Below are 57,671 nucleotides of genomic sequence, written 5' to 3'. Positions count from 1 at the left end.
GCCCGACTTCTGGTTCACCACTGACCGTAACCAGGCCCGCAAGTCGCTGGCCGCGATCGACGCGAAGGCGCGGCAGGCGGAGTCGGCGGCGGAGGGCGACTGAGCGCCGGCCCGTACGCCGGGAGCCGGGGCCTGGTCCTGGTCCTCCGGACAGCGCGGGGCCCCGGAACCGGCGCAGAGGTTCCGGGGCCCGGTCGGGTCGGCGGGTCGCTGTCGTGGCGTGCCCGCCCGCCGTGGCGCTCAGACGCGACGCAGTACAGCCACCACCTTGCCGAGAATGGTCGCGTCGTCACCCGGGATCGGCTCGTACGCCGAGTTGTGCGGGAGGAGCCAGACGTGGCCGTCCTCGCGCTTGAAGCGCTTGACGGTGGCCTCGCCGTCGAGCATCGCGGCCACGATGTCGCCGTTCTCGGCGACCGGCTGGCGGCGGACCGTGACCCAGTCGCCGTCGCAGATGGCGGCCTCGATCATCGAGTCGCCGACGACCTTCAGTACGAAGAGTTCGCCGTCACCGACCAGTTGCCGGGGCAGGGGGAAGACGTCCTCGACGGACTCCTCGGCGAGGATCGGGCCACCGGCGGCGATACGCCCGACCAGCGGCACGTACGATGCGGCCGGCTTGCCGGCGGTGTCCGTGGGCTGCACGGAGGCGGCCTGGTCGGAGCCGCGCACCTCGTAGGCGCGCGGACGGTGCGGGTCGCGGCGCAGGAAGCCCTTGCGCTCCAGCGCCATGAGCTGGTGTGCGACGGAGGAGGTGCTGGAGAGGCCGACGGCCTGGCCGATCTCCCGCATCGACGGCGGGTACCCGCGCCGCTGCACGGAGTCGCGGATGACCTCGATCACCCGGCGCTGGCGATCGGTGAGTCCCGAGCTGTCAGCCCGGATGCCAGGAGGTCGCCCTGGCAGGGAGCGCTTGTGCCCCTCGGGATTCGTGGCGTCGCTCATCGCGTGCACCGGCTCAGGTCGGCCCTGGGGGCGGTCCTGGGCAGTGATGGTGGCACTGTCGGCGGTGGTGGTCACGTCGGCCCCTCTCGATGGTCTCCCTGCTGCACAACGGTAGTAGCTTTCGAAAGGTTGCGCCAAACACACGTTCGAGTGAAAAATCGCGAATCGCCCGCCTGGGTCGTGTGTCTGGGTGTATGGCTATCGCGATGCCTGGCGGACAAAAGGGCCCATTGCTGTACTCTTCACCGCCGTGGTGACAACCTCGGGGAGGTCGCCCCAGTCTGCCATCCGGCACCCCGTTCGACGGCGTGGGTCCCCTCATCTGTGCGGTAGTCCCACGCCCTCTCCTCGCGGTGCCCACGGTATCTCCGCACGCGCCCGGGCGATACGGCCGTGCGTGTCCGCCGCGCGGCCCGGCCGTACGGCACCTGTACGTACCGGAGCGACACGCGTGCGGGGCGTGTGTGTGAGTCAATCCCCACATCTAGTGGTTGGATTGCATCTGCAGCCCACAAGTTGTGGTCCCCCGGGTCTTCGAGCCCGCCACGATCGCCTATGCTGGGGACTGCTTCGAGGGGCCTGAAGAGCCCCGCGAGGCTATTGAGTCTGCTGTGAGGAGGGTTCGGAGTTCATGCACTGCCCCTTCTGCAGGCACCCCGACAGCCGCGTCGTCGACAGCCGTACGACCGACGACGGGACGTCGATCCGCAGGCGCCGCCAGTGTCCTGACTGCTCCCGTCGTTTCACGACCGTGGAGACGTGCTCGCTCATGGTGGTGAAGCGGTCCGGGGTCACCGAACCGTTCAGCCGCACCAAGATCATCAACGGTGTACGCAAGGCCTGCCAGGGCCGGCCCGTCACCGAGGACGCGCTCGCCCAGCTCGGCCAGCGGGTCGAGGAAGCGGTGCGAGCCACCGGAAGTGCCGAGCTGACCACCCACGACGTGGGGCTGGCCATACTCGGCCCGTTGCAGGAACTCGACCTCGTCGCCTATCTGCGATTCGCCTCCGTCTACCGGGCGTTCGACTCGCTCGAGGACTTCGAGGCCGCGATCGTGGAGCTCAGGGAGGCGACGGGGCGCCCCGGCGGAGGCCGCGACGCCGGCGACGACGCCGGTGCGGGGAGCCAGGAGAACGACCGCGGGTCCACGGGGACGGCACAGGTCCCCGAGCCCGCAGGCGCCGCCGACTGACCGGCGGGCCGGACCCGGACTTCGGCGCCGGGGTCCGGCCGGGCGGCGGCGAGTGAGAAGACCTGTTGCGGGCGGACCGAGAGATGCCCGCAACACCAGACAGAACATCGTGCCACGGGAACAATCGGGGCACTTCAGGGCGTTTTCGCCCGTACAGGGAGGCGGCATGACAGAGACGGCGAGCGGTCCGGCACGGAGTTCCCGCGCCAAGGGCACCAAGGCGGGCAAGGGACTCCGCGTTGAGCGCGTCCACACCACTCCCGGCGTCCACCCTTACGACGAGGTGGCCTGGGAGCGTCGTGACGTCGTCATGACCAACTGGCGCGACGGCTCGGTCAACTTCGAGCAGCGTGGCGTCGAGTTCCCCGAGTTCTGGTCGGTGAACGCGGTCAACATCGTCACCAGCAAGTACTTCCGGGGTGCCGTGGGCACCCCGCAGCGCGAGGTGAGCCTGAAGCAGCTCATCGACCGCATCGTGAAGACGTACCGGAAGGCCGGCGAGGACCACAAGTACTTCGCCTCGCCCGCCGACGCCGAGATCTTCGAGCACGAGCTGGCGTACGCCCTCCTGCACCAGATCTTCAGCTTCAACAGCCCCGTGTGGTTCAACGTGGGCACGCCCCAGCCGCAGCAGGTCTCCGCCTGCTTCATCCTGTCCGTCGACGACTCCATGGAGTCGATCCTCGACTGGTACAAGGAAGAGGGCATGATCTTCAAGGGCGGCTCGGGCGCAGGCCTGAACCTCTCCCGGATCCGCTCCTCCAAGGAGCTGCTCTCCTCCGGCGGCAACGCATCCGGCCCGGTCTCCTTCATGCGCGGTGCCGACGCCTCCGCCGGCACCATCAAGTCGGGCGGCGCCACCCGCCGCGCCGCCAAGATGGTCATCCTCGACGTCGACCACCCCGACATCGAGGACTTCATCCAGACCAAGGTGAAGGAAGAGGAGAAGATCCGCGCCCTGCGCGACGCGGGCTTCGACATGGACCTGGGCGGCGACGACATCACGTCCGTCCAGTACCAGAACGCCAACAACTCGGTCCGCGTGAACGACACGTTCATGAAGGCGGTCCAGGACGGTGGCAAGTTCGGCCTGACGTCCCGCATGACCGGTGAGGTCATCGAGGAGGTCGACGCCAAGTCGCTCTTCCGCAAGATGGCCGAGGCCGCGTGGGCCTGCGCCGACCCGGGCATCCAGTACGACGACACGATCAACCACTGGCACACCTGCCCGGAGTCCGGCCGCATCAACGGCTCGAACCCCTGCAGCGAGTACATGCACCTGGACAACACGTCCTGCAACCTCGCCTCGCTGAACCTGATGAAGTTCCTGAAGGACGACGGCAAGGGCAACCAGTCCTTCGACGCCGAGCGCTTCGCCAAGGTCGTCGAGCTCGTCATCACCGCGATGGACATCTCCATCTGCTTCGCGGACTTCCCGACCCAGAAGATCGGCGAGAACACCCGCGCCTTCCGCCAGCTCGGCATCGGCTACGCCAACCTCGGCGCCCTGCTGATGGCGACCGGCCACGCGTACGACTCCGACGGCGGCCGCGCCCTGGCCGGCGCCATCACCTCCCTGATGACCGGCACGTCGTACCGGCGCTCCGCCGAGCTCGCCGCGATCGTCGGCCCGTACGACGGCTACGCCCGCAACGCGCAGCCGCACCTGCGGGTCATGAAGCAGCACTCGGACGAGAACGCCAAGGCCGTCCGCATGGACGACCTGGACACGCCGATCTGGGCGGCCGCCACCGAGGCCTGGCAGGACGTGCTGCGCCTCGGCGAGAAGAACGGCTTCCGCAACTCCCAGGCGTCCGTCATCGCCCCGACCGGCACCATCGGTCTGGCGATGTCCTGCGACACCACCGGCCTCGAGCCCGACCTCGCCCTGGTCAAGTTCAAGAAGCTGGTCGGCGGCGGCTCGATGCAGATCGTCAACGGCACCGTCCCGCAGGCCCTGCGCCGCCTGGGCTACCAGGAGGAGCAGATCGAGGCGATCGTCGCCCACATCGCCGAGCACGGCAACGTGATCGACGCCCCCGGCCTCAAGCACGAGCACTACGAGGTCTTCGACTGCGCCATGGGCGAGCGTTCCATCTCCGCGATGGGCCACGTCCGCATGATGGCCGCGATCCAGCCGTGGATCTCCGGTGCCCTGTCCAAGACGGTCAACCTGCCGGAGTCGGCGACCGTCGAGGACGTCGAGGAGGTCTACTTCGAGGCCTGGAAGATGGGCGTCAAGGCGCTCGCCATCTACCGCGACAACTGCAAGGTCGGCCAGCCCCTCTCCGCCAAGACCAAGGAGAAGGAGAAGTCCGTAACGGACGCCGTCACGGAGAAGACCGAGGCGGCCATCCGCGAGACGGTCGAGAAGGTCGTCGAGTACCGTCCGGTCCGCAAGCGCCTCCCGAAGGGACGTCCCGGCATCACCACCTCCTTCACGGTCGGCGGCGCCGAGGGCTACATGACGGCCAACTCCTACCCGGACGACGGTCTCGGTGAGGTCTTCCTGAAGATGTCCAAGCAGGGTTCGACCCTCGCGGGCATGATGGACGCCTTCTCCATCGCGGTCTCCGTCGGCCTCCAGTACGGCGTGCCGCTGGAGACGTACGTTTCGAAGTTCACCAACATGCGCTTCGAGCCGGCCGGCATGACGGACGACCCGGACGTGCGGATGGCGCAGTCGATCGTCGACTACATCTTCCGCCGCCTGGCGCTGGACTTCCTGCCCTTCGAGACGCGCTCCGCCCTCGGTATCCACTCCGCCGAGGAGCGCCAGCGTCACCTGGAGACGGGTTCGTACGAGCCGTCCGACGACGAGCTCGACGTCGAGGGCCTGGCCCAGTCGGCGCCGCGCGCCCAGGAACTGAAGGCCGTCGCCACGCCGAAGGCAGAGGTCGAGGCGGCCGAGCCCGCTCCGCAGCAGGCGCACACCAGCGCCGAGCTGGTGGAGATGCAGTTGGGCATCCAGGCCGACGCCCCGCTGTGCTTCTCCTGCGGCACGAAGATGCAGCGCGCCGGTTCCTGCTACATCTGCGAGGGCTGCGGTTCGACCAGCGGTTGTAGCTGACGCGTAGGTCCCCATGAGTAAGGGGCGTCCGCCAATGGCGGACGCCCCTTACTTATGCCGTTTCATACGCGCGTCACTCGTACCGTCTTCTGGCGCGCGCGTCGCCGCGTCAGGGCCGGCGTGCCGCGCCCATGGCGGCGGCGAAGGTGGCGGGATCCCCCTCGAAGCCGTGGACGCCGGCCCGGAACTCCCAGGCCCCCGTCTCGTCCCGGACGAACTCCGCGACCGTAGCCGCCGTCGCGCCCAGGACACCGCTGAAGTCGTCCGTGGCCAGTTCGGTGTAGCCCTCGCGGATGCGCAGGCCCGGGTTGGCGACGTCACCGAAGGTCCGGTCCTCGGTGCGCTGCTGGATCGCGACGCCCACCACGACACGCGCGTACCGGGCGTCGAGCCGCTCCAGCTCCAGCATCATGACCTCGTCGAAGCCGAAGCCCTTGCCGTCCTGGCTGTCCCGGTTGAGATAGATGGTCCCGTCGGGGGAGCGGCTGTCGTAGTGCACCACATAGGAGGGATCGCCGTACGGATCGTCCGCCACATAGGTACCGGCGACGACGTCCAGGTCGGCGGGTGGCTGCCCCGCCGGACTCGGGTCCCACCGCAGCGCGACCTCGACCTTGCGAATGCCCTTGCTGAGGCCGTTCACAGACTTCCCCTTCCCAGGTCCCCGCCCTGCCCGGCCACCTGAACTGCCGGACGGTGACGGCCGGTTGTCCATCCTGCCACGCACAGCGAGGCCGGTGGGGGCAAGTGGTCCTCCGGAGAGTGACCGGTGCCACGTTCCCTGGCCTTACCATGGCGCGGTGCTGGTCAAGTGGATTCGCTGCACCGTGGTGGACCGCCGCGGTTTCGAGCGGGGGCAGCGGAAGTGGGCGGGGCTTCCGGGGGAGCCGGGTTTTCGGGGACAGGGGGGTGGCTGGAGCCGGGGGCGGCCGGACGTGGCGCACGTCTTCGCCTTCTGGGAGAGCCGTGCCTTCTACGACTCCTTCATGGCCCGCTCCCACGACCGGCTCGCCTCAACCCAGGCGGGCACCTTCAAAGACGCGCAGGTCAGGCTCTTCGACTACCGGTTCGACGTGAAGACCGGGTTCGAACCGCGCTTCACGGACGCCGACCTGCTGAGGGTGGCGCTCTGCCGCGTCCACGAGGAGCGGGCCGAGCACTACGTCCTCATGCAGGAGAAGGTCTGGAACCCCGCGATGGCCGGCTCGCCCGGCATGGTCCGCGGGCTGTTCGCCGAGGCGCCGGGGAGCGAGTATCTGGTGCTGTCCATGTGGCGGTCGGCCGCCGAGCACGGCAAGTACCGCACCGAGCGGGTGGAACGGCTGGCCCTGCGCGCCCAGACGGAGGCCGACATCGCGGCCCTGACGGGGGACATCGTGCAACTGGAGCCCTCGTGGACCGTTTGAGAACCGGACTGACCATCCCGGCACCTACGGGTGCCGACCGGGATGTGGAAACTGTGTGACGTACGCCGTACGGGGGCCGTTCGAATGCTTGGTTCCACCCGTCTCGATCTAGGGTTCTGGCATGGCACGACCACGGCGCATCGTTCTTGTCCGGCACGGCGAATCGACGGGCAACGTCGATGACTCGGTGTACGAGCGCGAACCCGACCACGCGCTGGCCCTCACCGAGCAGGGCCGGGCCCAGGCGGAGGAGACGGGCAAGGGGCTGCGCGAGGTGTTCGGCCGCGAGCGGGTCAGCGTGTACGTCTCCCCGTACCGCCGCACCCACGAGACGCTGCGCGCCTTCCGCCTCGACCCCGCACTCATACGGATACGGGAGGAACCCCGGCTGCGTGAGCAGGACTGGGGCAACTGGCAGGACCGGGACGACGTGCGCCTGCAGAAGGCCTACCGGGACGCCTACGGCCACTTCTTCTACCGCTTCGTCCAGGGCGAGTCCGGTGCCGACGTGTACGACCGGGTCGGCGGCTTCCTGGAGAGCCTGTTCCGCAGTTTCGAGGACCCCGACCATCCGCCGAACGTGCTTCTGGTGACCCACGGTCTGGCCATGCGGCTGTTCTGCATGCGGTGGTTCCACTGGACGGTCGCGGAATTCGAGTCGCTGTCGAACCCCGGGAACGGCGAGATGCGGATGCTCGTTCTCGGTGAGGACGGCAAGTACAGCCTTGACCGCCCCTTCGAACGCTGGCGAGATCCGGAGCCGTACGGGATCACCGGATAGAGTGGCAGGGCGATGACCGCTCATTCATCTCCTGACGTACGCCTGGACCGGGCGCTGTCCAGCCTGCGCGGCCTGTCGGTGGGGGACGCGCTGGGCTCTCAGTTCTTCGTGCCCGCGAACTATCCGCTGCTGAGGCCCCGCGAGCTGCCCCCCGGCACTTGGCAGTGGACGGACGACACGGAAATGGCCTGTTCCGTGGTCTCCGTCCTGGCCACCCACCACCGGATCGACCAGGACGCGCTGGCGCTCTCCTTCGCCCGGCACCACGACTTCGACCGTGGCTACGGCCCCGCGGTCAACCGGTTGCTGCGACTGGTCCGGGAGGGCGGCGACTGGCGTGAGCTCGCCGCCGCGCTCTTCAACGGCCAAGGGTCCTGGGGCAACGGTGCCGCGATGCGCATCGCGCCGCTGGGTGCCTGGTACGCGGACGACCCCGAGCAGGCGACCCACCAGGCCGAGATCTCGGCCTATCCGACGCATCAGCACCGTGAGGCGGTGGTCGGCGCCATGGCGGTCGCCGCGGCCGCCGCACTGGCCGCGGATCCCAGCGGCCCACCCACCGCGCACGCGCTCCTCGACGGGGTGATCGCCCTGGTACCGAAGAGCGCGGTCGGCGCCGGTCTGCGCCGTGCCCGGGACATGCTCGACTACGGCGACGCGGCCACGGTCGCGGCGGTACTGGGCTGTGGCAGGCGTACGACCGCCCACGACACGGTTCCCTTCGCCCTCTGGTCCGCGGCGCGCTCCCTCGGAGACTATGAACGCGCCTTCTGGACGACCGCCCAGGTCGGCGGCGACGTGGACACGACCTGCGCCATCGTCGGCGGGGTGGTCGCCGGGGCGAAGGCGGGAGCGCCGCCGGCCGAGTGGTCGGGGCGGGTCGAGACGCTGCCCGAGTGGATGGTGACGTCTCCCTAGCGGATCCGCGCCGATGAGGGCCGGCAGACGAGCGCCGGAGCCGCCAGCAAACTCTCCGTGTGTGACGGGAACGCTATGTGACCGCTCGCCCGTTGTCGTGTCATCCGCTGTGCGAGGCATGAGCCGCGCGCAGCCCGGAGTGTCACGAGGGGGGTGAGTCATGAGGACGTCGTGGGTGCCGGTCTTCGCGCTGCTGTTCCTCGTGCTGCTCGCCAGGTCGAGCACCCCGCCGACCACCGGCCGCCGGGACGGGCACCGGCGGGCGCGTGTGACGCCCGCCGGTGGCCACCGCCCGGACCGCGGTACCGCGCCGTCAGCCGATTCCCGGCCCGGCCGAGCCGGACAGTGCCTCCAGGTCGCTCTTGCGTACCCGGATCACCAGCCACGCCGTGGCCAGGGCGAGTACGGCCATGGCGGCAGCCGGGATGAAGGCCGCCGAGATGCCCTGCGCCAGCACGTCGTGTCCCCATGGCGCAGGCAGTTGGTGCGTCTGGGCGAACTCCGCCTTCTGCTCCGCCGAACCGTTGGTGAGGAAGTCCGGCACCTGCTTCTCCGCCTCGTCCTTGCTGGCCGTGCCGAAGACCGTCGTCAGGATGGCGAGGCCGATCGATCCGCCCACCTGCTGCATCGCGTTGAGCAGGCCGGACGCCGCGCCCGCCTCGTGCTGGGCGACCCCGGAGACCGCGGTCAGCGTCAGCGTCACGAAATTCAGCCCCATGCCGAAGCCGAAGATCAGCATCGGGCCGAGGACTCCGCCGACGTAGGAGCTCTCGGAGCTGATGAGGGCCTGCCAGCCGAGCCCGACCGCGGCGAGTGCCGAGCCCACCACCATGAACGGCTTCGGGCCGAACACGGGCAGGAACCGCTGCGACAGCCCCGCGCCGAGCGCGATCACCACCGTGACCGGCAGGAAGGCCAGACCGGCCTGGATGGGGGTGTAGCCCAGTACGTTCTGAACGAACAGCACGATGTAGAAGAACATGCCGAACATCGCCGCGGCCAGGCTCAGCATGATCACGTACGTACCGGCGCGGTTGCGGTCGGCGAACATCCTCAGAGGGGTGATCGGCTCCTTGGCCCGCGACTCGATGAACACGAAGAGCACCAGCAGGACCACCGCGGCCGCGAAGGAACCGATGGTCACGTCGTCCCGCCAGCCCTCGTCCGCGGCGCGGATGAAGCCGTAGACGAGAGACGCCATGCCCGCTGTCGAGGTCACCGCCCCGGCTATGTCGAAGCGTCCGGAGTGCCGTTCGGACTCGCTGATGTACATCGGGGTGAGTACGGCGATCAGGACGCCGATCGGTACGTTGACGAAGAGCACCCAGCGCCAGTCGAGCCACTCGGTGAGCATGCCGCCCGCCAGCAGCCCTATGGCACCGCCGCCCGCGGACACGGCCGCGAAGACGCCGAAGGCCCGGTTGCGTTCCGGTCCTTCGGGGAAGGTGGTGGTGATGAGGGCCAGCGACGTGGGCGACGCGATCGCGCCTCCCACACCTTGCAGGACACGCGCCGCAAGCAGTTGCCAGGGTTCCTGGGCGAAGCCGCCGAGCAGCGAGGCGAAGGTGAACAGCAGGATGCCGGTCATGAAGACCCGGCGACGGCCGAGGATGTCACCGGCCCGGCCGCCGAGCAGGAGCAGACCGCCGAAGGTGAGCGTGTAGGCGCTGACGACCCAGGTGAGGTCGGTGGTGCTGAAGCTGAGCGCTTCTTGGATGTGCGGGAGAGCGATGTTCACAATCGTCGCGTCGAGTACCACCATGAGTTGGCAGGCCGCGATGACCGTGAGCGCGATGCCGGGACGCCCCTCCCGGCGGGCCGCTCCCGGCTTCTGGTCTTTGAGCAGAGACGAGGTTGTCACTATGAGTCCCCCACGACTGACTTAGTGAACGATGGCGTTCACTGTTGCCTCAACGTTAGTGACTCCCCGACAGTGAACGCAAGCGTTCACTTACCGTGCCGTCGCGTGGCCCGTCCCCCGCTGTGGCCGCGCGGCGTGCCTCCTTTCCCCGAAAACTCGCCTTCCCCGCTTCCTGGAGACCCTCGACATGGTTGCTTCGCACTGGGCGGCCGCCTCCGCCCGGACGCCCTCCCGCCGGCGTGGCGCGGTCCTCGAACGCGCGATCCTCGACGCCGCGCTGGACCAGCTCGGCACCGTCGGCTGGAACGGTCTGACGATGGAGGGAGTGGCCGCCGCAGCGCAGACCGGCAAGGCGGCGGTCTACCGCCGCTGGCCGTCCAAGGAGGACCTCGTCGTGGACGCGCTCCGGTCCGGGCTCCCGCGCTTCGACACGGTGCCCGACACGGGGAGCGTGCGCCAAGACCTCCTGACGCTGTGCCTCAGGGCGCGCGACGCGATGTTCTCCCGCCCCGGGCTGGCCTTGCGGTCGGTGATTCACGAATGCGACAGCGTGCAGGCGGAGCGCTTCCACACGGTCATCGTCAAGGGGGTGATCGAGCCGACCCTCACCATGCTCCGCGAGGTCATCAACCGCGGAATAGAGCGGGGGGAGGTCCGGCGTGACGCGGCGAACGGATACGTCTTCGACGCCATGCCGGCGATGATGATGTACCGCTCGAAGGTTTGTGGAAGTGAATGGACGGACCGGGAGATCGAGGAAATGATCGACCAGTTGATGGTCCCGCTGCTGCGGCCCGGCAGGAGCTGACCTTCCGGTCGCGCGGGTCCCGGCCCCGTTTGGGGAACCGGGGTGTCGCCAGAGGTTCGCGGCGGCGTAGGCTAAGTACGCCATGCCGTACGAACCACCAACTCACACCGTCGAGCGCTCTCTCCGCGCCACGACCGGAGCGAAGATCATTGCCGGTGTCGACGAGGTGGGGCGCGGTGCGTGGGCCGGTCCGGTCACCGTCTGTGCCGCGATCACCGGACTGCGTCGGCCCCCGGCCGGCCTCACCGACTCCAAGCTGCTCACCATCAAGCGACGCACCGAACTCGCCGCGGAGCTGCGGACCTGGGTGACGTCCTACACCCTGGGGCACGCCTCTCCGGAGGAGATCGACGCACTGGGGATGACCGCGGCGCTGCGACTCGCGGCGGTGCGTGCCTTGGAGACCCTGCCGATCCGCCCCGACGCCGTCATCCTCGACGGCAAGCACGACTATCTCGGGGCGCCTTGGAAGGTCCGTACGGTGATCAAGGGTGATCAGTCCTGTGTGGCCGTCTCGGCCGCATCGGTGCTCGCCAAGGTCCAGCGCGACAAAATGATGGCCGAACTGGGTATCGACCATGCAGACTTCGGTTTTGCGGACAACGCCGGGTATCCGTCGCCCGTGCACAAGGCCGCACTGGAGGAGCGGGGGCCCACCCCGCACCACCGGTTGTCGTGGGCGTATCTTGATGCGCTGCCCCAGTGGCGGCACCTCAAGAAGGTCCGCAGTTGGGTGGACGGAAGCGTTCCGGAGATCGAGGGTCAGCTCGGATTCGATTTCTGACGGTTCCGCTCGCAGGCATGCGCCACCCGCCGACGCGAGCCGCACCAACGTTTGATAAATATCAGCTCATGCCTCTCATTCCCGAGGAGCCTCAGATTCACGAGAAGGCCCAGGGTCCCCGCGCCACACCGGCCAGCGGCCGTACCGCGCCGACCCCCCGCCCCGTACCCGGCCCCCGTCCCGCGGCTCCGCCGCGTCCCGGTCGCCCCGGCCCCGCGCGGCCGGCGCCGCCGACGCAACGTGCGTCGCGCGACACGGCCGCGGCCAAACCCGGCCCGTCGGGACCGGCCGCTCCGGCAGCCGCCCCGGCCGCCCCGCAGATCCAGTTGATCCCGGCCACTCCCGACGGCGCGCTCGACGCCGCCGAGGAAGCCGTGGACCTGCTGCTGGACTCGGGTCGCACCCCAGGTGACGTGCTGGTGATCACCACCGGCGAACCGCACCCGTGGGCCGCCCACGAACTGTCCTTCGGCGACGCGGCCTACTGGGCGCAGCACGAGGCGGGTGACGACGTCTTCTACGCGGACGCCACCGTCGCGGACCGTGCCGCGTCGCGGGCCGTGGTCGTGGTCGCGCTCAACGGTGGCCCCGAAGCCGCCGCTGCCACCGCCCTGTCCGTGGCCCACTCCCGGGCCGGCGCCCTGCTGATCGTCTGCGGTGACCCGCAGCGGATCAACTCGGTGCTGGGCGCGGGCGTCTGAGCCCGTTCCGCCGCGCGCGGCGGACGCCGACGGGACACCGGGGGCCGTCGAAACCGGCCCCCCATCGGTGGCGGCTCCGCCGTGCCCGCGTGATGGCGGCTTCGGCGCACCCGGACGGCTGACGTCCGCCGAGCGGCGTACGGCGTTGCCGGACGCTCTCGCGGACCCGGACGTCGACCGGACGTCGCGGCGCGGCCATGGAGCGCGCCGCGCCCGTGGTGCTCAGCGAGCCGCCGCGCGGCGCAGCACGTCCGACGCGACGCCACCGGTGCGCGGTGGCGGCGTCTCCGACGCGGCGAACGGCTCCGGCTCGGACGCCGCGTTGGGCCGACGTCCGCCGCGGCCCTCGCCGAGGACCTGCCAGCCGTCACGGGTCAGCGTGATGTACGCGCCGCAGCGCAGTCCGTGCAACGTGCACGCGTCCCGCAGCCCCCACATCCACGCGCCGTCCTCCTCCGTCCAACGCGCCTCCCCCTCACGGCAGTAGAGGAGCACGGCGGTGCGCACCGGAGTACGGCGCCGCAGATCGTGCGGGATCACGCGGCGAAGTTGGGCGAGCAGCGCATTGCGGAACATCCACCCGTCGGCCGGGGTCCGTCGGCTGGTGAACGAGGCGCTCGCACGCAGCCGTTCGTCCGGATCGAGCACGGCCACGATCGCGGTCGCCGGCTTGGGGTGGTGCCGCGAGTGCAGTCCGCCGACGACCTCTCGCGGATTGCGCAGCAGCGGGATTCCGGCGGCGGCCCACTCCGCCGGTTCGAGCATGCGAGTGGCGGAAGCGGCGGACGACGACAACGATGCCGCCGAGGACGGAGCGAATCCGAAGGTCACGTTCCTCCCTTCGGCTACGCGCCCACACTGCGGGCGGGGTCGGATTCGGGGGAGCGCGCACCGCAGTGAAGCCCTGCCGGATCACGGACGAGCCGTGCGGGGAGCGGACTTCAATTCTTCCTGTCGAACTTGGTTGCGGCAACGAGCAATTGGGACCGACGACCGATATCGGATGATGCGCGTCCTATATCCCTACCCAGAGCGTGGCCGGGTGACGCACGGGACGCGCCACCCGCAGCCACGTGGAGCCGGGTGCGGCGAGGTGCGCCGCGGGCGGGCGATCAGCCCTGCACGGCCAGGACCAGTGGCAACACCCCTCGGGCACCCGCGCGGCGGAGCAACCGGGACGCCACCGCGAGGGTCCAGCCGGTCTCGGTGCAGTCGTCGACGAGGAGAACCGGGCCCTCGAGACCGGTGAGCGTGGCGGCGAGAGCGGGCGGCACCGCCAGCGCGCCGTCGAGGGCCTTGAGTCGCTGCGCGCTGTTGCTGCGCGACGCCCTGGGGGCCTCGCCCGTGTACTCGACCGAACCGAGCAGCGGCAGCCGACCGACCTCGGCGATGCGCGCTCCCAGAGAGCGGACCAGTTGAGGTCGGGTGCGCGAGGCGACGGTCACCACACCGACGGGACGTGGCCGGCCGCCCGCCGCGCCCGAGGCCCAGCCGCCGGGACCCTTCGCCCAGTCGGCCAGTACCCCCACGACGGCCTTCGCGACATCCTCCGGCACCGGGCCGTCCGGAGCCTGGGCCGAGAGCATCGGTCGCAGCCGGTTGCCCCAGCCGATGTCGGACAGACGGCCCAACGCCCGGCCCGGCTCGGCCTGTTCCCCGGCCGGGATGCGCCCCTTCAGTTCGACGCCGATGGCCGGCAGCCCGGTCGGCCACATGCGGCGCGGCTCGACCTCGACGCCGGCTCGGCCGAGGTCGACCCGCGCGGCGTCCAGGGCGTCGGTGGAGGTGTCCGCTGTGAAGCGCGGGCCCACGCAGTTGTCGCAGTGGCCGCAGGGCTTGGCCCCCTCGTCGTCGAGCTGGCGCTGCAGGAACTCCATCCGGCAGTCCGTCGCCGTGGCGTAGTCGCGCATCGCCTGCTGTTCGGTTTTCCGCTGCCGCGCGACCCAGTCGTACCGCTCCGCGTCGTAGGCCCACGGCTGCCCGGTCGCGATCCAGCCGCCCTTGACCCGCTTGACCGCGCCGTCCACGTCCAGGACCTTGAGCATGGTCTCCAGGCGGGAGCGGCGCAGCTCCACCAGGGGCTCCAGAGCGGGCAGCGACAGGGGGCGCTCCGCGCCCGCGAGGATGTCGAGCGTGCGGCGCACCAGATCCTCCGACGGGAAGGCCAGTGAGGCGAAGTACTCCCAGATCGCCTCGTCCTCCTTCCCCGGCAGCAGGAGCACCTCGGCATGCTCGACACCGCGCCCGGCACGGCCCACCTGCTGGTAGTACGCGATGGGGGAGGAGGGTGACCCCAGGTGCACCACGAAGCCCAGATCGGGCTTGTCGAATCCCATGCCCAGCGCCGAAGTGGCGACCAGCGCCTTGACCCGGTTGGCGAGCAGGTCTTCCTCGGCCTGCTGCCGGTCCGCGTTCTCGGTCTTGCCGGTGTAGGAGGCGACTGTGTGGCCGCGCTGCCGCAGGAAGGCGGTGACCTCCTCGGCGGCGGCCACGGTGAGCGTGTAGATGATCCCTGAGCCCGGAAGCTGCTGGAGGTGGTCGGCGAGCCAGGCCATCCGGTGCGCGGCGTCGGACAGCCGCAGCACACTCAGGCTGAGGCTTTCCCGGTCCAGCGGGCCGCGCAGCACCAGGGCGTCCGACGTGCCGCCGGTGCCGAGCTGCTCCGCCACGTCGGCGGTCACGCGCGCGTTGGCGGTGGCCGTGGTCGCCAGGACGGGCACACCGGGAGGGAGGTCGGTGAGCATCGTCCGCAGCCGCCGGTAGTCCGGGCGGAAGTCGTGGCCCCAGTCGGAGATGCAGTGGGCCTCGTCCACCACCAGGAGCCCGGTCGCGGCGGACAGCTTGGGCAGCACCTGATCGCGGAAGTCCGGGTTGTTGAGCCGCTCGGGACTCACCAGCAGCACGTCGACCTCGCCCGCGGCGATCTCGTCCTGTACCGCCTCCCACTCCTCGGTGTTGGAGGAGTTGATGGTGCGGGCGCGGATGCCGGCCCGTGCCGCGGCCTCGACCTGGTTGCGCATCAGCGCGAGCAGCGGGGAGACGATCACCGTGGGCCCGGCGCCCCGGTCACGCAGCAGGGCGGTCGCCACGAAATAGACCGCGGACTTGCCCCATCCCGTGCGCTGGACGACCAGGGCCCGGCGCCGGTCGGCGACCAGTGCCTCGATCGCACGCCACTGGTCCTCCCGCAGTCGGGCGGCGCCGGAGGCGTCCCCGACGAGACGGGCGAGGACCGCGTCGGCCGCTGTCCGGAGATCCGGGTTGCTCGTGTGCTCCATGCGTTCCATACAACAGGACGGGACTGACAGCCGGGCGGCGGGGCGAGGGGGCGCGGGCTTCGGCGCCACACCGGATGACGTGTCCCTGATGGGAGTTATCCACAGGCCAAAGCGGAACTTCTCGATCCGCGAGATCGTCGGGCCATGACGAACCACAGCGAAACGACCGGCCCCTCCGAGAACGGTGACATCCCGAGCCCCGTCGAGCCCGGCCGGGCGGCCGACACCTCGTACGAGGGGCCCGGCGACGAGCACCAGGTCACCCTGCGCACCCCCGCCGAACTGGCCGACGCCCTGCCGTACCTGCTCGGGTACCGCCCCGAGGACAGCATCGTCCTGGCCGCCCTGCGCGACAGGGACGGGCGGGGCCGCTTCGGCGGCCGGGCCAGGCTGGGCATTCCAGCCAACGCGGACGACTGGGCCGGCGCCGCCGGACAACTGGTCCACGGCCTGGTGACCGGCAGCGAACGCCGGGGCGTGAGGCCCGAGCAGATGGTCGCCTACCTCTGCCAGGAACCGGCGCGGGGCGAGACCGGCCGAGAGGTGATGGAGCGACTGCGGCCGCTGGCCCAGAAGCTGCGCGTCGAGTGCGGCGCCCTCGACGTACCGGTCGTCGAGGCGCTGTGCATCTCGGCGGGCCACTTCTGGTCGTACTGCTGCGACGAAGAATCCTGCTGCCCGGCCGAGGGCGTCCCCATGGGACTGCCGGGCACGTCCGTGCTGGCCGCGGCGGCCACCTACGCAGGAATCCAGGTGCGCGGTTCGCTGAGCGAACTGAGGGCCAGGTTGCTGCCCCGGGAGAACGCCGAGGCGCGCGAGCAGGAGACAGCCCTGGACGCGGCCGCCGTGACGGTGGTCTCCCGGATCCTCGATGACGCCGGCCGCGCGGACGTGGCAGACGAGACGCTGCATCTGGCGCGGCGGGTCATGCGACGCCTCGATGAGGCCCCGCCCGTGTCCGGCATGCCCGCCGAGGATCTGCGCGACGACCAACTGCTCGGGCACGATGAGGCGGCGGCGCTGATCCTCGGCCTTCAGGACCGTACGACCCGTGACCGCGCGGCGGAGTGGATGGAGGGCGACGAGGCGCGGCCCGCGCTGCGTCTCTGGCGGGCCCTGGCCCGTCGCTGCGTCCGTTCCTACGGCGAACACGCGGCCGCGCCCCTCACTCTCGCGGGATGGGTCGCCTGGTCGACCGGCGACGAACTGGAGGCCCGGGAGGCTCTGGCCATGGCACTCGGCGCAGACCCGGACTACCTCTTCGCCCGGCTTTTGCACCAGGCGTGCAACGAGGGCCTCGATCCCGAGTCGGTCCGCCGCTGTCTGCGAGCGGAGCGCGGGAGCCGTGGGAGTGGGGGAGCCGGTGCCGCGGACGGTGGCGACCAGATCGACGGACCCGTCGGGCACGAGCCGGCCGAGCCCTCGCCCGCCCCGCAGGCGCCGTCCGGTCGCCGGCGGCGCACGCGCTCCCTCACCCCGGTCGACGCCGGAGTCCGTCGCCGTGCGAGGGCGCAGAGCCGCGAGCCGGGCGGGAGGATCGCGCGTCCCCGCACGCCGTCGGGCGCTGACCGCCCGGGCGTCGCACGGCCGGTCCGCACGCGGTCGCGCGCCTCGGGGGCAGAGGCCACGGGCCGGAAGGAGACCTCCGCGGAGGGGGCAGGTGCGGGAGAGCACGGGAATGAAGGGGGCGGAGAGCGAGCGTGAGAGACGGTTGCCGGGGCCGGCAGGCCGACGTGGCCACCGGGAGGGGAGGCGAGCAGGCGTCTGCCAGTGGGAGGGAGGCGAGTAGACGTCTGCCAGTGGGAGGGGACGAGTAGATGTCGCTCAGTGGGCTGCCCACGGCATGAAATCGCCTGTCGTTCGGCCGTCATGACCGGTCAGGGGTACCGGCCGACAAGGCTGGGGGAGTCGATGCCCGGCCCGCACCCTCGTTCGCCGTACGAGCCCGCCGCGAGCGTGACCCGGAAGACACCCACTCCGTTCACCTGAGTGGCGGAACGCCCGGACCGGACGGGACCGCACCGCGGCGGTCCGGTCGGACCCCGTACGGCGCCAGTCCGCCCCGAGGCGCACCGAGCAATGAGGGAGCCCTTCCATGCAACAGTCGACCCCGCCCTCCGCCGCCGCGGACACCGCTGCCGTCGGACGGCGGCACACGGTTCCGGCCCTCGCCGGATCCGTGGCGCATGCCGGAAAACGCGGCTCGGGACAGGGCCGGACCCTCGGCCCGCCGACGGTCCGTCCCCGGCCCGCGTCGTCCCTCTCGTCATCGTGGCCGGACGCCAAGCCGTTGGCCCCCCGCAGCGCGCCGCCCGCGATGCCCCACAGATCCGGGGACCTGCCGCCCGCGCACGGGACCATGATCGGCGTGGCGCTCCCCGGCCTCGTGATCTCCACGGAACAGGGACAGCTGACCGGCCTGGGGCTGGAGGGGTTCTACCGCGCGGGCCGACGCCTGCTCTCCCGGTGCCGGCTTCGCGTGGCCGGGCGTGAACCGCTGCCCGCGCAGGCCCGGATGACAGGCGCCCACCGTGCCCACTTCGTGGGAACACTGCGCACGTCGACCGCGCCGGGACCGGACCCGGACGTCATGGTCGAGCGGACCCGGGACGCCGACGGTACGGAGCGGATCACGCTGCGCAGTTGGGCTGCCCGCCCACTGCGGTTGCCCGTCGAGGTGGCCCTCGGTACGGACCTGTCCGACCTGGCTTCGATCGCCGTCGGCGGCGCGGGCCCCGACTTGTCGGCCAGCGTCCACGACTCAGGCCTGCGGTGGTCCGGCGCCGCGGGCAGCGCGTCGGTCACGGCCGTCCCGCCGCCCGCCGACGCACTGGCGTCCGCCGGACTGCTGCGGTGGGAGTTCCTCCTGCCTCCGGGTGGCAGCACGATCCTCGAGCTGCGCGTACGGCCGGACGGGGCGGGGCCGCTCAGGGCGGTGGGCCGCACGGTGGCAGGCCCAGTGGCCTCCGCGCACGCCACCGGTGACGACCCGGCAGTACCGGCCCTCCTGCGGACCGGCATCGAGGACCTCAGAGCCCTGCTGCTGCGCGATCCCGCACATCCCGCCGACATCCATCTCGCGGCCGGCGTCCCCTGGCGCTGCGGTCTGGCCCCCGCCGAGGCCCTCGCCGCCGCTCGGATGGCACTGCCTCTCGGTACCCGGATCGCCGCGGGTACGCTGCGCGCCCTCGCCCGTACCCAACGTCGTGGCCCCGGTCCGCGGTCCGGCATGATCCCCGGGCCCAGACGTGACGCCGGCCCGCACCTGCCGCCGGGCTGCACCGGCACGGAGGCGACCCTGCTCTTCCCCGTACTCCTCGCGGAGGCCCGCCGCTGGGGGCTCGACGAAAGCGAGGTCAAGGATCTGATGCCGGCGGCCGAGCGGTGTCTGACCTGGCTACGCACCACCGCCGGGGACGGTACGTACGTACCCGATCCGCACCCGGACGGCCCCGTCCGGTGCGAGACCCAGGCTCACGCCCACCGTGCCGCTCTGCTGGGCGCCGAGTTGCTCGACGCCTTCGGCAGACCGGGCGGTGAGGGTCTGCGGCAGTGGGCCCGGCGGCTGCGGACGGCGTTCCGGCGGGACTTCTGGATCGACGACCCGGCAGGCGGACGGCCCGCGGCGGCCCGGGTCCCGGACGGAAGCCTCGTGCCGCACCTGAGCGCGGCCGCGGCTCACCTCCTCGACACCGGGCTGCTCGGTGGGGGTACTCCGGCCCCGGGCTTGCTCGACTCGGCACAGACCGGCCGGCTCGCCCGGCTGCTGGGCAATCCGGCCATGGACTCGGGCTGGGGTCTGCGCGGACTGGCCGAGAAGGAAGCGGGATACAACCCCTTCGGGCATCGCGCCGGGGCGGTACGCGTCCATGAGACGGCGATCGCGGTGGCGGGTCTGGCCGCTGCGGGTCACGAGAAGGAGGCGGGCTCGCTGCTGCGCGGCGTAGTGGCCGCGGCAGGCACCTTCGGCCACCGTCTGCCGGAGATGTACGCGGGTGAGCGGCGCACCGACGCGATCGCTCCCCTCCCGCACCCGGCGGCCTGCCGCCCCGCCGCCACCGCGGCGGCCGCCGGAGTGCTGCTGCTGACCACGCTCGCGGGCATCCGCCCCGACGCCCCGGCCAGAACCGTCACCCTGCGTCCCGTACGCGCCGCGCCTCTGGGGGAACTCGGGCTGACGGGGCTGCGGGTCGCCGGAGCGCCGTTCTCGGTGCGGGTCAGCCGACTCGGCCTGGCCATGGTCGAAGAGGCCGCCGACGGGCTGCAACTAGGAGCCTGACCCGGCATGACACGGCCCCGCACGGCGTCCGGGGAAGGGCGGGGAGACGCGTGTCCCATCCGGTTGGATCAACCGGCGAAGCGGTCGGCGAAGGGAGTGCTTATCGTCAGGGAGACGACTATGATCACCGCATGCCCTACGACCCGTCAGCTTTTCCGCCCTTCGCCGTCACTGTGGACCTGGTCGTGCTGACCGTGCGCCGCCATTCCCTGTGCGCGCTGGCGGTGCGCAGGGGTGAGCCGCCGTTCCAAGGCCGCTGGGCCCTGCCCGGCGGTTTCGTACGGGCCGACGAGGACCTGGCTCAGGCGGCGGCGCGGGAACTGGCCGAGGAAACGGGGCTGTGCGTCCACGACCCCGTCGCACCCACCCAGGACAACGGTGCCCACCTCGAGCAGCTCGCGACGTACGGCGACCCCGAGCGCGATCCACGGATGCGCGTGGTCAGCGTCGCCCACCTCGCGCTCGCTCCCGACCTGCCCGCACCACGGGCGGGCGGTGACGCCAGCAACGCGCGCTGGGCGCCGGTGGAGGAGTTGCTGGAGCAGGGCGGTTACGGCCACGAAGGCGAGCCGGTGGCGCCGCTCGCCTTCGACCACGCCCAGATCCTGGCGGACGGGGTGGAGAGGGCCCGCTCCAAGATCGAGTACTCGTCGTTGGCCACCGCGTTCTGTCCGCCCGAGTTCACCGTCGGTGAGCTTCGGCGCGTTTACGAGGCGGTGTGGAGCGTGGCGCTCGACCCGCGCAATTTTCACCGCAAGGTGACCGGCACGCCGGGCTTCCTCGTCCCCACCGGGGGCACGACCACCCGCCAGGGCGGCCGTCCCGCTCAGCTCTTCCGGGCCGGCGGCGCGACACTCCTCAACCCTCCGATGCTGCGTCCCGAGGTGTAACGGCGAGCGCGGGCGGGATCCCGGGGAGAACGCCGAACAAGAGATCGACGGCGACCGTCCCCGCGCGCCCGTTAGGTCTTGCCATGCCCGAAAAAAAGGATATGGCACGCTATCTTGCTACGGGTGATCCAGGCCTTCGGACTGACCAGCGACCCCCGCAAGGAGCTTCCGCCCGCCGTCGACGACGTCTCGTTCGACGCGCGTGCGGGCCACGTCACCGCACTGCTCGGAGCATCGGGCGCCGGCAAGACGACGGCGCTCAGACTCATGCTGGAACTCCAGCCCGGCCGCGGCCTCACCTACTTCAGAGGCCGTCCCCTGCATCGCATCGCCCATCCCTCACGCGAGGTCGGCGTCCTGCTGGGGGATGTGCCGGGGCACCCGGCCCGCACGGTTCGCGGCCATCTGCGCATGCTGTGCGCCGCGGCCGGGGTTCCCGTCGGGCGGGCCGACGAAGTCCTGGAGTCGGCCGAGCTCGTGAGCCTGCGCGACGAACGACTCGGCACGCTTTCCCGTGGCATGGACCGGCGCCTCGGACTGGCCTGCGCTCTGCTCGCCGACCCGCACACCCTGGTGCTCGACGACCCCGCCCGCGCGCTGGCCGCCGGCGAGGCCCGCCGCCTCCACGGCACGTTGCGTGCCCACGCCGCCCAGGGCGGCACCGTCCTGTTCAGCACGGCGGATCCCAAGGAGGCCGCGCGTACCGCCGATCACGTAGTCACACTCGAACGGGGCAGAGTCGTCGCCGATCAGGGGGTGGTGGACTTCTCCCGCACCCGTCTGCGCCCCCGTGTCGCCGTTCGCAGCCCCCACGCCGCCCGCCTTGCCGCCCTGCTGGCCAAAGAGGCACGCGCGGCCCGCCGTTCCGTCGAGGTCGTACGCGAAGGCGGCAACCGCCTCGCGGTATACGGCAGTACGTGTGCCGACATCGGTGAAGCCGCGTTCCGTCACGGGATTCTCGTGCATCAACTGGCCGACGAGATCGGTGACATGGGCCCCGGGGCGGGCGCGGTGCCCGCGGCCCGGCAGTGGGGGGCCGAAGACGGTCGTGCGCCGGACGCGGGGAACCGGACCGGCCTTCACCCGTCACCCGCCGACCCGCCGCACCGGGCCGCGACCGCCAGTCGGCGCCCGGGGGCCGACGCCTTCCGGCCGCCTGCCAACGACCTTCGGCCCATCGGCAGTGCCGGGCAGGCCTCCGCCGCCATGGACACCGGCGCCGACGCCGCATCCAGCGTGCTCGGAGAGGCTTCCGCCACCGACGAAGCGTCCATGCTCGGCCATGCCCCTGCTACGGGTGCCGAGTCCATGCTCGGCGAAGCCCCCGCACCCGGCGATGCGCCCGCACCCGATCACGTTCACGCACTCCGCGACGCACAGGCACCTGCCGACGCACAGGTGCCCGGCGACGCTTCCGCACCGCCCGGCGAGGCCGCCGCGCCCCGCGACGCGCAGGCGCCCCGCGACGCGCAGGCACCCCGCGACGCGCAGGCCTCCGGTGTCCCTCCCGTGCCCAGCAACAACACCGCCACGCCCGCCAACCCCACCGGGCTCAGGTCCCCGCATCCCCCACGCGCCCTCGCCACCCCCCGGCGCGCACCGCGCCCGTACGCCTCCCTCATCCCCACCGCAGTGGACTCCAGGAAGGCGGCCTCCTCGCTCCCGCCCCCCGTCTCCGTGCGCTCCGCCCCCAGCCCTCTCCGTCCACTCCGCTACGAACTCCGCCGTGCGCTCGGCATCAGCACCGGGTTCGTCACCGGCGCCGTCGTGCTCGTCGTGTCCGCCGTCACCGCCGTGGTCCTGGCACGCGTCGGACACACTCCGCAGCCGCGTCTCCTGGCGGCGTGGCCGCGAGAGCTGCCGCTGCCGCCCGCGGCGCTCGGTGCCGGGCTGCTCGGTGCGCTCGCCTTCGGCGACGAGTTCCGTCACCCCGCCCTGGCGGCGGACCGCGGCACCGTGCCCCGTCGGATGGGGCTGCTCACCGCCAAACTCGTCGTCTCCGCGGCCACCGCGCTGGTGCTGGCCGTCCTGACGGTGGGCTGCGACGCCGAGGTGCTCCACCTTTTCCACGGACAGGAGCTCGCGAGGGTTCCCGCCGACTGGCCCGCACTCGCCGCCGGTTGGCTCGGACTCGTCGTCGGATGCGCCTGGTCCGGCGTGCTCGCCGCAGGTGTCTTCCGGTCCACCACGGCCGGGCTCGCCGCGGTGGTCGCCGTTCCCGTCCTCGTCGTACCGCTCGTACAAAGGGTCTGGGAGGGCCCTTCCGTGCGGACCGCCGCGGGCCTTCCGATGCGAGTGCGGGAGGTCCTCCTGACGCAGTGGCCCTTCGGCGGTGAGCGGTATCTGGCCGAGATGCTGCGCATGATCGGTCAACCCGTCGGCAGCGCACTGACGTTGTCGCTGACCGCTCTGCTCTGCGCATACCTGCTCATGACCCTGCGCAGCAGGGTCCGATGACGCCCGCCTCACCCTTCCGGTCCGACCGTGTGCGCAACTCCCCGGGGAAAGCCCATTTCTTTCCGATAAGGCGTCAATTGCGACGGGGTGAGCGATCACCCTTTCGTGTGCTTTTCACCAAAGACCTCAAGGGAGTTGAGGGCGGCGCCGACAAATGATGCGTGACTACCCTTGCGCACACCATGATGACCGCCGCCCGCTCCGCCGACTCCGGCCTCGCGAACCCGGGCGAACTCGACCGCTACCCCTACGCCGAGGCGCCCGCCGTCGACCGCGTCGGGGTGCCCGCCTGGGAAGGGATGGAGCCCGAGCTGGGGCGTGTGGGCCGGCGCACCGCGGGCAGCCGTGGCCGCGGACTGCACGGGCAACTCGTCCAGCAGCTCGGCCAGATGATCGTTTCGGGCGACCTGGGCGCAGACCGTCCGCTGGTGCCCGAGGAGATCGGCCAGCGTTTCGAGGTGTCCCGCACCGTCGTCCGCGAGTCCCTCCGCGTCCTGGAGGCCAAGGGGCTGGTCAGTGCCCGCCCGAACGTCGGCACGCGTGTGCGTCCCGTCAGTGACTGGAACCTTCTCGACCCGGACATCATCGAATGGCGTGCCTTCGGGCCGCAGCGCGACGACCAGCGCCGCGAGCTCAGCGAACTGCGCTGGACGATCGAGCCCCTCGCCGCGCGCCTGGCCGCCGGGCACGGGCGCGAGGACATCCAGCAGCGTCTGTCCGACATGGTCGGGATCATGGGGCACGCCATGGGGCAGGGTGACGCGCTCACCTTCTCGCGTGCCGACGCCGAGTTCCACTCGCTGCTCATCCAGATCGCGGGCAACCGCATGCTGGATCACCTGTCCGGGATCGTCTCCGCCGCCCTCCACGTCTCCGGCGGTCCGGTCACGGGCTGTGACCGGCCGAACGACGTCTCGCTGGCGCAGCACGGCAGGATCGTCGACGCCCTCGCCGCGGGGGACGGCGCGGCAGCCGAGGCGGCCATGCGCCAACTTCTGACCGTCCACCCCGAGGTGGAGCGCGTGGTGCCCGCCCCGCGCGAGCACTGACCGCGTTCCGCCGCAACGGCGCGGGCCGGGCACGCCAGACCCCTCCTATGGCAGTGGCCGGCCGGTTCGCCGCCACCGCGGACCCCGCGGAATCCCTCGTGATTCCGCGGGGTCCGACGGTGTGATGAGAGGCTGAGCCCCTGGCATGGCCAGGTTGGCACTCGTTGATGACCTTTTTTATCCGCGTATGGCCGATTTTGTACGCTTACGGGGTGTGACTCGGGCCACGCGGATTGGGCGTAACGCTCGTGGGAACAACGCGATGACCTAAGAGGTGACAGCCGCGGAGGGAATACGGACGCCGTTCATGGCGCTGTGCATCTCCCCGGCGCGCCCGCGCCGTCGGCCCACTCCCAGGCCGGCGGTCGGCTCCTGTCCGTCATGGACGGTGCCGGAAGCCGTTTTCCAACGTTCCGAGAGGTTGTTCGTGTCGGCCAGCACATCCCGTACGCTCCCGCCGGAGATCGCCGAGTCCGTCTCTGTCATGGCGCTCATTGAGCGGGGAAAGGCTGAGGGGCAGATCGCCGGCGACGACGTGCGTCGGGCCTTCGAAGCTGACCAGATTCCGGCCACTCAGTGGAAGAACGTACTGCGCAGCCTCAACCAGATCCTCGAGGAAGAGGGTGTGACGCTGATGGTCAGTGCCGCGGAGCCCAAGCGCACCCGTAAGAGCGTCGCAGCGAAGAGTCCCGCCAAGCGGACCGCCACCAAGGCGGTCGCTGCGAAGACGGTGACCAGCAGGAAGGCCACCGCCCCCGCCGCCCCGGCGGCGCCTGCCACCGACCCCGCCGTCGAGGAAGAGGCGCCCGCCAAGAAGGCGGTGGCCAAGAAGACCGCCGCCAAGAAGGCGGCTGTCAAGAAGACGACCGCCAAGAAGACGGCGGCCAAGAAGACCACCGCCAAGAAGGAAGACGGTGAGCTTCTCGAGGACGAGGCGATCGAGGAGCCGAAGGCCGCGACCGAGGAGCCCGAGGGCACCGAGAACGCGGGCTTCGTACTGTCCGACGACGACGAGGACGACGCTCCGGCCCAGCAGGTCGCCGCGGCCGGCGCCACCGCAGACCCGGTCAAGGACTACCTCAAGCAGATCGGCAAGGTCCCCCTCCTCAACGCCGAGCAGGAGGTCGAGCTCGCCAAGCGCATCGAGGCGGGTCTGTTCGCCGAGGACAAGCTGGCGAACTCCGACAAGCTCGCGCCCAAGCTCAAGCGTGAGCTGGAGATCATCGCCGAGGACGGCCGCCGCGCCAAGAATCACCTCCTGGAGGCCAACCTCCGCCTGGTGGTCTCCCTGGCCAAGCGCTACACCGGCCGCGGCATGCTCTTCCTGGACCTCATCCAGGAGGGCAACCTCGGTCTGATCCGCGCGGTGGAGAAGTTCGACTACACCAAGGGCTACAAGTTCTCCACGTACGCCACCTGGTGGATCCGTCAGGCGATCACCCGCGCGATGGCCGACCAGGCCCGCACCATCCGTATCCCGGTGCACATGGTCGAGGTCATCAACAAGCTCGCGCGCGTGCAGCGCCAGATGCTCCAGGACCTGGGCCGCGAGCCCACCCCGGAGGAGCTGGCCAAGGAGCTCGACATGACCCCGGAGAAGGTCATCGAGGTCCAGAAGTACGGTCGCGAGCCCATCTCCCTGCACACCCCGCTGGGCGAGGACGGCGACAGCGAGTTCGGTGACCTCATCGAGGACTCCGAAGCGGTCGTCCCGGCCGACGCGGTCAGCTTCACGCTCCTGCAGGAGCAGCTTCACTCCGTCCTCGACACCCTGTCCGAGCGCGAGGCGGGCGTCGTCTCCATGCGTTTCGGTCTCACCGACGGTCAGCCGAAGACCCTCGACGAGATCGGCAAGGTGTACGGCGTCACGCGTGAGCGCATTCGCCAGATCGAGTCGAAGACCATGTCGAAGCTGCGTCACCCGTCGCGCTCCCAGGTACTGCGCGACTACCTCGACTAGGTCCCGGTCGTACGAGCGGGAAGGCCCGGTTCCACCAGGTGGGGAACCGGGCCTTCGTGTTGACCAGCGGGTGCGCGGGACGGCGGGCTGGATCACTCTGGGTGTTCCATTACCACCTCGGAGTGAGGAGCCCGCATGCGTCGCCTCTTTGTCCGGGCACTGGCCCGGTCGCTGGTCCTGGCGGCCGCGACGACCGCGATACCGCTGGTGTCCGCCGCCCCCGCATCCGCCGACAGCATCGTCGTCGGGGGCTTTCCGGTCGAAGTGTCCGACAGTCCGTGGACCGTCGCCCTGTCCAGTCGTGCCCGGTTCGGAGGTACGCGGGCGGGACAGTTCTGCGGGGGAGTGGCCGTCGGCCGCACCACCGTGCTCACGGCGGCACACTGCCTGGGTGAGGAGGTTCTCGGGTCGCCGCCCGAGCAAGTGCGCGATCTGAGGGTCATCGCCGGCCGCACCGACCTGCTCTCGGACGAGGGCCAGGAGATCGCCGTCCGCGACGTCTGGGTGAACCCGGCGCACGACGACGTCAGCAACGCCGGTGACTTCGCGGTGCTCACCCTCTCCGAAGCTCTTCCCTCCGGCTCGGTCATAGGGATGGCGGCGGAGGGGGACTCCGCGTACGGGCCCGATACGGGAGCGCTCGTCTTCGGGTGGGGTGACACCTCGGGCGCCGGGGACTACGCGAACGGCCTGCGGGCGGCACGCGTGCGCGTGCTCCCCGACGCGCTCTGTGAACGGGCGTATCCGGGAAGCGACGATGGACGGTATGTCGCCGACACCATGCTGTGTGCCGGCGAGGATGTCGGGGGCCGCGACGCCTGCCAGGGGGACAGCGGGGGGCCGCTGGTCGCCCAGGGGAGGCTCATCGGGCTCGTGTCGTGGGGGAGTGGCTGTGGGCGCCCCGGCAGTCCCGGGGTGTACACGCGCGTCTCCGCCGTTCTGCGGACGCTGGGATGGGACAACGCTGCCACGCGGCAGCACGAGGGCGTCTGACCGCCCCTGAGAGCTCCCCGGGCACGAGCACGGGCGTCCGTCTCCGGCTTGTGGAGGCGGACGCCCGTTCACCGGCCTGTGCCGGTCTGGCTCGTCGTCGGGCGCGTAGTATCAGCGCTCTTCCTCGGGGGAAGACTCCGGAACGGCCGTCAGCCGCTCCGTCTCGTCCTGTATCTCAGCGGCGATCTTCTTGAGTTCCGGCTCGAACTTGCGCCCATGGTGGGCGCAGAAGAGCAGTTCTCCGCCGCTCAGCAGGACGACGCGCAGGTAGGCCTGGGCGCCGCAGCGGTCGCAGCGATCGGCGGCCGTCAGCGGGCTTGCGGAAGTCAGAACAGTAGTCACGTCGCCTCTTCTCTAGCTCGACGAGCTGTCGTACCAGGGTCAACATCCAACCAGCCCCAAAACGTTCCCGCTCGTGGCTTTTCCTCGAAAAAACTTTTCGAGGGGCAGGCTGTTGCCGGTTGGCGGCGAATGTGCCGTATTGCGTGTCTGTGTGTCGTACGGGTTCGCGCAGTCGGTCAGTGCCAGTCCCGCCGGCTGGGTTGCCGGTTTGTTCATGAGGACGTGCCCGGAGCCTAAATGGTTCATGCCTCGAAGGGAACGTGATGTGTACTTCACCCCATCGAGGGATCGAACAGGTATGCGACGCTGCACTAGGGTGTGTCCGCGACGAGGGTGGCGTTACAACGGCTCTACCAGGCCTCGGTACCCTCTGACCGGTGAACCGAGCCGCGCCCTTACCCAGCGGGGCCCCATCTGAAATTCAGCGAGGAGCGAACCGCGTGACCGCCGAAACGTCCGTGCCGTCCACTGCGCTGCTGGCAGGAGCAGACCGGGACGGATCCAACTACACCGCGCGGCACCTGCTCGTCCTCGAGGGGCTCGAGGCCGTACGCAAGCGTCCGGGCATGTACATCGGATCGACCGACAGCCGTGGCCTGATGCACTGCCTGTGGGAGATCATCGACAACTCCGTCGACGAAGCCCTCGGCGGTTACTGCGACCACATCGAGGTGATCCTCCACGACGACGCGTCGGTGGAGGTCCGGGACAACGGCCGGGGCATCCCGGTCGACATCGAGCCCAAGACCGGCCTGTCCGGTGTCGAGGTCGTCATGACCAAGCTGCACGCCGGCGGCAAGTTCGGAGGCGGCGCGTACGCCGCCTCCGGCGGTCTGCACGGCGTGGGCGCCTCCGTGGTGAACGCCCTGTCCGCACGGCTGGACATCGAGGTGGACCTCAACGGGAACACCAATGCCATCAGCTTCCGGCGCGGCGTTCCGGGCGCGTTCACAGGGGCGGGCCCGGACGCGAAGTTCGAGGCCGGAAGCGGGATGCGCAAGGGCAAGAAGGTCCCCAAGAGCCGCACCGGCACGCGCGTGCGGTACTGGGCCGACCGCCAGATCTTCCTCAAGGACGCCAAGCTCTCCCTGGAGAACCTGCACCAGCGGGCCCGCCAGACCGCTTTCCTGGTGCCCGGACTGACCATCGTCGTCCGTGACGAGTTCGGCCTCGGTGACGGCGGCAGCAAGGGTGAGGAGTCCTTCCGCTTCGACGGCGGCATCAGCGAGTTCTGCGAGTTCCTGGCCAGTGACAGGCCCGTCTGCGACGTCCTGCGCTTCAGCGGGCAGGGCAGTTTCAAGGAGACGGTCCCCGTCCTGGACGAGCACGGTCAGATGACTCCCACCGAGGTCACCCGCGACCTCGGCGTCGATGTCGCGATGCGCTGGGGCACCGGTTACGACACCACCCTCAAGTCGTTCGTCAACATCATCGCCACACCGAAGGGCGGCACCCACGTCGCCGGCTTCGAGCAGGCGGTGGCGAGGACGATGAACGAGGTGCTGCGGACCAAGAAGATGCTGCGCGTCGCCGAGGACGACATCGTCAAGGACGACGCGCTGGAGGGGCTCACGGCGGTCGTGACCGTGCGCCTGGCCGAGCCGCAGTTCGAGGGCCAGACCAAGGAGGTCCTCGGTACCTCGGCGGCCCGCCGGATCGTGAACAACGTCATCAGCAAGGAACTCAAGGCGTTCCTGACCTCCTCCAAGCGCGACGCGGCCCAGCAGGCCCGGGTGATCATGGAGAAGGCCGTCGCCGCGGCCCGTACCCGTATCGCCGCCCGTCAGCACAAGGACGCCCAGCGTCGCAAGACGGCCCTGGAATCCTCCTCACTGCCCGCGAAGCTCGCCGACTGCCGCAGTGACGACGTCGACCGCAGCGAGCTGTTCATCGTCGAGGGCGACTCCGCGCTGGGCACCGCGAAACTCGCCCGGAACTCCGAGTTCCAGGCATTGCTGCCGATCCGCGGCAAGATCCTCAACGTCCAGAAGTCCTCCGTGACCGACATGCTGAAGAACGCCGAGTGCGGCGCGATCATCCAGGTCATAGGAGCCGGGTCGGGCCGTACCTTCGACATCGACGCCGCCCGCTACGGCAAGATCATCATGATGACCGACGCCGACGTGGACGGCTCCCACATCCGCACGCTGCTCCTGACCCTGTTCCACCGCTACATGCGGCCCATGGTGGAGGCGGGACGGGTCTTCGCCGCGGTGCCGCCGCTGCACCGTATCGAGCTCGTCCAGCCCAAGAAGGGGCAGGACAAGTACGTCTACACGTACTCGGACCGGGAGCTGCGCGACAAGCTCATGGAGTTCCAGAGCAAGAACATCCGCTACAAGGACTCCATCCAGCGCTACAAGGGCCTGGGCGAGATGGACGCCGACCAGCTCGCGGAGACGACCATGGACCCGCGACGCCGCACCCTGCGCCGGATCAACCTCACCGATCTGGACTCCGCCGAGCAGGTCTTCGACCTGCTGATGGGCAACGACGTGGCCCCCCGCAAGGAGTTCATCTCCAGTTCGGCGGCGACGCTGGACCGGTCGCGCATCGACGCGTGACCACGCGTAGGCGACCGTGCGTAGATGACCATGCGTAATCGCACGTAGCCTTCGAGCCGGGCCCGGGGTCGACGACAGACCGGGCCCGGTCGGTGCGCGTGGCCTCGCGCATGCCCAAGGCCGTCCAGCGGCCGCGCACAGGTTCTCGGCCCCCGGCGGGAGATCCGCGCTGAGCAGGGCGCCACCCATGACCCACCCTGACTCCGATCCGGCGACCTCGCCGTTCCCGTGCCGCCGAAGGCGCCGTCGGACCCCGCGGTGCGGAGCACGGTCACCTGATGGGGTGAAGTGCGAGGCGAAGAAGAGTCAGGGATCTTTCCGTTCTGTCCATCCTTGGGCATGCAGTCAAGCAACGATCGCCGCCACGGTGCCGGGGGTGGTCCAGAAGGCGCGGTCGACCACCGGGAGGCCCCGGACGATGCCTGCGCCGAGGCCTCTCCGAGTCCGGGGTACGACGACCCGTGGTACGACGCCCTCGCCTCCGGTTGGGGCGAGTCGACCGGAACGGGGGTACCCGAGCCCGCGCCGTCCTCGACGCGCCGGGAACCGGCGGCGGAGCCGCCCCGGTCCGCGGCCGACGTGTACCTGGAGGTCCAGCGCAGCCCGGCCTTCCAGGAGGTCCGCAGCCGGTACCGGAGGTTCGTGACGCCGGCGGTCGCCGCCTTCTTCGTGTGGTACGTCGCCTACGTCGTGGCCGCTACGACGGCGCCCGCACTGATGGCCCGGCCGGTGGCCGGAGCGGTGAACGTGGCGATGGTCGCCGGGCTCGGGCAATTCCTCACCACGTTCCTGCTCACCTGGGCGTACGCCCGGCACGCCCGCCTGCGCAGGGACCGGGCCGCGCTCGAGCTGCGCTGGGACACCCAGGAACTGACACGCGGCGCGCGGGGCGGTGTGTCGTGACGGGTGACCACCAGACGCTGGCGCTGCTGCTGTTCAGCACGTTCGTCGCCGTCACGCTGGCGATCACGACGTGGGTGAGCCGTAAGAGGCAGGGCTCGGCGGAGGAGTTCTACGCGGGCGGCCGCCTGTTCTCCCCGCTGGAGAATGGTTTTGCCATCGCCGGCGACTACATGTCGGCCGCGTCCTTCCTGGGGATCTCGGGGCTCATCGCGCTCTACGGCTACGACGGCATGCTGTACTCGGTGGGCTTCCTGGTGGCCTGGCTCGTCGTGCTGCTTCTCGTCGCCGAACTGGTGCGCAACTGCGGCAGGTTCACCCTCGCCGACGTCGTGGCGGCACGGATGCGGGAGCGGCCGGTACGGATCGCGGCGGGGACATCCTCGGTCACCGTGTCCGTCATGTACCTGGTGGCGCAGATGGTCGGCGCGGGCAGCCTCGTCGCCCTGCTGCTCGGCGGCACGACCGAGGCGGCGCGGACCTGGACGGTCATCGGCGTCGGCGCCCTCATGGTGATCTACGTCTCGCTGGGTGGGATGCGGGCCACCACCTGGATCCAGATCGTGAAGGCGGTACTGCTGCTCGGCGGTACCGTGGCGCTGACCACGCTCGTCCTGGTGCGCTTCCACGGCGACTTCGACCGACTGCTGCGCTCGGCGGCCGAGCGCAGCGGTCACGGCGACGCGTTCCTGGTGCCCGGGCTGGCGTACGGCGGGGACTGGACCTCGCGGTTCGACTTCATCAGTCTGGGACTCGCCCTGATGCTCGGCACGGCCGGGCTGCCGCACATCCTGTCCCGCTTCTACACCGTGCCCACCGCCCGGGCGGCGAGGCGGTCCGTCGTCTGGTCGATCGGTCTCATCGGCGGCTTCTACCTGATGACGATCGTGCTCGGGCTCGGTGCCGCCGCCCTGGTCGGGCCGGAGGCGGTAAGAGCGTCGAACGCCGCCGGGAACACGGCGGTCCCGCTGCTCGCCCTCGACCTGGGCGGCGGCTCGGGGTCCACGGGGGGAACGGTCCTGTTCGCGGTCGTCGCCGCCGTCGCCTTCGCCACCATCCTCGCGGTGGTCGCCGGCATCACCCTGGCCTCCTCCGCGTCCGTCGCCCACGATCTGTACGCGTCCTTGCGGCGGCGTGCGGCCAAGCCGCGCAGTGAGGTCGCCGTCGCGCGCGTCGCCGCCGTCGGCATCGGCGCCGTCGCGATCGCTCTCGGCCTGCTCGCCCGCGATCTCAACGTCGCCTTCCTGGTGGGCCTCGCCTTCGCAGTCGCCGCGTCCGCGAATCTGCCGGTGCTGCTCTATTCACTGTTCTGGCGCGGCTTCACCACGCGCGGCGCCGTCTGGTCCGTCTACGGCGGCCTCGTACCGGCCGTGGTGCTCGTGCTGCTGTCCCCGGTGGTGTCCGGCAGCCCGCAGTCGCTGATTCCGGGTGCCGACTTCCAGTACTTCCCCCTGCAGAACCCCGGCCTGGTCTCGATCCCACTGGGCTTCCTCGCGGGCTGGCTCGGCACGCTCACCTCACGAGAGGTCCCGGACGAGGCCAAACACGCCGAGACCGAGGTGCGGTCGCTGACCGGGGCGGGCGCCGTGTAGGAGGCGGTGGCGCGATCGGCCCGGTCCTCCTCAGGCGCGGGTCGCCCACTCGTAGCGGTGCTCCGGTCTGCCCGCGTCGCCGTACTTGAGGGTCAGCCTGGCCCGCCCCGTGCGTTCCAGGAGCTTCAGATAGCGCTGAGCTGTCTGCCGGCTCACCCCGGTCCGCTCGGCGATCTCCTGGGCGGAGAGCGCACCGTCGGCCTTCATCAGACACTGGCGCACGAGCTCGGCGGTGGTGGGGGAGTGCCCCTTGGGCAGGCCCGGCTCCGACGGCGCCGACAGGGCGCCGAAGATGCGGTCGACCTCCGCCTGCTCCGCCTCACCACCGCCGTCGAGGGTGCGCCGCAACTCCGCGTACGCCTCCAGCTTGGCGCGCAGCCCCGCGAACGCGAACGGTTTGACCAGGTACTGCAGGGCACCCTGACGCATCGCCGCCTGGACGGTCGACACGTCCCGTGCCGCCGTCACCATGATCACGTCGGTCTGGTGGCCGCGCCGCCGCATCTCCTGGACGACTTCCAGACCAGTCCGGTCGGGCAGGTAGTGGTCCAGCAGGATCAGGTCCAGGCGGGGCAGCGTCTCCACGCTGCGCAGCGCCTCCAGCGCGCGGTGCGCCTCGCCGGCGACGTGGAAGCCCGGCACCTTCTCGACATAGGCGGCGTTGACCCGCGCGACCCGCGTGTCGTCGTCCACGACCAGGACCTCGATCATCGGGACTCCTCCTCGGCAGTGGTGTTCACGGGGGCGGCGGGGGCGGTGAGGGCGGGGCCCAGGTCCGGTTCGGCCAGTGCCTCCGGCAGGACGACGACGAACTCGGCGCCACCGCCGCGCGCCTCACAGACGGTGGCGCTGCCGCCCTGCCGCTCGGCGAGCCTGCGGACCAGCGACAGCCCGATACCGCGCCGACGGTGCGCCGGCGGCTCTTTGGTGGACCACCCGGCCGTGAACACCAGCTCGCGGCGTTCCGCCGGAATCCCGGGTCCCGTGTCACGCACCCGGAGCGTGGCGCTTCGTCCCTGCGCACGCAATTCGACCTCCACGCGCGCGTGCGGTGTTCCCGCGACGGCGTCGAGCGCGTTGTCGACCAGGTTGCCGACGACCGTGACCACACCCGAGGGGTCGACCAGCCGGTCGGGCAGCCGGGTCCGGTCCGACACGCACAGAACGACTCCGCGTTCGGCCGCGACGGTCGCCTTGCCGACCAGCAGGGCGGCGAGGCGGGGGTCCTGGATCCGCTCGGTGATCTGCTCAGCGGTGACCCGATGGTCGCCGACCACCTCGCCGACAAACTCCACGGCGTCGTCGTACATCTCCAGTTCGAGCAGACCCAGCAGGGTGTGCATGCGGTTGGCGTGCTCGTGGTCCTGGGCGCGCAGCGCGTCGATCAGGCCCTGCGTCGAGTCCAGTTCCCGGCCGAGCTGCTCCAGCTCGGTGCGGTCGCGCAGAGTGGCGACGGCACCGCCGTCGTCGGTCGGCATCCGGTTGGCGACCAGGACCCGCTGGCCGCGCACGGTCAGCAGGTCGGTGCCGGTCACCCGGCCGGCCAGGACGTCGGCCGTACGCCCCTGGCCGAGCGCTTCCTCGGGTGAGCAGCCGACGGCCTCGCCGCCGATGCCCAGCAGGCGTTGCGCCTCGTCGTTGAGCAGGCGCACCCTGCCGCCGCGGTCCAGGGCGACGACGCCCTCCCGGATGCCGTGCAGCATGGCCTCGCGCTCCGCGAGCAGGCCCGCGATGTCCGAGAAGGCCAGGTCCCGGGTCTGCCGCTGGACCCGGCGCGAGATGAGCCAGGCGGCCAGCGCGCCGACGGCCAGCGCGCCACCGGCGTACGCGAACAGCCCGGGGATGGCGTGGATCAGCCGGGCCCGGACGCTGTCGTACGCGATGCCGACCGAGACCGCGCCGACGATGTCGCCGTCGCTGTCGCGCAGCGGCACCTTGCCGCGCGCGGAGCGGCCCAGGGTGCCGTCGTCGATCTCCATGACCTCGTGGCCCGCCAGCGCCTGCCCGGGGTCGGTCGAGACGACCTCGCCGATCCGCTCCGGGTCGGTGTGCGACCAGCGCACGCCCTGCCGGTCCATCACCACGACGTACTCCGCCTTGGTGGCCTTCCGGATCCGTTCCGTTTCCCGCTGTACCGGGCCGTCCGGCGCCGGGCGGGTCGTGCGCAGGTCCCGTACGACCTGTGGCTGCTGCGCGGTGGTCTGCGCGATCGCGAGGGCACGGCGCATCGCCTGGTCGTCGAGCTGGTCACCGAGCGGCGCCAGGAACAGACCGGTCGCGAGCACGGCCACTCCCGCGGCGATCGCCAGTTGCATCAGCAGCACCTGCGAGAACACCCGCCGCGGCAGGCCGAGGCGCAGGCGGCGTGCGGGGGGAGTGGGGCTCATACCCAAGACGGTACGTGGGAGGTGGCGGCATGCCGTACGGGGTGTGGCGCGGATCTCCCGAGCGCCTCCGGAGCGAGTGGTTCGGCGGGCTCGCAGCCCTGCGCCGGCCGCCGCTCCCCGGGGGGAGTGCGCTGCTCCCGGGCTGACGCGCCCTGCGTGGTTCGCGCGCTGCTCCCGGCCTTGCGCGCTGCTCTCGGGCTTCGGTGCCGCTCCCGGCCTCGCGCACCGTTTACCGGGCTTCCGTGCTACCTCCGGGCTTCTGTGCCGCTCTCGCGGGCTCTCCGGACGCTCCCACGGCTGTCGCGTCGTTCCGCCGGCTCTCACGCCGTTCCCGAGTCTCTCCGCCCTCGTGCGGCGGCCCCCGCCGGCCTCCGGGCCGAAGAGTCAGCTCGCGAGCGCCGCCGTCACCGACAGTTCGCGCACCGCAGTGACCTCCATCCGCGCCGGTGAGCCCAGCACCGAGGCCCCGCAGCTCTCCGGACGCGGTGGCGCCGACGCGCCCTGCTCGACGGTGACCCGCCAGTGCCGGCCGTCGGCGTGGGCCAGGGTCACCTCCCAGCACGGGGCCGCACCGTCCGTGCGTACGACGTTCAGCGCCCGGGCTGCGTCCTCGCCCACGGCCGCGCGCACGGCCAGCTCGGCCGCCTGGCCGGGGCGCTCCCACGCGGAGTTGCCGCGGCAGCCCTCGAGGACGATCCGCCCCTCGGCGGCCCCGTGCAGGATGTCCTTGACCGTGTGGGCCCGGACCCGGCCGTACGTGTATCCGTGGGGCAGTACAAGTACCGTCGGCGAGAAGCGGTGACCACCCAGATGAGTGACCTCCCAGACGCCCTCGGCCCCGGACGCCGCGAGCTCGGCCGCCAGCGGCCGACCGAGGAGTGCGCAGCACCGGTCGCGCTTGCCGTTGGTGCAGACGAGAGCGAGTGGATCACCCGCATGGGGACCGCCGTCGAGTACCGAGTCGAAGGTATGGCGATCGCCGCTGCCGAGCGCGGCGAAATCGAGGTCGAGCAGCCGACGGGGCTCGGTGATCCTGGTGGCGTGCAACCACACGTTTCCCGGCACGGTGTGGGCCGCGTACACCCGGCGCTCCGTGGGGGCGCCACGGTCGGCGTCCGCGTGGCGCCCGGGACGGCGGATGAGCGCGACGCGTACTCCGGTGCCCTTCGCCGCCGTCTCCAGGGCGCGCCCCAGCGCGGGATCCAGGTGGCTCGCAGTGAGCGCCTTCGGGCCCCACGGGCCGGATTGTTCGAGCAGCAACCAGGTCCTCGCGACGGGCGCGGTGCCCGAGACGGGCTCGGCGAGGCTTCGGGAGACGGTTGAGCACGTACTCACAGAGGTGAGCCTAACCTGACTTGTGCCGTGGTGACTTCCAACCGCGCCTGAACGCTACTCCGGCAGTGGCTGAGGCGGCCTGGGACCCGAGTAGAGTCCGCTCGGACGCATACGCAGCGGCCGCTCCCCGTACTCCTCCAGCGCGTGCGCGATCCAGCCCGCCGTCCGGGCCACCGCGAAGATCGTCTCCGCTGCCGTGGAGGGCATGCCGCAGGATGCGGTGAGCACGGCGAGTGCCAGGTCGACGTTTGCGTGCAACGGGGTGTGGCGGGCGGCGGTGGCCTGGATGTCGCGGGCCGCCGCGAGTGCGGGCGCCGCCCGGGGCATGTCCTCCAGGAGGGCGAAGAGTGCACGCGCGCGTGGGTCCTCTCCGGGGTAGAGCCGGTGACCGAGTCCGGGGATGCGGCGGCCGGCCCGCAGCTCCTCCGCGACCACCGGTGCCGCGCTGCCCTGGTCGAGCACTTCCAGCAGCAGCCGGTGGGCGAGTCCGCCGGCGGCGCCGTGCAGATGGCCCTCGATCACGCCGAGCCCTGCGGACACGGCCGCGTAGGCATGCGCCCGGGCCGACGCCGCGACGCGTACGGCGAGCGTCGAGGCGGCCAGGTCGTGGTCGACGAGCAAGGAGAGCGCCCGGTCGAGGGCATGCAGCGCCGCCTCGTCGGCGGGCCGTCCGCTGAGCCGCGTCCACAGGCGATGGGCGAGCGGGTCCCGGTCGTGCCCGTCGTCGAGTACGGGCGGCAGCGCGGCGACGAGGGTGGGGATGAGGACGCGCGCGGTCCCCAGCACGGCGTCCTCGGACAGGTCGAAACGGAGTGGGTCCGCGGCCGCGGCGGCGATGGCCGCGACGCGCAGTCGGTCGGTGGGGCCGGCGTGCTCGGGCAGGGCGTCGACGGCCCGGCGGGCGAGGGCCACGGAGGCCTCGGGCGCGGTGAAGGCGACGCCGGGGCGCAACTGCCCGGTCCAGAGCCACTCGGCCACCTCTTCGTAGCTGTGGCGCGCGGTGAGTTCGACCGCGTCGACGCCCCGGTAGTAGAACCGGTCGCCCTCGATGAGGGTGATGCCGGTGCGCACGGCCAACTCCTGGCCGGATGCCGCAGGGGTGCCGCCGTCGCGCCGGTTGCGTCGGGCGAGGGCCCGTACCTCCCCGGCGTCGAAGGTGCTGCCCCGGCCGCCGGGCGTGCGTCGGCTGCCGAGCCGGCCGCGGCTGACGTACGCGTACACGGTCTCGGGTTTCACCCCGAGCAGTTCGGCCGCCTCCCTGGTGGTCAGGCGGTGCTCGCCGTGGTCGGGGTGCTCGGGCTCTTGATCGCGCATGGAGGCCACCGTATCGATCCTGCCGGTACTGACTTGAGCCGTGCATTGATTCAATCAATATTGACAGACTTTCAGTCAAGTATGGACAGTTAGGTGCAGTCGGAGGAGGTAATCATGTCCGTCAATAGAACCGCACCCGCCGCAACACCCGCCGCAACACCCGTCGAGGTGCCGCGAGGGCTCGCGGGCGTCGTGGTGGCCGACACCGAGGTCGGTGACGTGCGAGGCCTCGAGGGCTTCTACCACTACCGTCAGTACTCGGCCGTCGAGCTCGCACAGAGCCGCGGCTTCGAGGACGTCTGGCATCTCCTGGTCCACGGCGAACTGCCCGACGTCCGGCAGGGCGCCGCCTTCGCCGCCGAGACCGCGGCCCTGCGCCGGCTTCCCGACGCGGTACGCACGGCGCTGCCCGCCATCGCCGCGGCCGGCGGACGCTCCGGCCCGCTCGCCGGCATGCGCACGGGCCTTTCCCTGCTGGGCGCGGCGCTGGGCTTCCGGCCCGTGTACGACCTGTCGGCCGACCAGCGCCGCCAGGAGACCTTGGTGGCCGCCGCGGCCGTACCGACGCTGCTCACCGCGCTGCACCGGTTGGGGCGGGGACTCGAACCCGTGGAACCTCGCGAGGACCTGCCGTACGCCGCCAACTACCTCTACATGCTGACCGGTACCGAGCCGGACGAGCAGCGGACGCGCGCGGTCGAGCAGTACTTGATCTCCACCATTGATCACGGCTTCAACGCGTCGACCTTCACCGCGCGGGTCATCGCCTCGACGGGTGCGGACGTGGCGGCCTGCCTGGCCGGAGCGGTGTCGGCGTTGTCCGGTCCGCTGCACGGCGGCGCGCCGAGCCGGGCACTGGACACCCTGGACGCGATCGGCACTCCCGACCGCATCGACCCCTGGATCCGTGAGCGGGTACTGGCCGGCGACCGCATCATGGGTTTCGGTCACGCGGTCTACCGCACGGAGGACCCGCGCTCCCGGATGCTGCGAGGGGTGGCACAGCGGTTCGGTGGTCCGCGCGTGGAGTTCGCCGTCGAGGTGGAGCGACAGGTCGAGGTGATCCTCGCGGAGCTGAAACCGGGGCGCGAGCTCCACACGAACGTCGAGTTCTACGCGGGCGTGGTCATGGAGCTGTGCGGTCTGCCGCGCGAGATGTTCACGCCGACGTTCGCGGCAGCGCGGGTGGTGGGGTGGAGCGCCAACATCCTGGAGCAGGCCTCGGACTCGAAGATCATCCGTCCGGCGGCGCGGTACGTGGGTCCCCAGGCGCCGGTCGGGGTACCCGCGGCGGGCTGAGCACGCGAGCGGCCTGGTGCCGTTCGGGCGCCAGGCCTGGTCGGGGAGCGTCGAGCGGGACGGGGTGCCGGGCTGCTCGGCGGTGGGGCGTCCGGCGCGGGTGACGGTGGAGGCGGCCGGAGACGCGGGCGGTGACGTCAGGCGTCGGGGATGTCCGCCTTGGCGCGGATCAGGGTTTCCCGGCTGACCACGACGATGCGTTCGTAGTCGGCACGCCCGGCGTCGGCGGGCAGCTCACGCTCAAGCGCCTCGGTGGCCTCGGTGCCGATGACGGCGAAGTTGCCGTCGCTCAGTTCGAACACATCGGGGCAGGTGGATCCCGAGTTACTGCCCCGGGCGCTGGGAGGCACACCGATGCGGCGCACGATCTTCAAAGGTACCGGTCCTTATGAACAGAGAGTCTGCGGAGTGATGGCGAGCACACGGTACTGGGGATTTCGGGACTCTTGTGACTCGATGGTCGAACCCACTCCGACGTGTCCCCGAGATGGGTGTGTTGACCGCGCCGCGGAGCGGGCGGCTGTTCAGTCGGTCGGGGGATTGCCCACGACCCACCATTCCTCCGTGTCGGCCTCCTCGAGGTCCCTGACGAGGTCGTCGACCATGCGTCCCAGCCGCGCTTCCTCGGAGGCCTCGTTGAGGGAGTCGCGCATGTTCCCCGACGCCTGCCAGTACGCGCGGAATACGGGACTCTGGAAGAACTCACGCAGGTGCCTGTACAGCTCCTCCCGGTCCAGCAACCCCATGCGGTGGGTGTGGAACAGGTACGTGTACCAGGCGTTGGCGTAGAAGAACTGGCGGCGCCTCGCGGCCGGGACGTCCTTGTCGTACGTGTCGATGACCTCGGCCAGGGACGGGTCGTCGATCGCCCTGGCCAGCAACTCCCAGTGCATGCGCTGCTGATGCCGCAGCGACTCGCGCCGGATGGCCAGTTCCTCCAGCTCCAACTGTCGCTCGTGCAGACGGGCCTTCTCCAGCCCTCGCCGGCGCGCGGCCAGCGTCACCCCCGTGGCGAGCAGCATGCCGGCCGCGGCGGAGCCGAACCTCCCCGTGATGTTCTTCCGTGTGACCATGTCAACCCCCGAATCAGGCGACCGCCCGCCGGTCGTCGAGTGCGGGTCGGCTGACGGGGACCGGCGAGCGATGGGTGGTGCTGCCGCCTCCAGAGTGCCGAGCGGCGCTGACCGGCGGGGAGGCGGAGAGGCGGCGCACGGAGGGAAGCGAGGGTCGCACGGTCCGGCGCCATGCAAAACGTCTGCCCAGCAAGTGCTGCTAACAATCGTTCACTCCCCGGGCACTCCGCCGGCTCGTATCCTGAGCAGGCAATTCCGTACGTGGGCGTACGCCCTGCCGCGGGCCGGCGTACGCGTAGGTGAGAGAGAGGTCGCACGGTGGGGCATCGCCCGACTCCGCAGCAGATCCCGGTCGTCGTGCTCGCCGGATTCCTCGGCTCCGGAAAGACCACACTCCTCAACCACTTCCTCCACCGCAGCGGAGGCAGCCGCATCGGCGCCATCGTCAACGACTTCGGTTCGATCGAGATCGACGCGATGGCCGTCGCCGGCGCACTCGGCGACTCCACCGTGTCGCTCGGCAACGGGTGCCTGTGCTGCGCCGTCGACGCGAGTGAACTCGACGGGTACCTGGAGCGGCTCGCCCGCCCCGACGCGGGCATCGACGTCATCGTCATCGAGGCCAGCGGTCTCGCCGAGCCGCAGGAACTCGTGCGCATGCTCCTCGCCAGCGAGCAGACCGGGGTGGTCTACGGCGGACTCGTCGAGGTCGTCGACGCCGCCGAGTTCGACGACACGCGCGCCAAGCACCCGGAGATCGACCGGCACCTGGCGCTCGCCGACCTGATCGTGGTCAACAAGACCGACCGGGCCCCGGACGCCGAGGCCGTACTCGCGCTCGTCCGGTCGCTCGGCGACCGCGCCGCCGTCGTGCCCGCCACCTACGGCCGCATCGACCCCGAGTTCCTCTACGACTGCCGGCCGAGCGAGGAGCGCGTGGGGCAGCTCTCCTTCGACGACCTGCACGACCACTCCGGGGGCGGCGCACACGCCGAGCACCTGCACGCCGCCTACGACACCCTCTCGTTCGTCTCCGACCTGCCGCTCGACCCGCGCCGGCTCATGCGGTTCCTCGACAGCCGGCCCGAGGGCCTGTACCGGATCAAGGGGTACGTCGACTTCGGCCCGTACGACACGCGCAACCGGTACGCCGTACACGCCGTCGGCAGATTTCTGCGCTTCTACCCCGAACCCTGGAAGCCCGCCGACGCCCGCCGCACCCAGCTCGTGCTCATCGGCTCCGGCATCGACGCCCCCGCCCTCGCCGAGGAACTCGACGCGTGCCGCGGGGACGCCGACGCCTCACCCGCCGACGAGCACGGTATGTGGGGCGTCCTGCGCTACGTACCGGACCCTGACGGCGAGGAGCCCCAGGCCGAGGAGCTCCACGCCGAGGAACCGGGCGGCGAGGAGTGGCCGCCCGCCCCTTAGGCGGGCCCCGCCACCACCGACACCGTCTTCGGCAGCGACACGCCCGAGCCGTCGCGGCGCGGGTCGATGTCCGGGAGCTGGGCCGGGGTGCCGTTCTTCTGCGCGGCGAGCGCCGGGGTGGCGCCCGCCCAGGCGAAGGCCAGGCAGTCCTCGCCCTTCAGGAACCGCTGGCAGCGCACGCCACCCGTGGCGCGGCCCTTGCGCGGGTACTGGTCGAACGGGGTGAGCTTGGCCGTGGTCTGGACGGAGTCGTCCAGCGTGCCGCGCGAACCGGCGACCGTGAAGACCACGGCCTCCGCGGCCGGGTCCACCGCGGTGAAGGAGATGACCTTGGCGCCGTCGGTGAGCTTGACGCCCGCCACACCGCCCGCCGGACGGCCCTGCGGTCGGACCTGCGAGGCCTGGTAGCGCAGCAGTTGCGCGTCGTCCGTGATGAAGACCAGGTCCTCGTCGCCGGTGCGCAGCTCGGCGCCGCCGACGATCCGGTCGCCATCCTTGAGGGTGATGACCTCCAACTCGTCCTTGTTGGAGGGGTAGTCGGGCACCACGCGCTTGACGACACCCTGCTCGGTGCCGAGCGCCAGACCGGGCGAGGACTCGTCCAGCGTGGTCAGGCAGACGACCGTCTCGTCGTCCTCCAGGGTCACGAACTCCGCCAGCGGTGCGCCCCCCGAGAGGTTCGGCGTCGGCATGGGCTCCGGGAGCTGGGGCAGGTCCACGACGTTCACCCGCAGCAGACGCCCGGCCGACGTCACCACGCCCACCTCGCCGCGCGCCGTGGCCGGCACCGCCGAGACGATCAGGTCGTGCTTGACGCGCTTGGCGCCCGCCTCCGTGACGAGCGGCTCGTCGTTCGCGGTGCGGGCCAGCAGGCCCGTCGAGGACAGCAGCACCCGGCACGGGTCGTCCGCCACCTGGAGCGGAACGGCGGCGACCGGGGCACCGGACGACTCCAGCAGCGTCGTACGGCGGTCGGTGCCGAACTTCTTGGCCACCGAGGCGAGTTCGGCGGAGACCAGCTTGCGCAGCTCCGCGTCCGAGTCGAGGATCCGGGTCAGCTCCTCGATCTCCGCCTTCAGCCGTTCCTTCTCCGACTCCAGCTCGATGCGGTCGAACTTGGTGAGCCGGCGCAGCGGTGTGTCCAGGATGTACTGGGTCTGGACGTCGCTGAGCGAGAAGTGCTCCATCAGGCGCTGCTTGGCCTGTGCGGAGTTCTCACTGGAGCGGATGAGGCGGATGACCTCGTCGATGTCGACCAGGGCGGTGAGCAGGCCCTCGACCAGGTGCAGACGGTCGCGCTTCTTGCCGCGGCGGAACTCGCTGCGGCGCCGGACGACGTTGAACCGGTGGTCGAGGTAGACCTCCAGCAGTTCCTTGAGGCCCAGGGTGAGCGGCTGGCCGTCCACCAGGGCGACGTTGTTGATGCCGAAGGACTCCTCCATCGGCGTCAGCTTGTAGAGCTGCTCCAGGACGGCCTCCGGCACGAAGCCGTTCTTGATCTCGATGACCAGGCGCAGCCCGTGCTCGCGGTCGGTGAGGTCCTTGACGTCGGCGATGCCCTGGAGCTTCTTCGAGCCGACCAGGTCCTTGATCTTGGCGATGACCTTCTCCGGGCCGACCGCGAAGGGCAGCTCGGTCACGACGAGACCCTTGCGGCGGGCCGTCACCGTGTCGACGGCGACGGTCGCCCGGATCTTGAAGGTGCCGCGGCCCGTCTCGTAGGCGTCCCGGATGCCGGGCAGGCCGACGATCCGGCCGCCGGTGGGCAGGTCGGGGCCCGGAACGTGCTTCATGAGAGCTTCGAGGTCGGCGTTCGGGTACCGGATCAGGTGCCGGGCGGCCGCGATCACCTCGCGCAGATTGTGCGGCGGCATGTTCGTGGCCATGCCGACCGCGATGCCGGAGGCGCCGTTGACCAGCAGGTTCGGGAAGGCGGCGGGCAGCGCCACCGGCTCGAGTTCCTGGCCGTCGTAGTTGGGGCCGAAGTCGACGGTGTCCTCGTCGATGGACTCCGTCATCAGGCTGGTGGCCTCGGCCATCCGGCACTCGGTGTACCGCATGGCGGCCGGCGGGTCGTCGTTGCCCAGGGAACCGAAGTTGCCGTGGCCGTCCACCAGGGGGACGCGCATCGAGAAGGGCTGGGCCATGCGCACCAGCGCGTCGTAGATCGACGCGTCGCCGTGCGGGTGCAGCTTGCCCATGACCTCGCCGACGACGCGGGCGCACTTCACATAGCTGCGCTCGGGCCGCAGGCCCATCTCGTTCATCTGGTACACGATGCGGCGGTGCACCGGCTTGAGGCCGTCGCGGGCGTCCGGCAGTGCACGGGAGTAGATGACCGAGTACGCGTACTCGAGGAAGGAGCCCTGCATCTCGTCGACGACGTCGATGTCGAGGATCTTCTCCTCGTACGAGTCGTCGGGCGGCGGGGTCTTCGTACTACGGCGGGCCATCGCTGCCGGCTCCTTGCTGAAGCGTGAACGGTGATCTGACGAGGTCCATTGTGGACTGCGGCACTGACAGCGACCGACCAGGACCCGTCACGGGCTGCCCGGCCCGGCGCTGCCCGCAGGGTACGCCCTCGTCCCGCGCGCTCGCCCCCCGTCTGGCCGCCGGCCCCGTTCTCGCTCTCGGCGTACGGGGTCCGGGAACTCCACCGGTGTCCCGCACGCTTGCATACAGTGGCAGGATCGGCGGAATTCCGCAGTTCCGCCCAATGATCCACCAAGTGATTCCACCAAGGATTCCGCGATCGAAGGGACGTACATGCCCATGGGTCACACGGCCACAGCCCAGGCAGACTCCGGCGGCCTGACAGCGACCGAGCACCGCCTGGCCAACGGCCTGCGCGTGGTGCTCTCCGAGGACCACCTGACCCCGGTCGCGGCGGTGTGCCTCTGGTACGACGTCGGCTCGCGCCACGAGGTCAAGGGGCGCACCGGCCTGGCTCACCTTTTCGAGCACCTCATGTTCCAGGGCTCCGCCCAGGTCAAGGGCAACGGCCATTTCGAGCTGGTACAGGGAGCCGGCGGCTCGCTCAACGGCACCACCAGCTTCGAGCGCACCAACTACTTCGAGACCATGCCCGCCCACCAGCTCGAGCTCGCCCTCTGGCTGGAGGCCGACCGCATGGGCTCCCTGCTGGCCGCGCTGGACGACGAGTCGATGGAGAACCAGCGGGACGTCGTCAAGAACGAACGCCGCCAGCGCTACGACAACGTGCCCTACGGCACGGCCTTCGAGAAGCTGACCGCCCTCGCCTACCCGGAGGGCCACCCCTACCACCACACGCCGATCGGCTCCATGGCCGACCTGGACGCGGCCACGCTGGAGGACGCGCGCGCGTTCTTCCGCACCTACTACGCGCCGAACAACGCGGTGCTCTCGGTCGTCGGCGACATCGACCCCGAGCAGACGCTCGCCTGGATCGAGAAGTACTTCGGCTCCATCGCCTCGCACGACGGCAAGCAGCCCCCCCGGGACGGCTCACTGCCCGACGTCATGGGCGGGCAGTTGCGCGAGATCGTCGAGGAGGAGGTCCCGGCCCGCGCCCTGATGGCGGCCTACCGTCTGCCGGAGGACGGCACGCGCGCGTGCGACGCGGCGGACCTGGCCCTCACCGTCCTGGGCGGTGGCGAGTCGTCCCGCCTGTACAACCGGCTGGTACGGCGTGACCGCACAGCCGTCGCCGCCGGATTCGGCCTGCTGCGGCTCGCCGGAGCACCCTCCCTCGGGTGGCTGGACGTGAAGACGTCCGGTGACGTCGAGGTGCCGGTCATCGAGACCGCCATCGACGAGGAGCTCGCCCGGTTCGCCGAGGAGGGCCCCACGGCCGAGGAGATGGAGCGCGCCCAGGCCCAGTTGGAACGCGAGTGGCTGGACCGCCTGGGCACGGTCGCGGGCCGCGCCGACGAACTGTGCCGGTACGCCGTCCTGTTCGGTGACCCGCAGCTCGCCCTCACCGCCGTACAGCGGGTGCTCGAGGTGACGGCCGAGGAGGTCCAGGAGGTCGCCAAGGCCCGCCTGCGCCCCGACAACCGCGCGGTGCTCGTCTACGAGCCGACCGCCCCCGCCGACGACGCCGAAGCCGACCCGAACGACGCCACCGACGAGAACGAGGAGGCGGCCAAGTGACCGAGCTCGCCACCATGGAATTCCACGCCCAGCCGCAGGCCGGCGAGCCCAAGCCGTGGGCGTTCCCGGCCCCCGGGCGCGGCAGCCTCGGCAACGGCCTCACCGTCCTGCGCTGCCATCGCCCCGGCCAGCAGGTCGTCGCCGTGGAGGTGCTCCTCGACGCGCCCCTGGACGCCGAGCCCACCGGTCTCGACGGTGTCGCCACGATCATGGCGCGCGCCTTCTCCGAGGGCACGGACAAGCACTCCGCCGAGGAGTTCGCCGCCGAGCTCGAGCGCTGCGGCGCGACCCTGGACGCACACGCAGACCACCCCGGCGTCCGGCTGAGCCTGGAGGTGCCCGTCTCGCGCCTCGCCAAGGCCCTCGGCCTGGTCGCCGACGCCCTCAGGGCGCCCGCCTTCGCGGACGGGGAGGTCGAACGGCTGGTCCGGAACCGGCTCGACGAGATTCCGCACGAGCTGGCCAACCCCGCCCGCCGGGCGGCCAAGGAGCTGTACAAGGAGCTGTTCCCGGCCGGCACGCGCATGTCGCGCCCGCGGCAGGGCACCGAGGAGACGGTGGCGAGCATCGACTCGGCGGCCGTGCGGGCCTTCTACGAGAAGCACGTCCGGCCCGCCACGGCCACCGCCGTGGTCGTCGGCGACCTCACCGGCGTCGACCTCGACGCGCTGCTCGGAGAGACGCTGGGCGCGTGGGCCGGCTCCGCGGCCGAGGCGCGGCCCGTAGCCCCGATCACCGCCGACGACACCGGCCGGGTCGTCATCGTGGACCGGCCCGGTGCCGTCCAGACCCAGTTGCTCATCGGCCGCACCGGCGCGGACCGGCACGACCGGGTGTGGCCCGCGCAGGTGCTCGGGACGTACTGCCTCGGCGGCACCCTCACCTCGCGCCTGGACCGCGTCCTGCGCGAGGAGAAGGGCTACACCTACGGCGTACGGGCGTTCGGGCAGGTCCTGCGTTCCGCGCCCGACGGCACGGGCGCCGCCATGCTCGCCATCAGCGGCTCCGTGGACACCCCCAACACGGGTCCCGCCCTGGACGACCTGTGGACGGTGCTGCGCAAGCTCGCCGCGGAGGGGCTCACCGACGCCGAGCGGGACGTGGCCGTGCAGAACCTGGTGGGCGTGGCGCCGCTGAAGTACGAGACGGCGGCGGCCGTGGCGAGCACCCTGGCCGACCAGGTCGAGCAGCACCTGCCCGACGACTACCAGGCGACGCTGTACCGCCAACTCGCCGCCACGGGCACGGTGGAGGCCACGGCGGCGGTCGTGAACGCCTTCCCGGTGGACCGGCTGGTCACCGTCCTCGTCGGCGACGCGGCACAGATCAAGGAGCCCGTCGAGGCCCTCGGTATCGGTGAAGTCACCGTGGTGGCGGCCGAGTAGCGGCACGCGCGCGTGGCGGCCCTGGTGACCCGAGTGTCACCAGGGCCGCCATTTGTCCGAATTGGGGGAGAGGCTGCCCGTCTGCCCTGTGGCGTGCGCTACAAAAAGCTTGTTGCGTTTGAGGATTGAAGACAGCCGCGTTTAGCGTCATCCGGGCTGTTCGTCAGGCAGTGCGCCGCATCCGCGGCACCGGACAGTCATCGCCGAGTCCCCGTACGGCGCGAGCCAGGGGAGCCGGGGACCCATGCAGTCCCTGGGGTGAATCGGACGCCCGCGCGCAGCGAGGGGGTCCGTAGGAGACCTTCCACCTCCGAACCCGTCAGCTAACCCGGTAGGCGAGAGGGAAGGAAAGGACCAGCCTCTACATGGCGTTCACGCGCGCCACCGGGAAGCACCGCCGTCCCAGCCGGGTGCACCGCACCACCGCCCGCGCGGCGGGTGTCGCGGCCCTCGCCACCACCGGCGTCGTCGGCACCCTCGCGGCTCCGGCGCTCGCCGCCGAGTCCGAGGCGGAGCAGAGCGGACTCACCCCGGTCATCACCATCGGCGACTCCATAGCCGACGAGATCGACGCCCAGGCCACCGCCCAGGAGCGGGCGGCACTGCACGCCGCCGCCCGTGAGGCGGCCCAGGAGGCCGCGCGCGAGCGGGCGGCCGAGGCGGCCGAGCAGGCGCGCGAGGCCAAGGAGCGCGCCGCACGTGAGGCGGAGCGCAAGCGGCTCAACACCTTCGTGTCGCCGATCACCGCGTCCTACGTCTCCACCGCCTATCAGGCGGGCAGCTCCCTGTGGTCCTCCGGCAGCCACACCGGCATCGACTTCCACGCCTCCAGCGGTACCACCGTCCACGCGGTCGGCGTCGGCACCGTCGTGGAGGCCGGCTGGGGCGGGGCGTACGGCAACCAGGTCGTCATCAAGATGCACGACGGTACGTACACGCAGTACGGCCACCTGTCGTCCATCGGCGTCTCGGTCGGCCAGTCGGTCGTCCCCGGGCAGCAGATCGGCCTCTCCGGCGCCACCGGCAACGTCACCGGACCGCACCTGCACTTCGAGGCTCGCACGAGCCCCGAGTACGGCTCGGACATGGACCCCCTCGCGTATCTCCGCTCCCACGGCGTCAACCTCTGACGACGGACGGTGCGGCACCCGAGAGCCCCGGCTTCACGAGCCGGGGCTTTCGCGGTTTCCGGCCGCGGCTCCGGTACCGCCGTCGTCCCAAAAAATGTCCATGAAATCCGCCTCGCCGTCGGAATATCCGCGTGATTGCCCTAGAGTCACTGAACACACGTCAATGGTCGACGTTTCACGGGGATTAAGTCGGAGGTCGGGCATGCGTATTCCGGCGCATTCGGTGTGCACGGCGATCCGGGACGACATCGTCACCGGCGTCCACGGGCGAGGCAGCCGGCTGACCGAGGAACTCCTGGCCCGCCGCTACGGCGTCTCCCGCGTCCCCGTCCGTGAGGCCCTGCGCACGCTGGAGGCCGAGGGCTTCGTGGTGACACGGCGGCACGCGGGCGCGTGCGTCGCGGAACCCACCGAGCAGGAGGCCGCCGACCTCCTGGAGACGCGCATGCTCCTTGAACCCCTGGGCGCATCCCGGGCCGCCCGGCGCCGCACCGAGGCGCACCTCAAGGTGCTCCGCGGGCTGGTCAGGCTCGGACGGGAACGCGCCAGGCAGGGCAACAGCGAGGACCTGCGCTCACTGGACGGCTGGTTCCACGACACCCTCGCCCAGTCCGTCGGCAGCCCTTCCCTGACGGCCATGCTGGCCCAACTGCGCCACAAGATCGCCTGGATGTACGCCGTGGAGCCGCCGGCCGGGCCCGTGGAGAACTGGGCGGAGCACGGTGCGATCGTCGACGCGGTGGCCCGGGGCGACGGCGAGCGCGCGCGTGCGCTCATGACGCTGCACACCGAGCGGTCGACGTCGGCGCACAGGCTGCGATTCTCCTCCGGCGGGGGACGGGCGGAACGTGTGAGGAACTCGCAACGTGCCGTAAACACTCCGAGCCTGCGGTATTAACACGGGCACCGTATACAAAGAGAGGGAAAAGCGGGGGTCGCTTTCTGCTGCCTTCAAAAGGTGAGCGATTGGAAAGTGGAAAGCGAAAGGCCCGCCCAGTTTTCCGGGCGGGCCTTTCGTGCTGCCGTTGTCAGACGGTTTCGGGGAGTTCCTCGAGCCCCTCGGAGACCAGCTTCGCGAGCCGGTCCAGGGCGGCGTCCGCGCCCTCGGCGTCGGCGGCGAGGACGATCTCCTCGCCGCCCTGGGCGCCGAGGCCGAGGACGGCCAGCATGGAGGCCGCGTTGACGGGGGAACCGTCGGCCTTGGCGATCGTCACCGGGACGCCTGTGGCCGTGGCGGCTCGGACGAAGATGGAGGCGGGGCGGGCGTGGAGACCCTCGGCCCAGCCGACGTTGACGCGGCGCTCAGCCATGTGATGCTGCCCTTCAGGTGTTCAAGGTTTCATGTTGTCTAGACCAGTCTTGTCTAGACCAGTTTCCCATATCGTGAAGCGTGGGTGTACGGCACCGTGCGCCGTCCCGTGTGGTCGTCGGACCGCGGCCTCGGCCCGACCTTCCGTCCTCCACAGACTGCCTCGCGCCGTTGTCGTACGCGAGCCGTACTCTGGGGCCCATGCAGACCTCGTCGGACCGGCACGAGTACCCCGCCCACTGGGAGGCCGACGTGGTGCTGCGCGACGGCGGCACCGCGCGCGTCCGCCCCATCACCGTTGATGACGCCGAGCGCCTGGTCAGCTTCTACGAGCAGGTCTCCGACGAGTCGAAGTACTACCGCTTCTTCGCGCCGTACCCTCGCCTGTCCGCCAAGGACGTCCACCGCTTCACGCACCACGACTTTGTGGACCGGGTGGGACTCGCGGCCACCATCGGCGGCGAGTTCATCGCCACCGTACGCTACGACCGGATCGGCGCCGGCGGAACACCCGCCTCGTCCCATCCGCCGCCCGCCACCACTCCTTCCGGAGGGCCCGTCGCGCCCGCCCCTCCCGTCTCCGACGAGGCCGAGGTCGCCTTCCTCGTCCAGGACGCCCACCAGGGACGCGGCGTCGCCTCCGCGCTGCTGGAACACATCGCCGCCGTCGCCCGCGAGCGCGACATCCGCCGCTTCGCCGCCGAGGTACTGCCCGCCAACACCAAGATGATCAAAGTGTTCATGGACGCCGGGTACACCCAGAAGCGCAGCTTCGAGGACGGCGTGGTCCGGCTGGAATTCGACCTCGAACCCACCGACCGCTCGCTCGCCGTGCAGTACGCGCGCGAGCACCGCGCGGAGGCGCGTTCCGTTCAGCGGCTGTTGCAGCCGGGCTCGGTGGCGGTCATCGGCACCGGCCGCACACCGGGAGGCGTCGGCCGCAGCATCCTCGGCAACATCCGGGACGCGGGCTACACCGGCCGGCTGTACGCCGTGAACAAGGCCTTCCCCGAGGACCTGAGGGAACTCGACCAGGTGCCCGCCCGCCGCTCGGTGCGCGACATCGACGGCCCCGTCGACCTCGCCGTCGTCACCGTGCCCGCCGAGCACGTGCCCGGGGTCGTCACCGAGTGCGGTGAGCACGGCGTGCAGGGCCTCGTCGTGATCTCCGCCGGGTACGCCGACAGCGGCCCCGAGGGACGTGAACGCCAGCGCGCCCTCGTGCGCCAGGCGCGCACGTACGGCATGCGGATCATCGGACCCAACGCCTTCGGGATCATCAACACCTCCCCGGATGTGCGGCTCAACGCCTCCCTCGCCCCCGAGACGCCGCGCCCCGGCCGGATCGGCCTGTTCGCCCAGTCCGGCGCCATCGGCATCGCCCTGCTGTCCCGGCTGCACCGGCGCGGCGGCGGGGTCACCGGCGTCACCGGGGTGTCGACCTTCGTCTCGTCCGGCAACCGGGCCGACGTCTCCGGCAACGACGTCCTCCAGTACTGGTACGACGACCCGGAGACCGACGTCGCGCTGATGTACCTGGAGTCCATCGGCAACCCGCGCAAGTTCACCCGCCTGGCCCGGCGCACGGCGGCGGTCAAGCCGCTGGTAGTGGTGCAGGGCGCCCGGCACGGCGGCGTGGCGCCACAGGGGCACGCGGTACGGGCGACGCGGCTGCCCCACGCGACGGTCTCCGCGCTGCTGAGGCAGGCCGGCGTGATCCGCGTCGACACGATCACCGACCTGGTCGACGCGGGGCTGCTCCTCGCCCGCCAGCCCCTGCCCGCCGGGCCGCGGGTGGCGATCCTGGGCAACTCCGAATCACTGGGACTGCTGACATACGACGCCTGCCTCTCCAAGGGGCTGCGGCCGCACCCGCCCCTGGACCTGACGACGGCGGCCTCGGCGGACGACTTCCACGCGGCTCTCTCCCGTGCCCTGGGCGACGACACCTGCGACGCGGTGGTGGTGACCGCCATCCCGGCGGTGGGGGAGGGGTCGGCGGGTGACGCGGCGCTGGCCGAGGCCCTGCGATCGGCGGCGGCCGCGGTGCCCGCCAAGCCGGTCCTGGTGGTCCACGTGGAACTGGGAGGTCTGGCGGAAGCCCTGTCCGCGGCGGCGAGCACGGCGCCGCAGGCGGCCCTGCCCGGCGAGGTGCGGACGACCTCGCCCGCCGGCCCCCGGGCCGCCCCGCCCGCGCGGCCCCGGGCGGCCGCGGCACCCGAGCCGAGGGCACCCGAGTCGCGGGCGCCCGAGTCGCGGGCGGCCGCGTCCGCTGAGAACGGGGCGATCCCGGCCGTCGGGTCGCAGGCGACCCCGGCTGCCGAGCGGCAGGCGGCCTCGCCCGCCGAGACCCGAGCGACCCCGTCCTCCGCGGCGGGTTCCGCCCGACCGGCCACTCCCGCGTCCGAGCCCGCCCGAGCCCCCGACGGAGCCCGCCCCATCCCCGCCTACCCCGCCGCCGAACGAGCCGTCCGCGCCCTCGCCCAGGCCGTCGCCTACGCCCAGTGGCGCCGCGACGCCGCCGACCCCGGCAAGGTGCCGGAGTACGAGGACATCGAGGAGAAGGGCACCGCCGAGCTGATAGCCGGGCACCTCGCGCGCGGGCAGGGGCTCACACTCGGCACGCGGGAGACCTGCGACCTGCTCGGCAGGTACGGCATCCACGTCCACCGCGCCCTGCCCGCCCCCACCCCCGACGACGCCGTCGCCGCCGCGCGGACCATCGGCTACCCCGTCGCCCTCAAGGCCACCGCCCCGCACCTGCGCCACCGCGCCGACCTGGGCGGTGTGCGGCTGGACCTCGCGGACGAGGAACAACTGCGACGGGCGTACGCGGAGTTGACCGAGCTGTTCGGCAAGCCCGCGGAGCTGCGCCCGGTGGTGCAGGGCATGGCACCGCGCGGCGTCGACACGGTCGTACGCGCGGTCATCGACCCGGCGGCCGGTGCCGTGCTCTCCTTCGGGCTCGCCGGGGCCGCCACCCAGTTGCTCGGCGACATGGCGCACCGGCTGATCCCGGTCACCGACCGGGAAGCCACCTCGCTCATCCGTTCGATCCGCACGGCGCCCCTGCTCTTCGGGTGGCGCGGCTCGGCCCCGGTCGACAGCTCCGCCCTGGAGGAGCTGCTGCTGCGGGTCTCCCGGCTGGTAGACGACCACCCGGAGGTCGTCGCGGTCACCCTGGAACCGGTCGTCGTCGCCCCGCGCGGCCTGAGCGTCCTCGGTGCCACCGTCCGCCTCGCGCCCCCTCCCGCCAGGGACGACCTCGGCCCGCGGACCCTGCCGGCGTACTGACGGCCCACGGCCCGGGACGGGTACCGCACGAGCGTGCCGCGCAGTCAGTGGGCCACCGTAGGATGGACGGCATGGCCAAGACCAGTACGACGACCCAGGGGCTGCGAGCGGCGATCGAGCGCAGCGGCTACTACCCGGCCCTCGTGGGCGAGGCGGTGGAGGCCGCCGTGGGCGGCGAGCCCGTCAGGTCGTACCTGGTCCACCAGGAGACGACGTTCGACCAGAACGAGGTGCGCCGGCACGTGACCGTCCTCGTGCTCACCGGCAACCGGTTCATCGTCAGCCACACCGACGAGCAGGCCGCCGACGACACCTCCCCGTCGCCGTACGCCACGACCTCCACGGAGTCCGTCAAGCTCGGCCGGATCTCGTCCATCGTCGTCAGCCGCGTGGTCGCCAACCCGGAGCAGTACAAGCCGGGCACGCTGCCCCGCGAGATCGTGCTGACCATCGGCTGGGGCGCCGTCTCCCGCATCGACCTGGAGCCCGCCGCCTGCGGCGACCCCAACTGCGAGGCGGACCACGGCTACACGGGCAGCTCGACGGCCGACGACCTGAGCCTGCGGGTCAGCGAGGCCGGAGACGGCCCGGAGACGGTGCGCCAGGCGCTCACCTTCGCCCAGGCCCTGTCCGAGGCGACCGCGGACTCCGCCCGCTGATGGTGCAGCCCGCCGCCTGGGACACCGCCCCGGAGCCCCTCCCCGTCGATTCCGCCCCCGTACCCGAGTACGGCAGCGGCTCGCTCGCCGACCTGCTGCCCACCCTCGCCGCCGGCCTCGGCGTCCCCGGCATGACCGCCGGCATCACGGAACTGGCCCCCGCCGACCGGAACTGCGTGTTCCTGATCGACGGCCTCGGCTGGGAGCAGTTGCGGGCGCACCCGGAGGACGCCCCCTTCATGAGTTCGCTCCTGAGCAGCTCACGCGGCGGCACCGGGCGCCCGATCACCGCCGGTTACCCGGCGACCACCGCGACCTCCCTCGCCTCCGTCGGCACCGGCCTGCCGCCGGGCGCCCACGGCCTGCCCGGCTACACGGTGCGTGATCCGGCCACCGGCGAGCTGATGAACCAGCTCCGCTGGCAGCCGTGGACCGCGCCGGGCCCCTGGCAGCCGTATCCCACGGTCTTCCACACCGCCCACGAGGCGGGTGTGCGCGCCGCCCAGGTCTCCTCCCCGACCTTCGCCAACACCCCGCTGACCAAGGTCGCGCTCAGCGGCGGCACGTTCCACGGGCGGCTGTCCGGCGAGGACCGCATGGACTGCGCCGCCGAGCAACTGGCCGGCGCCGACCGTGCCCTGGTCTACACGTACTACGCCGAGGTCGACGGCGCGGGCCACCGCTTCGGCGTCGACTCCGACACCTGGCGCGGCCAGCTCGGGCACGTCGACCGGCTGGTCCAGCGCCTCGCCGAGCAGCTACCGCCACGCAGCGCCCTGTACGTCACCGCCGACCACGGCATGATCGACGTGCCCTTCGACGAGGACCACCGCATCGACTTCGACGACGACTGGGAGCTGAAGGCGGGCGTCGCCCTCCTCGGCGGCGAGGGCCGCGCCCGGCACGTGTACGCCGTCCCCGGTGCGGCGAACGACGTGCTGACCTGCTGGCGCGAGGTGCTCGGCGAGCAGTTCTGGGTGGCGTCGCGGGACGAGGCGATCGCGGCGGGCTGGTTCGGCCCCCGCATCGACGACCGGGTGTACGACCGCATCGGCGACGTGGTCGCCGCCGCCCGGGACGACGTCCTGCTCATCGCCTCCGAGCGGGAGCCGAAGGAGTCGGCGATGGTCGGCAACCACGGGTCGATGACCCCTGCCGAGCAACTCGTCCCCCTGCTCGAAGTACGCTCCTGAAGCCCTCCTCCACGCCCTGCCCCGCCCCCGCCGCCGCTGTCGAAAGGTGCTCGACCCCTCATGTCCGAGCTGGTCTTCTTCTCCGGAACGATGGACTGCGGGAAGTCGACACTGGCTCTCCAGATCGAGCACAACCGCTCGGCACGCGGCCTGGTCGGCATGATCTTCACCCGGGACGACCGCGCGGGCGAGGGCAAGCTCTCCTCCCGCCTCGGCCTGGTCACCGACGCGGTGGAGGTCGAGGACGGACAGGACCTGTACGCCTACCTCGTCGACCACCTCTCGCAGGGCGGTCGCGCGGATTACGTGATCGCGGACGAGGCGCAGTTCCTCGCGCCGGACCAGATCGACCAGCTCGCGCGCGTGGTCGACGATCTCGGCATCGACGTGTACGCCTTCGGCATCACCACCGATTTCCGCTCCAAGCTCTTCCCCGGCTCCCAGCGCCTGGTCGAACTCGCCGACCGCGTCGAGGTGCTCCAGGTCGAGGCCCTGTGCTGGTGCGGTGCCCGCGCCACGCACAACGCCCGCACCGTGGGCGGCGTCATGGTCGTCGAGGGGGCCCAGGTGGTCGTCGGCGACGTGGCCCAGTCCCCCGACGAGGTCGGCTACGAAGTGCTGTGCCGACGGCACCACCGGCGCCGTACGACCGCCGCGACGGCCCACGCCGCGGCGCTGTCGCCGGACGTGCTGCCGGTATCACCCGCCTGAGCGCCCCAGGGACCCCGCGCCCGTGCCCCGACGGCCCTCCAGCAGTGACAACCGCGCCCCCTCCGGATCCGCCACCAACGCCACCCGGCCGTGAGGCGTGTCCTGGACGGGCTTGAGTACATGCCCGCCGAGATCGGCGAGGTGCTCCAGGGACTCCTCCGCGTCGGCCACCTCGAAGTACGTCATCCAGTGCGGCCCCCGGTCGCGGGGCAGGGCGTTTCCGACACCGTGGATACCGGCGACGGGGCGGCCTTCGAGGCGAAGGGTCACGTAGTCGAGGTCCGCGGAGACCTCCGGCACCAGTTCGAAGCCGAACACCGTCTCGTAGAACTTCGCGACACTCGCCGACTCGGCGGTCACCAGCTCGTTCCACGCCGGTGTGCCGGGTACGTCGGTGACGGCCGTGCCGAGGTGCGCCGCAGCCTGCCAGATGCCGAAGACGGCGCCCGACGGGTCGGAGCAGAGGGCCAGGCGACCGGCCGCGCCCGCGTCCAGCGGGCCCACGCCGAGCGTGCCACCGCACAGGCGTACCGTTTCGGCCGTCCGGTTGACGTCGTCGGAGGCGAAGTAGGGCGTCCACGCGATCGGCAACTGCCGGTCCGGGGGCAGTTGGCCGATACCCGCCACCTCGCGCCCGTCGAGCAGGGCCCGCACATAGGGGCCCAACTGCTGCGGGCCGGGCTGGAACTCCCAGCCGAACAGTGTGCCGTAGAACTCCTGGGTCGCGGCCGGCCCGTGCACCATCAGACTCACCCAGCAGGGTGTGCCGGGCGTGCGCCGGGCGTTCGTCTCGCCGTTCCGGCCGGCCGACCCCCGTGCGTCGGTCATCGTCACTCTCTTCTCGGCCCTTCGCGGGCCGTGCGTCCGCTTCCGCTCTGACGGACCTTCGCGCCGATGCCGGCACCGGGCCTGGTGCCGCGCGCTTCGGGCGCGCCCGTGGGGCAGCCCGGCTGCCCGGGTGGCACAGCTTGTGCCCGAACCCGTACGCCTCGTGATCGGTACTGTCCGGCGGGCAGAGTAGCCCGACATCGACGCGGCGGCCACTCGGTAGGCCAGGATGGGGCCATGAACGCCATCATCTCCGCATCCGAACTCGAGAACGAACTGGCGGACGGGAACCCGCCCGTCCTGCTCGACGTCCGCTGGCAACTGAGCACGGCCAAGGCGGCCGGCGCCGCGCCCTTCGACGGCGGGGCCGCGTACGCGGCAGGGCATCTTCCCGGTGCCGTCTTCGTGGACCTGGACAGGGAACTCGCCTCCGCACCCGGCGGGCGCGGTCGCCATCCGCTGCCCGACGTGGCGGAGTTCGGCGCGGCTATGCGCCGGGCGGGCGTGTCGTCCGGCCGGCCGGTCGTCGTGTACGACGGGGGGCAGGGGTGGGCGGCGGCCCGCGCCTGGTGGCTGCTGCGCTGGACGGGTCACCCGAACGTGCGGGTCCTGGACGGCGGGTTGCCGGCCTGGGAGGCGGCGCTGTCGACGGACGTCCCCGCGCCCGCGGAGGGCGACTTCACTCCGGAGCCGGGCGCGGCGGGTCTGCTGGACGCCGACGGGGCCGCCGCCCTGGCCCGCTCCGGGCTGCTGCTCGACGCCCGCGCGGGGGAGCGTTACCGGGGCGAGGTCGAGCCGATCGATCGGGTCGGTGGTCACATCCCGGGGGCCGTGTCCGCGCCGACGACGGACAACGTGGCGGCGGACGGCCGGTTCCGGCCGGCGGATGAACTGCGGGCGCGCTTCAAGGCGTTGGGCGCCACGGAGGACGATGAGGTGGGCGTGTACTGCGGCTCGGGCGTGTCGGGCGCCCACGAGGTGCTGGCGCTGGCGGTGGCGGGCATCCCGGCGGCGCTGTACGTGGGCTCGTGGTCGGAGTGGTCGTCGGACCCGGGCCGGCCGGTCGCGGTGGGGCCGGACCCGCAGTAGACCGGGGGAGGGAGCGGCGCGCGGGCTTCCGAGCAGGTGGGGACGTCCCCGAGCAGCGTTGACGACGGCATGGTGGGATCGGCTCCGAGCGGAGCCGATTTTGAGCGGAGCCGATGAGGGCGTGGCGGTGCGGGTCCCGGGCGACGAAGCCGCGGCGGCGGGCCCCGCCGCCCGGCAGGTCGGACGAGCGTGACCGGGGGCGCACCCGCGTGGGCGTGCCCCCGGTCACGCTCGTCGAAGGCCGCTCTACTCCTGCTTCTTCCGCCGCGTCCCGAACACGATCTCGTCCCAGCTCGGCACCGCCGCCCGGCGGCCCGGGCGGACGCCGTC

Annotated in this window: 46 protein-coding genes and 1 riboswitch (2 of these 47 only partly in view); of the genes, 30 read left to right on the top strand and 16 right to left on the bottom strand. The window is 71.4% G+C overall.

What is annotated here, in order from left to right:
* Positions 1-103 carry the end of an ATP-dependent DNA helicase gene (locus B1H29_RS09745; protein ID WP_055419866.1) on the top strand. 1,886 nt of this gene lie to the left of the window's left edge, so the window shows 103 of its 1,989 coding nt (coding positions 1,887-1,989); its start codon lies beyond the left edge, outside the window; its stop codon occupies positions 101-103.
* Between the two features lie 137 nt (positions 104-240).
* On the opposite strand, the gene lexA is transcribed toward B1H29_RS09745, so the two are convergent.
* Positions 241-1,020: a transcriptional repressor LexA gene (gene lexA / locus B1H29_RS09740; RefSeq protein WP_055419865.1), complete on the bottom strand. Its 780-nt coding sequence runs from the start codon at positions 1,018-1,020 to the stop codon at positions 241-243.
* 556 nt (positions 1,021-1,576) lie between these two features.
* Between lexA and nrdR the strand changes: the two genes are divergently transcribed.
* Together nrdR and B1H29_RS09730 are read left to right on the top strand one after the other, a co-directional pair.
* Positions 1,577-2,137, top strand: coding sequence for a transcriptional regulator NrdR (gene nrdR / locus B1H29_RS09735; protein ID WP_055419864.1), 561 nt, complete (start codon positions 1,577-1,579; stop codon positions 2,135-2,137).
* Between the two features lie 166 nt (positions 2,138-2,303).
* On the top strand, positions 2,304-5,207 hold the full coding sequence (locus B1H29_RS09730; RefSeq protein ID WP_055419863.1) for a vitamin B12-dependent ribonucleotide reductase: 2,904 nt from the start codon (positions 2,304-2,306) through the stop codon (positions 5,205-5,207).
* 109 nt (positions 5,208-5,316) lie between these two features.
* Here the strand turns inward: B1H29_RS09730 and B1H29_RS09725 are convergent, their stop codons facing one another.
* The gene (locus tag B1H29_RS09725; protein WP_055419862.1) at positions 5,317-5,850 is read right to left on the bottom strand and encodes a TerD family protein; all 534 of its coding nucleotides are present in this window, start codon (positions 5,848-5,850) and stop codon (positions 5,317-5,319) included.
* A gap of 157 nt (positions 5,851-6,007) precedes the next feature.
* Between B1H29_RS09725 and B1H29_RS09720 the strand changes: the two genes are divergently transcribed.
* From B1H29_RS09720 to B1H29_RS09710, 3 genes are all read left to right on the top strand, one after another.
* The gene (locus B1H29_RS09720; RefSeq protein WP_055419861.1) at positions 6,008-6,613 is read left to right on the top strand and encodes a YdbC family protein; all 606 of its coding nucleotides are present in this window, start codon (positions 6,008-6,010) and stop codon (positions 6,611-6,613) included.
* A gap of 121 nt (positions 6,614-6,734) precedes the next feature.
* Entirely contained in the window at positions 6,735-7,394 is a 660-nt protein-coding gene (locus B1H29_RS09715) for a histidine phosphatase family protein (protein WP_055419860.1), read from the top strand.
* A 12-nt stretch (positions 7,395-7,406) separates the two neighbouring features.
* Positions 7,407-8,312, top strand: coding sequence for an ADP-ribosylglycohydrolase family protein (locus tag B1H29_RS09710; RefSeq protein WP_055419859.1), 906 nt, complete (start codon positions 7,407-7,409; stop codon positions 8,310-8,312).
* A gap of 313 nt (positions 8,313-8,625) precedes the next feature.
* Here B1H29_RS09710 and B1H29_RS09705 read toward each other — a convergent pair whose 3' ends face one another.
* A complete protein-coding gene (locus B1H29_RS09705; RefSeq protein ID WP_055419858.1) occupies positions 8,626-10,173 on the bottom strand; it encodes an MFS transporter in 1,548 nt (515 codons plus the stop codon).
* 187 nt (positions 10,174-10,360) lie between these two features.
* Here B1H29_RS09705 and B1H29_RS09695 point away from each other — a divergent pair, with 187 nt between their 5' ends.
* The 3 genes from B1H29_RS09695 to B1H29_RS09685 all read left to right on the top strand — a co-directional run bounded on the left by B1H29_RS09695 (position 10,361) and on the right by B1H29_RS09685 (position 12,466).
* Positions 10,361-10,981 carry a TetR/AcrR family transcriptional regulator gene (locus tag B1H29_RS09695; RefSeq protein ID WP_055419857.1) on the top strand — a complete coding sequence of 207 codons (621 nt, stop codon included), beginning with the start codon at positions 10,361-10,363 and terminating at the stop codon, positions 10,979-10,981.
* Positions 10,982-11,063: 82 nt separating this feature from the next.
* Positions 11,064-11,765 carry a ribonuclease HII gene (locus tag B1H29_RS09690; RefSeq protein ID WP_055419856.1) on the top strand — a complete coding sequence of 234 codons (702 nt, stop codon included), beginning with the start codon at positions 11,064-11,066 and terminating at the stop codon, positions 11,763-11,765.
* Positions 11,766-11,833: 68 nt separating this feature from the next.
* Positions 11,834-12,466 carry a hypothetical protein gene (locus tag B1H29_RS09685; RefSeq protein ID WP_055419855.1) on the top strand — a complete coding sequence of 211 codons (633 nt, stop codon included), beginning with the start codon at positions 11,834-11,836 and terminating at the stop codon, positions 12,464-12,466.
* A gap of 222 nt (positions 12,467-12,688) precedes the next feature.
* On the opposite strand, the gene B1H29_RS09680 is transcribed toward B1H29_RS09685, so the two are convergent.
* A complete protein-coding gene (locus B1H29_RS09680; protein ID WP_055419854.1) occupies positions 12,689-13,297 on the bottom strand; it encodes a hypothetical protein in 609 nt (202 codons plus the stop codon).
* 281 nt (positions 13,298-13,578) lie between these two features.
* The gene (locus tag B1H29_RS09675; RefSeq protein ID WP_055419853.1) at positions 13,579-15,744 is read right to left on the bottom strand and encodes a RecQ family ATP-dependent DNA helicase; all 2,166 of its coding nucleotides are present in this window, start codon (positions 15,742-15,744) and stop codon (positions 13,579-13,581) included.
* 144 nt (positions 15,745-15,888) lie between these two features.
* On the opposite strand from B1H29_RS09675, the gene B1H29_RS09670 reads away from it, so the two are divergent.
* From B1H29_RS09670 to B1H29_RS09640, 7 genes are all read left to right on the top strand, one after another.
* Complete coding sequence (locus B1H29_RS09670) at positions 15,889-17,448, top strand: DUF4192 domain-containing protein (RefSeq protein ID WP_055419852.1); 1,560 nt, start codon at positions 15,889-15,891, stop codon at positions 17,446-17,448.
* 655 nt (positions 17,449-18,103) lie between these two features.
* Positions 18,104-20,023 (top strand): glycogen debranching N-terminal domain-containing protein, encoded by a 1,920-nt coding sequence (locus B1H29_RS09665; protein WP_432280068.1) that lies wholly within the window; start codon positions 18,104-18,106, stop codon positions 20,021-20,023.
* 131 nt (positions 20,024-20,154) lie between these two features.
* A complete protein-coding gene (locus B1H29_RS09660) occupies positions 20,155-20,913 on the top strand; it encodes an NUDIX hydrolase (RefSeq protein ID WP_055419851.1) in 759 nt (252 codons plus the stop codon).
* 123 nt (positions 20,914-21,036) lie between these two features.
* Entirely contained in the window at positions 21,037-23,370 is a 2,334-nt protein-coding gene (locus B1H29_RS09655) for an ATP-binding cassette domain-containing protein (protein WP_055419850.1), read from the top strand.
* 161 nt (positions 23,371-23,531) lie between these two features.
* A complete protein-coding gene (gene whiH / locus B1H29_RS09650; RefSeq protein ID WP_055419849.1) occupies positions 23,532-24,419 on the top strand; it encodes a sporulation transcriptional regulator WhiH in 888 nt (295 codons plus the stop codon).
* A 427-nt stretch (positions 24,420-24,846) separates the two neighbouring features.
* Complete coding sequence (locus B1H29_RS09645) at positions 24,847-26,379, top strand: RNA polymerase sigma factor (protein ID WP_055419994.1); 1,533 nt, start codon at positions 24,847-24,849, stop codon at positions 26,377-26,379.
* A gap of 135 nt (positions 26,380-26,514) precedes the next feature.
* Positions 26,515-27,372: a S1 family peptidase gene (locus B1H29_RS09640; protein ID WP_055419848.1), complete on the top strand. Its 858-nt coding sequence runs from the start codon at positions 26,515-26,517 to the stop codon at positions 27,370-27,372.
* A gap of 111 nt (positions 27,373-27,483) precedes the next feature.
* Here B1H29_RS09640 and B1H29_RS09635 read toward each other — a convergent pair whose 3' ends face one another.
* Positions 27,484-27,714: a DUF7455 domain-containing protein gene (locus B1H29_RS09635; protein WP_055419847.1), complete on the bottom strand. Its 231-nt coding sequence runs from the start codon at positions 27,712-27,714 to the stop codon at positions 27,484-27,486.
* A 440-nt stretch (positions 27,715-28,154) separates the two neighbouring features.
* Here B1H29_RS09635 and B1H29_RS09630 point away from each other — a divergent pair, with 440 nt between their 5' ends.
* From B1H29_RS09630 to B1H29_RS09620, 3 genes are all read left to right on the top strand, one after another.
* On the top strand, positions 28,155-30,278 hold the full coding sequence (locus B1H29_RS09630; protein WP_055419846.1) for a DNA gyrase/topoisomerase IV subunit B: 2,124 nt from the start codon (positions 28,155-28,157) through the stop codon (positions 30,276-30,278).
* A gap of 339 nt (positions 30,279-30,617) precedes the next feature.
* The gene (locus B1H29_RS09625) at positions 30,618-31,181 is read left to right on the top strand and encodes a DUF485 domain-containing protein (protein WP_055419845.1); all 564 of its coding nucleotides are present in this window, start codon (positions 30,618-30,620) and stop codon (positions 31,179-31,181) included.
* Positions 31,178-32,770 (top strand): solute symporter family protein, encoded by a 1,593-nt coding sequence (locus tag B1H29_RS09620; protein WP_055419844.1) that lies wholly within the window; start codon positions 31,178-31,180, stop codon positions 32,768-32,770. Before B1H29_RS09625 ends, B1H29_RS09620 begins: the two co-directional genes overlap by 4 nt.
* 30 nt (positions 32,771-32,800) lie before the next feature.
* Here B1H29_RS09620 and B1H29_RS09615 read toward each other — a convergent pair whose 3' ends face one another.
* From B1H29_RS09615 to B1H29_RS09600, 4 genes are all read right to left on the bottom strand, one after another.
* Positions 32,801-33,481, bottom strand: a complete 681-nt coding sequence (locus B1H29_RS09615; RefSeq protein WP_055419843.1) for a response regulator — start codon at positions 33,479-33,481, stop codon at positions 32,801-32,803.
* Positions 33,478-35,157 carry an ATP-binding protein gene (locus B1H29_RS09610; protein ID WP_055419842.1) on the bottom strand — a complete coding sequence of 560 codons (1,680 nt, stop codon included), beginning with the start codon at positions 35,155-35,157 and terminating at the stop codon, positions 33,478-33,480. The genes B1H29_RS09615 and B1H29_RS09610 overlap by 4 nt, the downstream gene beginning before the upstream one ends.
* A 384-nt stretch (positions 35,158-35,541) precedes the next feature.
* Positions 35,542-36,492 carry a sucrase ferredoxin gene (locus B1H29_RS09605; RefSeq protein WP_055419841.1) on the bottom strand — a complete coding sequence of 317 codons (951 nt, stop codon included), beginning with the start codon at positions 36,490-36,492 and terminating at the stop codon, positions 35,542-35,544.
* Between the two features lie 54 nt (positions 36,493-36,546).
* Positions 36,547-37,806 carry a citrate synthase gene (locus B1H29_RS09600; protein WP_055419993.1) on the bottom strand — a complete coding sequence of 420 codons (1,260 nt, stop codon included), beginning with the start codon at positions 37,804-37,806 and terminating at the stop codon, positions 36,547-36,549.
* 114 nt (positions 37,807-37,920) lie between these two features.
* Between B1H29_RS09600 and B1H29_RS09595 the strand changes: the two genes are divergently transcribed.
* Positions 37,921-39,105 (top strand): citrate synthase/methylcitrate synthase, encoded by a 1,185-nt coding sequence (locus B1H29_RS09595; protein ID WP_055419840.1) that lies wholly within the window; start codon positions 37,921-37,923, stop codon positions 39,103-39,105.
* 137 nt (positions 39,106-39,242) lie between these two features.
* Here the strand turns inward: B1H29_RS09595 and B1H29_RS09590 are convergent, their stop codons facing one another.
* Both B1H29_RS09590 and B1H29_RS09585 read right to left on the bottom strand, forming a co-directional pair.
* Positions 39,243-39,479 (bottom strand): hypothetical protein, encoded by a 237-nt coding sequence (locus tag B1H29_RS09590; protein WP_079160129.1) that lies wholly within the window; start codon positions 39,477-39,479, stop codon positions 39,243-39,245.
* Between the two features lie 150 nt (positions 39,480-39,629).
* On the bottom strand, positions 39,630-40,178 hold the full coding sequence (locus tag B1H29_RS09585; RefSeq protein WP_055419839.1) for a DUF6082 family protein: 549 nt from the start codon (positions 40,176-40,178) through the stop codon (positions 39,630-39,632).
* 318 nt (positions 40,179-40,496) lie between these two features.
* Here B1H29_RS09585 and B1H29_RS09580 point away from each other — a divergent pair, with 318 nt between their 5' ends.
* A complete protein-coding gene (locus B1H29_RS09580) occupies positions 40,497-41,609 on the top strand; it encodes a CobW family GTP-binding protein (protein WP_055419838.1) in 1,113 nt (370 codons plus the stop codon).
* Here B1H29_RS09580 and B1H29_RS09575 read toward each other — a convergent pair.
* Positions 41,606-44,062: a DNA gyrase/topoisomerase IV subunit A gene (locus B1H29_RS09575; protein WP_055419837.1), complete on the bottom strand. Its 2,457-nt coding sequence runs from the start codon at positions 44,060-44,062 to the stop codon at positions 41,606-41,608. The genes B1H29_RS09580 and B1H29_RS09575 overlap by 4 nt on opposite strands.
* A gap of 313 nt (positions 44,063-44,375) precedes the next feature.
* On the opposite strand from B1H29_RS09575, the gene B1H29_RS09570 reads away from it, so the two are divergent.
* From B1H29_RS09570 to B1H29_RS09555, 4 genes are all read left to right on the top strand, one after another.
* Positions 44,376-45,743: a M16 family metallopeptidase gene (locus tag B1H29_RS09570; RefSeq protein WP_055419836.1), complete on the top strand. Its 1,368-nt coding sequence runs from the start codon at positions 44,376-44,378 to the stop codon at positions 45,741-45,743.
* Complete coding sequence (locus tag B1H29_RS09565) at positions 45,740-47,128, top strand: M16 family metallopeptidase (protein WP_055419835.1); 1,389 nt, start codon at positions 45,740-45,742, stop codon at positions 47,126-47,128. Before B1H29_RS09570 ends, B1H29_RS09565 begins: the two co-directional genes overlap by 4 nt.
* A 191-nt stretch (positions 47,129-47,319) precedes the next feature.
* A riboswitch (cyclic di-AMP (ydaO/yuaA leader) is annotated at positions 47,320-47,481 on the top strand.
* Positions 47,482-47,493: 12 nt separating this feature from the next.
* Positions 47,494-48,258: a M23 family metallopeptidase gene (locus tag B1H29_RS09560; protein WP_055419834.1), complete on the top strand. Its 765-nt coding sequence runs from the start codon at positions 47,494-47,496 to the stop codon at positions 48,256-48,258.
* A 202-nt stretch (positions 48,259-48,460) separates the two neighbouring features.
* Positions 48,461-49,156, top strand: coding sequence for a GntR family transcriptional regulator (locus B1H29_RS09555; RefSeq protein WP_055419833.1), 696 nt, complete (start codon positions 48,461-48,463; stop codon positions 49,154-49,156).
* Positions 49,157-49,286: 130 nt separating this feature from the next.
* Here the strand turns inward: B1H29_RS09555 and B1H29_RS09550 are convergent, their stop codons facing one another.
* Entirely contained in the window at positions 49,287-49,568 is a 282-nt protein-coding gene (locus tag B1H29_RS09550; RefSeq protein ID WP_055419832.1) for an HPr family phosphocarrier protein, read from the bottom strand.
* Between the two features lie 200 nt (positions 49,569-49,768).
* Here B1H29_RS09550 and B1H29_RS09540 point away from each other — a divergent pair, with 200 nt between their 5' ends.
* From B1H29_RS09540 to B1H29_RS09525, 4 genes are all read left to right on the top strand, one after another.
* Positions 49,769-52,861 (top strand): GNAT family N-acetyltransferase, encoded by a 3,093-nt coding sequence (locus B1H29_RS09540; RefSeq protein WP_055419831.1) that lies wholly within the window; start codon positions 49,769-49,771, stop codon positions 52,859-52,861.
* A gap of 62 nt (positions 52,862-52,923) precedes the next feature.
* Positions 52,924-53,520, top strand: coding sequence for a DUF5998 family protein (locus B1H29_RS09535; RefSeq protein WP_055419830.1), 597 nt, complete (start codon positions 52,924-52,926; stop codon positions 53,518-53,520).
* Positions 53,520-54,713 (top strand): alkaline phosphatase family protein, encoded by a 1,194-nt coding sequence (locus B1H29_RS09530; RefSeq protein ID WP_055419829.1) that lies wholly within the window; start codon positions 53,520-53,522, stop codon positions 54,711-54,713. The genes B1H29_RS09535 and B1H29_RS09530 overlap by 1 nt, the downstream gene beginning before the upstream one ends.
* A 60-nt stretch (positions 54,714-54,773) precedes the next feature.
* Positions 54,774-55,424: a thymidine kinase gene (locus B1H29_RS09525; RefSeq protein WP_055419828.1), complete on the top strand. Its 651-nt coding sequence runs from the start codon at positions 54,774-54,776 to the stop codon at positions 55,422-55,424.
* On the opposite strand, the gene B1H29_RS09520 is transcribed toward B1H29_RS09525, so the two are convergent.
* A complete protein-coding gene (locus B1H29_RS09520; RefSeq protein ID WP_055419827.1) occupies positions 55,413-56,252 on the bottom strand; it encodes a VOC family protein in 840 nt (279 codons plus the stop codon). The two genes, B1H29_RS09525 and B1H29_RS09520, sit on opposite strands and share 12 nt — an antisense overlap.
* Positions 56,253-56,489: 237 nt before the next feature.
* On the opposite strand from B1H29_RS09520, the gene B1H29_RS09515 reads away from it, so the two are divergent.
* Positions 56,490-57,341 (top strand): sulfurtransferase, encoded by an 852-nt coding sequence (locus B1H29_RS09515; protein WP_055419826.1) that lies wholly within the window; start codon positions 56,490-56,492, stop codon positions 57,339-57,341.
* A gap of 246 nt (positions 57,342-57,587) precedes the next feature.
* On the opposite strand, the gene sepH is transcribed toward B1H29_RS09515, so the two are convergent.
* A protein-coding gene (sepH, locus tag B1H29_RS09510) for a septation protein SepH (RefSeq protein WP_055419825.1) crosses the window boundary here: on the bottom strand, positions 57,588-57,671 show its end. Its footprint extends 978 nt past the window's final position; only the last 84 of its 1,062 coding nucleotides appear in the window; the start codon falls outside the window, past its right edge — the gene reads right to left on this strand; it ends in the stop codon at positions 57,588-57,590.

This window comes from Streptomyces pactum (genome assembly GCF_002005225.1).
GTDB classification, from domain to species: Bacteria; Actinomycetota; Actinomycetes; order Streptomycetales; family Streptomycetaceae; genus Streptomyces; species Streptomyces pactum_A.
The sequence above is the reverse complement of the archived record's forward strand: the minus strand, read 5'-3'. Positions and strand labels throughout refer to the sequence as shown.

What these genes read in the sequence shown, in the direction of transcription:
- nrdR (WP_055419864.1), top strand. Translation starts at nt 1,577, where the DNA reads ATGCACTGCCCCTTCTGCAGGCACCCCGACAGCCGCGTCGTCGACAGC.
- B1H29_RS09730 (WP_055419863.1), top strand. Translation starts at nt 2,304, where the DNA reads ATGACAGAGACGGCGAGCGGTCCGGCACGGAGTTCCCGCGCCAAGGGC.
- B1H29_RS09715 (WP_055419860.1), top strand. Translation starts at nt 6,735, where the DNA reads ATGGCACGACCACGGCGCATCGTTCTTGTCCGGCACGGCGAATCGACG.
- B1H29_RS09710 (WP_055419859.1), top strand. Translation starts at nt 7,407, where the DNA reads ATGACCGCTCATTCATCTCCTGACGTACGCCTGGACCGGGCGCTGTCC.
- B1H29_RS09695 (WP_055419857.1), top strand. Translation starts at nt 10,361, where the DNA reads ATGGTTGCTTCGCACTGGGCGGCCGCCTCCGCCCGGACGCCCTCCCGC.
- B1H29_RS09690 (WP_055419856.1), top strand. Translation starts at nt 11,064, where the DNA reads ATGCCGTACGAACCACCAACTCACACCGTCGAGCGCTCTCTCCGCGCC.
- B1H29_RS09685 (WP_055419855.1), top strand. Translation starts at nt 11,834, where the DNA reads ATGCCTCTCATTCCCGAGGAGCCTCAGATTCACGAGAAGGCCCAGGGT.
- B1H29_RS09675 (WP_055419853.1), bottom strand. Translation starts at nt 15,744, where the DNA reads ATGGAGCACACGAGCAACCCGGATCTCCGGACAGCGGCCGACGCGGTC.
- B1H29_RS09670 (WP_055419852.1), top strand. Translation starts at nt 15,889, where the DNA reads ATGACGAACCACAGCGAAACGACCGGCCCCTCCGAGAACGGTGACATC.
- B1H29_RS09665 (WP_432280068.1), top strand. Translation starts at nt 18,104, where the DNA reads ATGATCGGCGTGGCGCTCCCCGGCCTCGTGATCTCCACGGAACAGGGA.
- B1H29_RS09660 (WP_055419851.1), top strand. Translation starts at nt 20,155, where the DNA reads ATGCCCTACGACCCGTCAGCTTTTCCGCCCTTCGCCGTCACTGTGGAC.
- B1H29_RS09640 (WP_055419848.1), top strand. Translation starts at nt 26,515, where the DNA reads ATGCGTCGCCTCTTTGTCCGGGCACTGGCCCGGTCGCTGGTCCTGGCG.
- B1H29_RS09625 (WP_055419845.1), top strand. Translation starts at nt 30,618, where the DNA reads ATGCAGTCAAGCAACGATCGCCGCCACGGTGCCGGGGGTGGTCCAGAA.
- B1H29_RS09615 (WP_055419843.1), bottom strand. Translation starts at nt 33,481, where the DNA reads ATGATCGAGGTCCTGGTCGTGGACGACGACACGCGGGTCGCGCGGGTC.
- B1H29_RS09610 (WP_055419842.1), bottom strand. Translation starts at nt 35,157, where the DNA reads ATGAGCCCCACTCCCCCCGCACGCCGCCTGCGCCTCGGCCTGCCGCGG.
- B1H29_RS09600 (WP_055419993.1), bottom strand. Translation starts at nt 37,806, where the DNA reads ATGCGCGATCAAGAGCCCGAGCACCCCGACCACGGCGAGCACCGCCTG.
- B1H29_RS09595 (WP_055419840.1), top strand. Translation starts at nt 37,921, where the DNA reads ATGTCCGTCAATAGAACCGCACCCGCCGCAACACCCGCCGCAACACCC.
- B1H29_RS09585 (WP_055419839.1), bottom strand. Translation starts at nt 40,178, where the DNA reads ATGGTCACACGGAAGAACATCACGGGGAGGTTCGGCTCCGCCGCGGCC.
- B1H29_RS09575 (WP_055419837.1), bottom strand. Translation starts at nt 44,062, where the DNA reads ATGGCCCGCCGTAGTACGAAGACCCCGCCGCCCGACGACTCGTACGAG.
- B1H29_RS09570 (WP_055419836.1), top strand. Translation starts at nt 44,376, where the DNA reads ATGCCCATGGGTCACACGGCCACAGCCCAGGCAGACTCCGGCGGCCTG.
- B1H29_RS09560 (WP_055419834.1), top strand. Translation starts at nt 47,494, where the DNA reads ATGGCGTTCACGCGCGCCACCGGGAAGCACCGCCGTCCCAGCCGGGTG.
- B1H29_RS09555 (WP_055419833.1), top strand. Translation starts at nt 48,461, where the DNA reads ATGCGTATTCCGGCGCATTCGGTGTGCACGGCGATCCGGGACGACATC.
- B1H29_RS09550 (WP_055419832.1), bottom strand. Translation starts at nt 49,568, where the DNA reads ATGGCTGAGCGCCGCGTCAACGTCGGCTGGGCCGAGGGTCTCCACGCC.
- B1H29_RS09540 (WP_055419831.1), top strand. Translation starts at nt 49,769, where the DNA reads ATGCAGACCTCGTCGGACCGGCACGAGTACCCCGCCCACTGGGAGGCC.
- B1H29_RS09535 (WP_055419830.1), top strand. Translation starts at nt 52,924, where the DNA reads ATGGACGGCATGGCCAAGACCAGTACGACGACCCAGGGGCTGCGAGCG.
- B1H29_RS09530 (WP_055419829.1), top strand. Translation starts at nt 53,520, where the DNA reads ATGGTGCAGCCCGCCGCCTGGGACACCGCCCCGGAGCCCCTCCCCGTC.
- B1H29_RS09525 (WP_055419828.1), top strand. Translation starts at nt 54,774, where the DNA reads ATGTCCGAGCTGGTCTTCTTCTCCGGAACGATGGACTGCGGGAAGTCG.
- B1H29_RS09520 (WP_055419827.1), bottom strand. Translation starts at nt 56,252, where the DNA reads ATGACCGACGCACGGGGGTCGGCCGGCCGGAACGGCGAGACGAACGCC.
- B1H29_RS09515 (WP_055419826.1), top strand. Translation starts at nt 56,490, where the DNA reads ATGAACGCCATCATCTCCGCATCCGAACTCGAGAACGAACTGGCGGAC.